This is a genomic window from Exiguobacterium sp. UBA1053 (assembly GCF_002316465.1).
Classification (GTDB): Bacteria; Bacillota; Bacilli; order Exiguobacteriales; family Exiguobacteriaceae; genus Exiguobacterium_A; species Exiguobacterium_A abrahamii.
Genome location: NZ_DCDO01000013.1, coordinates 1011801 through 1069471, shown reverse-complemented (window position 1 = coordinate 1069471; position 57671 = coordinate 1011801). Strand labels below are relative to the sequence as shown.

The following is a 57671-nucleotide window of genomic DNA, read 5'->3' as shown; positions in this document are numbered from 1 at the left end:
CAGACCGAGACGGCAAAAAACTTCGTCCGGTCCGTCATGCATGACGAGATTCCAGCATCGATTCGTCAGTTGATCGAGTCGCGAAATGCACATCCGATCTATAAGATTCATTTTCTCGGACATCACACCGGGCAGCCGCTCTTATCACAAGTCGCGAAACGTTTTGACGTCGATGTTAATATCCTGCACGGGAGCATCACAGAGTTGCAGGAGACGCCGTTCGGCACCTTGCTCGTCGAGTTGATTGGTGAGCCGGCTGAAGTAAAACGAGCGTTACAATACATCGATCAGGCACAGGTGACGGTCGAGGAGGTGCTTGCTGATGCTAGTTAACTATAGTGATATCTGGACAGCATTTTTGCAGACGATGACGATGGTGTCAGTGTCGTTACTGTTTTCAACTCTGATCGGCTTACCACTCGGTATCCTGCTTGTCGTCACGCGAAAAGGAGCGTTACTTGAAAATGTTCCGTTGTTCACGTTCTTCAACAGTATCGTCAATATTTTCCGCTCGATTCCGTTCATCATCTTACTCGTCGCGATCATCCCGTTGACGCGCTTGATCGTCCAGACGTCGATCGGAACAGAAGCCGCAATCGTTCCGCTCGTCTTTTACGCTGCACCGTACATGGCGCGTCTGATCGAGAGTTCTTTACTCGAAGTCGATAAAGGCGTTCTTGAAGCAGCAGAAGCGATGGGCGCGACACCGTTTCAAACGATTTTCCGCTTCCTCCTACCGGAAGCACTCGGTTCACTCATCCTGAACTTAACGATCGCAACAGTCGGCTTGATCGGGGCGTCGGCGATGGCAGGCGCCATCGGTGGTGGCGGTTTGGGTGACTTAGCAATTACTTACGGCTATCAACGGTTTGATACGAAAGTCATGATCATCACGGTCGGGATTCTCGTCATCTTAGTCCAAGGCTTACAGACGACAGGCAACATCGTCGCACGAAAAATCAGAAGACATTAATCAAGGGAGCGATTCAGCCATGAAAAAAGCAGTAGCAATTGGAGCAACACTCACGACGATTTTATTTGCCGGGTGCGCAGCATCAGGAGAAGACGAAAAGACGATCAAGCTCGGTGTCAGCGGTTCCGACACACAAGTTTGGGATTATGTCGCGAAAAAAGCAGAGAAGGAAGGCATCAAAATCGAGCTCGTCAAGTTCTCCGATTATGTCCAGCCGAACATGGCACTGGCTGAGGGTGAGATCGACGCCAATGCTTTCCAGACGATTTCCTACTTCAACGCTTTCAAGAAAGAACATAACTTGAAGCTATCGCCGATTGCGACGACTGTCATCGCACCGATGGGGATCTACTCAGATAAATACAAGGATGTCAAAGACATTCCAAATGGCGGAAAAATCGCTGTTCCGAACGAAGCGACGAACATGGGACGTGCCCTCTTGTTACTGCAAGAAGCAGGTCTGATCAAGCTACCGGACGACTTCGATGGCAACGGTTCGGTCGATAAGATCGTCGAGAATCCGAAAAAGCTGAAAATCGTTCCGATCGTCGCCGGGCAAACGCCACGCGTCTTACCGGACGTCGCGGCATCAATCATCAACAATGGCATTGCCGTTGACGCTGGCTTCAACCCGATCAAGGACTCGATCGTCCATGAGAACGAGACAGCAAAACCATACATCAACATCATCGCGACACGGACGGAAGACAAGAACAAAAAAGAACTGAAAAAAATCGCATCGCTGTATCAACAAAAAGATGTCGCGGCCTTCATCAAAAAAGAATATAAAGGCAGTACGATCCCGACGTTCGTTCCACTGAGCGATATCGGCGAATAATTTCAAAAGGAGAGTGGACAGTATGACGACACCAGTACGCACGACATGGGTAGAGACGATTGAACAGGACATCGAACAAAAACGGGAATCGTATCTTGAGACAAGTCATCGGATTCATGCAACGCCGGAAATCGGGAACGAGGAATTCTTTGCTTCGCGGCTCCATGCGGAGCGTCTAACAGCGGAAGGTTTTACAGTAGAACTCGGCGTCGCGGGGCACGATACCGCGTTCTTCGCGAAGAAATCGAGCGATCGACCAGGCGCAACGATTGCCTTTCTTGCTGAATACGATGCGTTGCCGGGTATTGGTCACGCGTGCGGTCATAATATCATCGGCACGACGAGCGTCGCAGCGGCAATCGCGCTCAGTAAAGTGCTCGATGAAGTCGGCGGGAGTGTCGTTGTCCTTGGAACACCAGCCGAGGAAGGTGGACCGAACGGTAGTGCGAAAGGCAGTTTCGTCAAACATCAGTTGCTGGAAGGGATCGATGCAGCCTTGATGGTCCATCCGTCGGGACAAACACGGATCACGGGTTCTTCCCTTGCGGTCGATCCGCTCGACTTTGCCTTTACGGGTCGTCCGGCACACGCAGCGGCGTCACCGGAGGAAGGCATCAACGCCCTTGACGCTGTCATTCAACTCTTCAATGGAATCAATGCGTTACGTCAGCAATTACCGGACGATGTCCGGATTCACGGAATCATCACGCATGGAGGTGATGCGCCGAACATCATCCCGGAATACGCAAAAGCACGTTTCTTCATCCGGGCGACGACACGGGAACGATTGAATGCCGTCACGGAAAAAGTCAAAGCTGTCGCCCAAGGCGCGGCACTCGCGACTGGGGCGACACTTGACGTCATCGCCTTCCAAAATGAAGTCGATAACCTCGTCTTCAACCGGACGTTCGACCGTCTGTTCCAAGAAGAAGCAGAATCGCTTGGTGAAAAGGTCCACTTAGACGAACGACCGGGTCTTGGCTCGACGGATGCCGGTAACATCAGTCAAGTCATTCCGACGATCCATCCGTATATCAAGATAGGTCCGGACGATCTCGTCGCGCATACGGAAGCATTCAAAGAAGCGGCTCGTTCAGAAGCTGGAGATGAAGCATTGATCACGGGGGCGAAAATCCTCGCTCGGACAGCGCTTCACGTCCTCGCTGATGAACGGACGCGCGGGGCGATCGCTCAAGAATTCCACGATCGGAAGAACGGATATTTATAAGCGGAAAACGACGACTGGATGCACTGCTATCAAGTGCTCCGGTCGTTTTTGAGATGCGATCGATCACGAATTGGTGATGAGTGACAGAACTGGAGCGAAATCAAAAAAGAGACAAGACAGAAGCATTTGCGCTTTGTTTTCTTGAAAAAGATATGCTAGGCTAAAATTGTATAACTCAATAATCCAGTTCTTCGGGGTAGGGTGAAAATCCCAACCGGCGGTGATGCGATCAATCGATCGACGAGCCCGCGACCTGTGATGTACGCATCATGGCTGACTTGGTGAGATTCCAGGGCCGACGGTAAAGTCCGGATGGGAGAAGAACGAAACGACGCGATTCAAGCTGTTTTCTGAAAAAATGTTTTCAGGAGACGGTCTCTTTCTGCATGAAAAAATGCAGGAAGCGAACCGTGTATTTCGTGAACCCTTCTATACAGACGCCCCTTTTTCAAGGGGCGTCTTTTTTCATTTGAAAGGAGTGAACGCGATGTCACAGATGATGAGTTATGCCATGCAATTAGCACAAATGTTACACGGACAAACAAGTCCGAATCCAAGTGTCGGCTGTGTCATCGTCAAACAAGGACGCATCATCGGCTTCGGTGCACACCGGTTTGCCGGTGGGCCGCACGCAGAAGTCGAAGCCTTACGGATGGCAGGAGAAGCCGCCCATGGTGCCGATCTCTACGTGACGCTCGAGCCATGCAATCATCACGGCAAGACGCCACCATGCACGGAAGCGATTCTACAAGCAGGAATCAAACGAGTTTTCGTCGCAACAGAAGACAAACATGTAATCGTCGCTGGTTCCGGAATTAAACGGCTACAGGACTCGGGAATCGAAGTCGAGGTCGGCTTGTTACGGCATGAGGCAGAAGCCCTCTACACGGCATTCTGGAAGACGATCGAACGAAAACGCCCGACCGTGACCGTCAAAATTGCGCAGACGATGAACGGGATCGCGGCGACAGGTGAACAGCGCTGGATCACGTCAGAAGAAGCACGCGCAAACGGTCGCGCCCTGCGTGGACGCCACGATGCCATCCTCGTCGGAAGTGAGACGGTGCTCGTCGATGATCCGGCACTGACGTTACGCGCGTCGTCAGGCATCGAGCCGATTCGAGTAATCGTTGATCGCCGGGGGCGGATTCCGGAAACGGCGCAAGTCTTCCGCGATGGTAAAAATCCAACCTACTGGCTGACGAGTGTTCCTCGGATTAGTCACGATCAGGTGACGGTCCTCGTTGGTGAATATGAGACGCCGGAAGCGATTTTGAAACGCTTATACGAACAAGACATCCGTAGTGTCTTGATTGAAGGCGGACCAACGATTCAAGCCGCTTTTCTTGAGGCAGATCTCGTTGACCGAATCGAAGTCTACCAAGCCCCATCGATTTTTGAAGGCGATGCGTGGAATAGTCAACACGATATCGAAAATCGTTTTCAAATCGATCAAATCGAAACGGTCGGACCGGATCTCCATCTGACGTACATCCGAAAGGAGGAGACGACATGTTCACCGGATTGATTGAAGAAGTCGGAACCTTAAAACGAAAGATCCCGCGACCGAACGGGTTAGCGCTTGAAATTGAGGCGCACCGGGTACTTGAAGGAACGAAGATCGGTGATAGCATCGCCGTCGACGGGATTTGTTTGACCGTCACGTCGATGAGTCCGACCGGTTTCACGGCGGATGCGGTCCATGACACGATCCGTTCTACAGCCCTCGGGACGTACCGCGTCGGAAGCCCATTGCAACTCGAACGGGCGATGCCGGCAGACGGTCGTTTCGGCGGTCATTTCGTCAGTGGACATATCGACGGAACAGCGCGGCTGATCAGTCGGCGACCGGATGGAGAAGCGATGGTTTATACGTTCGATGTCGGATCGTGGCAAAAGTATTGTATTCCGAAAGGCTCGATTGCAATCAACGGCACGAGCCTGACGTTGCAACGCGTCACGCCGGAAACGATCTCGATTTCATTGATTCCGCACTCACGTCAAGTGACGACGTTTGATCGATTGGCAAGCGGCGCAGTCGTCAATATCGAGTGTGACATGATGGCGAAACATCTCTATCATTTCACGCAGCATGAGAAGCAGACGGACTGGGCAGCATTCTTAGGAGGCGACATGTAATGAACGGATTCGACTTGATTGAAGACGCGATAGAAGATTTGAAGAACGGACGACCGATCATCGTCTGCGATGACGAGGATCGTGAGAATGAAGGCGATCTCGTCATGCTCGCAGAACATGCGACACCGGAAAACATCAACTTCATGATCACATACGGAAAAGGACTCGTCTGTGTACCAGTCAGTCCGCGGATCGCACAGCGACTCGAACTTGCTCCGATGACAGCGAATAATACAGATCCGCATGGAACGGCATTTACGCTCAGCATCGATCATGAAGAGGCGAAGACCGGTATCAGTGCAGAGGAACGGTCGCTAACGATTCAGCGGATGCTGACGGATGGACCGGAGCGCTTCAAACGACCGGGTCACATCTTCCCGTTGATCGCAAAAGAGGGCGGTGTTCGGGAACGACGCGGACATACGGAAGCAGGTGTTGACCTTGCCCGTCTTGCCGGTAGCGATGAGATTGCCGTCATTTGTGAAATCATCAAGGAAGATGGCACGATGGCACGGGTGGATGATTTGCTTCTCTATAAGGAAGAACACGACTTAAAACTGATCACGATCGAGGCACTCGTCGCGTATCTCGAGCGTCCATTGACGCGGGAAGCGGAAGTGTTGCTTCCGACGACATTCGGAGCTTTCCGGATGGTCGGCTATACAACGCAAGATAAGAAAGAACATGTCGCCGTCTTATCCGGTGAAGCGAACGATGGGATGCTCGTCCGTCTGCACTCGGAATGTCTGACAGGGGATGTCTTCGGTTCGAAACGTTGCGATTGTGGTCCACAACTCGATTCGGCACTTGAGCGAATCGAACGAGAAGGTGGAGCCGTCTTGTATCTACGTCAGGAAGGACGCGGCATCGGTCTGATGGCGAAGTTGAAAGCGTACGAGTTGCAGGAACAAGGACTCGATACAGTCGAAGCGAACCATGCACTCGGTTATCCGACGGACATGCGTGATTATACGGTCGCGGCCAACATGTTGCGTGATCTTGGCGTGACGAAGATTCGCTTGATGACGAACAATCCAGACAAACAACGGGTGCTCGAGCAAGAGGGGATTGAAGTCATCGAACGTGTTCCCCATCAAGTACCCGTTGAACCGGAAAATCAACGTTATCTGAAAACAAAACAAACGAAACTCGGGCACTGGCTCGATATCCAAGGAGGACACACATCATGATTTACGAAGGTTTCTTAACAGGAGAAGGACTACGCGTCGCAATCGTCGCAGCACGTTTTAATGAATTGATCACATCAAAACTCGTCGGAGGAGCAAACGACGCGTTCCGTCGTCACGGTGTTGCGGCGGATGCTGTGGATACAGCATGGGTTCCTGGAGCATTTGAAATTCCACTCGTTGCGGAAAAGTTAGCGAAAAGCGGTAAGTATGATGCGGTCATCACACTGGGAGCCGTCATCCGCGGAGCAACATCACATTATGACTATGTCTGTAACGAAGTCGCGAAAGGTGTCGCGAGTGCGTCGCGTGATACAGGCGTACCCATCATCTTCGGTGTCCTGACGACGGATTCGATCGAGCAAGCGGTCGAACGTGCCGGTACGAAAGCTGGAAATAAAGGCTACGAAGCTGCCGTTTCCGCAATTGAGATGGCGAATCTTTTACGCACAATCTAACGAAATAAGGATAGGGTGACGGAAGTTTCCGTCATCCTATTTTTTTGTGGACATTTTGCAGGTGATAAATCAAATTTCAAAAAAAGAATAGTAGATTTGAAATATGAGGATTTGTTTTGAAGAAGAACGGTAATGATGTAATAAAGAAACTTTGAAACATTTTCCAATGTTTTTCGTAAATCAGGGTAACGCGTATAAAGGAGGAAATGAATATGAAGAAAACAAGGTGGGTAGCAGCTGGGATCGTCGCAGCATCGATTGGACTAGCTGGATGTCAAGATGGGCAGACGGATTCGGGTAGTGGCAGTGGGTCTGGTTCGACGAAGTCGGGGGAACTCTCGAATACGGAATTACTGAATAAAGCGACAGCCGCTCAAAAGGATATTAAATCGTTCCACATGGAAGGGACAGTCAATTCAAAAGCAGGTGAGATGGCAGTAGATCAGAAGGTATCAGCCGATATCATCCAGAAGCCGCTTACGATGCACCAGACGATGACGATGAAAAATCCACAAAACGGTAAGGACATGTCGATCGAGAGCTATATCGTCGACGATAAGATGTATCTATCGCAAAACGGACAATGGCTCGTTCAAGATGTCTCGGAGCTAGGTGATATGGTTGAGGCGATGGAGTCATCGGCATCGACGGATCAAAATCTCAAGCTACTGAAAAAGTACAAAGACAACTGGACCGCCAAAAAAGAGGGTGACGTTTATCAAATCGACGTCAAACTAAAAGGGGACGACCTCAAAGCATTCATGAAGGATTCGCTCGAGCAGACAGGACAGATGGCACAGATGAAAGATGCGATGGACAGCATCGATTACAAGAAAATGAACTACACGATGACGTATGACGCGAAAACATTCTATCCGAAATCACTCGATATGGATATGGTCTTTGCGGTCGAGAAAAATACCGATTTCACGATGAAAAACCAATCGACGTTCTCGAAATTCAATGAGATCAACGAAATCAAATTACCTGCGGAAGCAAAAGATGCACAACCGCTCACAGGTGCAGCGCAATAAACCATGAAGTTCCCTCTCTTCGATGAAGACGAGGGGACTTTTTTTGAGACTTGGAACTGACGAAGAACTTCTTTTAGTGCTTCCGTCTGTTTTTGACTGACGGAAATCTGTTCGTGCATATCGCGGAATGCTTGAGCGTCATCCTAGTATTGATTCGAGATAGCTTCGAATAAATCATTGTCATTGACGACTTTCGTATCGATGAAGGACAGCACCTCACCGGACGCGAGATTCAAATATTCGATCGTCTTGAGTGGCAAGTTCGTAGGTTTTGCCTGCAGTTGGCGAAGAGGACCGAAGATCGATTATAAAATCAAAATAATAAAGATTACACTGAACACTCCGATGACAACGATCGTAGTGAATTATTGAAATGAAGAAGTATCAAAATAGTTTCATGAAAAAATAGTTTGACAATTATCAGTAAATTCTGAAAAAATGGTAAGGAACTACATATCTCATAAAGGGAGGTAAGACGAATGGGAAATTCATTTAGTGAGTGGATTAGTGCGGTGTCCGATATCGTATGGGGACCACCGTTACTCATTCTGTTGGTCGGTACGGGGATTTACTTGACGATTCGCTTAGGATTCATTCAAATTACCAAGCTACCGTATGCGCTGAAGCTTGCGTTTTCAAAGCATCAGGACGATAAGTCAGAAGGTGACATCAGTCACTTTCAAGCGTTGATGACGGCACTGGCTGCGACCGTCGGTACGGGGAATATCGTCGGTGTCGCAACCGCCGTCGTCCTCGGGGGCCCAGGCGCGATTGTCTGGATGTGGCTGTCCGGTCTGTTCGGGATGGCGACGAAATATGCGGAAGCGATTCTTGCCGTCAAATATCGTGTCGTTGATGAAAAAGGACAGATGGCAGGAGGACCGATGTATTACCTCGAGCGTGGACTGAAGCAGAAATGGCTCGGTGTCTTGTTTGCTGCGTTCGCTTCGATCGCTGCGTTCGGGATCGGAAACGGGGTCCAGACGAACTCGGTCGCCCTCGCGATGAAATCAACGTTTGATGTGCCACTTTACGTGACGGGGATCGTATTGATGGTACTGACGGGTGTCGTCATTCTCGGTGGGGTCAAGTCAATCGGGAAAGTCGTCAGTCTGTTCGTTCCGTTCATGATTTTCTTCTATGTCGGAAGTGGCTTGCTGATTCTCATCATGAACTATGATCTGATTCCAGGTGCGATTTCAACGATCTTCAGTAGTACGTTCTCAAACGAGGCCATCACGGGTGGGGCAATCGGGGCGGCAATTCGTTACGGTGTCGCGCGTGGTGTCTTCTCGAACGAAGCAGGACTTGGTTCAGCACCGATCGCAGCCGCTGCTGCGAAGACGGACTTCCCGGGGCGTCAAGCACTCGTCTCGATGACACAAGTCTTCCTCGATACATTGGTTGTCTGTTCGATCACGGGACTGACGCTCGTCATGGGAGGGCAGCTCGATACGAAGTTGGAGGGTGTTGAATTGACGACGGCGAGCTTCGAAGTCTTCCTCGGTCCTGCCGGGAAATACATCGTTACGATCGGTCTCGTCATGTTCGCGTACTCGACCGTTCTTGGCTGGTCGTACTACGGTGAAAAATCGATCTATTATCTGTTTGGTCAAAAATCAATCCTACCGTACCGCATCCTGTTCGTCTTAGTCGCCGGAGCCGGCGCGATGACGACGAACTTGAACATGGTGTGGGCGATTTCTGATGTCTTCAACGGATTGATGGCGATTCCGAACTTAATCGGTTTGATTGGATTGTCCGGCGTCGTCATTGCTGAGACACGACTGTTCCGCGAACAGTTGAGACGAGAAGAAGCGAATCGGAAAGTTTCGTAGAACATGCGAAAATGAAAGACTCTGCCATCCTCGCTTTCCCTGACAAAAGCATGTACCATGCTTTCTTTTCTTGTAGGAGTCGAGAAATAGGCATTCACATTCTATATCTATTCAACAAAAGAGAAGATTGGTTTCTAGGGTATCCCTTGGAAACTAACCTTCTCTTTTTTGCATGTGCTCCGTCTCATTCAATCACTTTTTACGATAAAGCATCAGTGATTCATAAGGACGTAACGTCAAAGTGTACCCCTCTGTCTGCATCCCCTGATAGTTGTGAAGCAACACTGTATAATCCGATCCGTCACGAGGTAACGTGAACGTCGTCTCTGTTCCGTAGAAGTTCGAAACGACAAGCAACTCTTCCTCGCTTGTGGCACGTTCGTACGCCCAGAGTGACGAATCGTCTGGTGTCAACAGACGGTATGAACCGTCCGTCAGCACGTCATACTGTTTGCGGAGCTGAATCAACTGTTTGTAATGATGATAGACCGAGTTTGGATCTGCGACAGCCGACTCGACATTGATCTGATCATATGTCGGCGAGACGGGAATCCACGGCTCGCTTGTACTAAAGCCACCGTTGACAGCATCCGACCACGGCATCGGCGTCCGCGCATTATCACGCGATTTTTGACGAATCGCAGCGAGAATCGCTTCTTCCGATATACCGTTGTTCCGAGCTTCCTGATAGGCATTCAATGTCTCGACATCGCGGTAGTCGGACAAATCCGTGAAGTCCGGATTCGGCATGCCAATCTCTTCTCCTTGATAGATGTACGGTGTACCTTGCAAACCGTGAAGCGTCGTCGCGAGCATCTTCGCACTTTCGACACGATACGTGACGTCGTCACCGAACCGACTGACGACGCGTGGCTGGTCATGGTTGCACCAAAAGATTGCGTTCCAGGCTTGTCCGTTCATGCCGGATTGCCAGTCGGAAAAAATCTGTTTCAGTTGCGTGAAATCAAATGGTGCTGCCGTCCATTTTTCACCGTTCGGATAATCGACTTTCAAATGATGAAAGTTGAACGTCATCTTCAGTTCTTGTTCATCAAGTGATGAATAACGAAGGCAGTGTTCAAGTGACGTCGACGACATCTCACCGACGGTCAAGAGATCGTGTCCGGCAAAGACTTCTGCGTTCATCTCTTGCAAGTAGTCGTGGACGTTCGGTCCGTCCGTATAATACGAACGACCGTCTCCTGCTGGATCGTTTGGAAGACCTGGCGTCTTTGAGATCAAATTGATGACATCGAGTCGGAAGCCGCTGACCCCTTTATCCCGCCAGAAGCGCATCATGTTGTAAACATCTTCCCGTAAGCGTGGATTTTCCCAGTTCAGATCCGCTTGCGTCTTGTCGAACAGGTGCAAGTAATACTTGCCAGCTACCTCATCAAATGACCAAGCGGGACCGCCGAATTTCGATACCCAGTCGTTCGGTGTCTCGCGCCAGATAAAATAGTCGTGATACGGGCTGTCCGGGTGACGTCCTTCTTCGAACCAAGAGTGCGACGTCGAGCAATGGTTGACGACGATATCCATCATGACTGACAGACCGCGTTGTTTTGCTTCTGCAAGTAACGTCTCGAAATCGTCCATTGTTCCGTAGGATGGATCGATCGCGTAATAATCACTGACATCATAGCCATTGTCGTTCTGAGGTGAAGCATAGACCGGCGTCAACCAAAGGTAATCGACACCAAGATCCGCCAGATAATCGAGTTTGGCAGTGACGCCACGTAACGTACCGGTCGCTTTGCCCTCCGGACTATAAAAACTCTTCGGATAGATTTGATAAACGGCGGATTTGCGCCAATCGGTTGTCGTGATCATGAGATACACACCTTTCTAGAATTACGCTGCTTTTTTCAGGGCAGCTTTTTTTGCGCGTTTCGTTGAGACATAGTGGAACAGGAACGTACAGGCGACAGGAACGATGATCGCGATCACCATGCCGACGATGAATGACAGAATCGAGCCTGGTACGATCGAAATGAAAGCAGGTAATCCGCCAACACCGATCGCAGGAGCAAGAACACCACTGACGGCGATGAAAGCTGACGCGATCGCTGAACCGACGAGTGCCGCGTAAAACGGATATTTGAATCGGAGATTGACCCCGAACATCGCTGGTTCCGTGATCCCGAAGTAGGCGGATAAAGCGGACGTTGATGCCATGTTTTTATCGTTAACGTTTTTCGCGAGGAAAAGCATCGCGAGTGTTGCTGAACCTTGGGCGATGTTCGAAATCGCGATCATCGGCCAGATGAACGTCGTTCCGCTTTGTCCGATCAACTGTAGATCAACGGCGATGAACATGTGGTGCATGCCGGTAATAACGAGCGGCGCATAGAGTGCGCCGAAGAGTAAGGCACCAAGTAACGGAACAGCTTCGAACGTATTGACGACACCGATCGTAATCCAGTCACCGACTTGACGCGTGACCGGTCCGATGACGGCAAGGGCGAGGAAGCCCGTCAATGTGATCGTCGTAATCGGTACGACGAGTAATTGAATCGCATTCGGTACCCGTTTTTTGAGCCAACGTTCAATCGTACTGAGAACATAAGCAGCGGCGAGTACAGGGAGGATTTGTCCCTGATAACCGACTTTTTCAATTTCAAAGAGACCGAGAATGTTGAACGTCGGAATTTCACCTTTTAGAGCACTTTGTCCGTAGTTCCAAGCGTTTAAGAGATCTGGGTGAACAAGCATCAGACCCATGACGATCCCGAGAATCTCACTTCCACCGAAGCGTTTCGTCGCTGACCAACCGACGAGTGCCGGGAGGAAGACGAAGGCCGTGTTTGCCATCATATTGATAAGATCCCAAAGTCCTTGTAAGTTCGGATAACGATCGATCATCGTCTTGCCACCGAACTCGATACCGAATAGATTATTGATTCCCATTAAGAGACCAGCAACGATGATCGCCGGGATGATAGGCATGAAGACATCAGAAAAGACTTTGATCAACTTTTGGAACGGATTCATCTTGGCAGCGCCAGACGATTTAACATCTGCGATCGTCGTTGCCTGTAAACCGGTTAATTGAATGAATTCTGCATAGACCCGGTCGACGTCTCCGGCACCAATGACGATTTGATAGACACCCGCGTTCAAGAACGCGCCTTTGACGAGCGGAACTTCAAGTAAGGCTTCTTGATCGACAAGCTCTTGATTCTTAAGCGTTAAACGAAGACGGGTGACACAGTGAGCTGCCTGCTCAACGTTCTCCTTACCTCCGATGTTCTCAATGATTTGCTCTGCAATCTGACGATAGTTTGGTTTCATCTCGATGCTCCTTTTTGGAAGTGACATACTCGACCACTTTTGAAATGAAAACGTTTTCTTATCTGCGCACACTTATCTTAACTTATCTATATAAGTTGGTCAAGAACTTATATAGATAAGTTGGGGAGAATAAAAAAGAGAGAATCCGTCATCTACGGATTCCCTCATCTTGCAGCCTATATTCAACGACGGGCAATATCAGTGAACTGAAACTTATCGAGCCGGTGACGCGATTCCGTCCGTTCGAAATGTTGTCCTTCATAGAAATACGTATCGTTCGTGACGACGATGACATGCGTCATATCGTGAAGGTCGAGTCGTTCTTGGTCTTCAGTTGTCGCAGGGCGAGCTTCGATTTTACGTTTCGCGTAGCTGATCTGACGTCCGAGTGTCTCTTCGATGTACTGATAGATCGAACCTTTAGCGATGTCAGTAGTCAGTCCAGGCACGAGTGCTGTCACGAAATGATTGATGTCACGGATGACACGTTCACCATCAATTTGACGAATGCGCTCGACGCGTGTCACGTTCGTTCCTTGTGCCACATGCAATAACGAAGCGAGCTCAGCAGAGGCGGAGAGGACTTCGCAAGACACTACATCCGTCTCGACGGCATGTCGCCCCATCCGGCGATGTGCTTCCGAGAAGCTGACGATCCCATTGAATTGGAATTCGATCGCTTCTTGCGACAGGACGAAGACACCTTTCCCCTGGTGTTTACGGACGAAGCCTTTTTCTTGCAGGGCATCGATCGCTTTTCGGACCGTTCCGCGGCTCGCCTCGAATTCGTGCATCAATTCCGTCTCAGAAGGTAATTTCGTTTCAGCCGGGAGCGTTCCTTCCTGAATCCGCTGTGCGAGCTCGTGATAGATGTTTAAATACTTCGGCATATGATCCGTCCTTTACACTCAAATAATGCCTTTAGTGTAGCACGGAACGATTACAGGCATCAAAATAGCTCCACCTATGATCCGGACATGACCGGAAAATAGATAGAGCATAGAAGTGTGAATGTCAGTCAACGAAGAGACGTCGAAAACGTCGTTCCTTTTTTGAGGACATCTTGTTTTTCATCGAGAACATCACTCGTCAAGAGTTCAATCGAGTCAACCGGATGTTCCAAGATGAAGCCGAAGTTACCACTCCGTGACTCGGACGGGGCGTAAGTCTTCGCAAGCGACTCCAAATAGACGTCGTCCTCGAGAGTCTTTTCTGCCGCAGCATCGAGTTTGAAGTGGGCGACAGGATTGAACGTGACCGGTTCATTACTTGTGTTCTTGATCGTGACCCGTGTCTTGATCAAATCAAAGGATTCATCGTGCGTAAAGCCATGGAAGAAATCAATCATGCCATAGCTTGGACGAGCATGGAATACTTTGATCTCTTCGATCGTCATCTCGATCGGACCAATCTTCCGTGTTTCGTTCACTCGTTTGAATTGTTTAAGCGTCAGATCGCCCTTATCATCCGTGACGGTCTGATCGATTTTTGTCAAATCGCGATCGTCTGGAATTTGTGGGTTTGGAACGTAGGCGCTTGTTTTTTCAAGCGATACCGGCTGCTCCTGTTTCGCAGACGCTGGTTCTTTTGGTGTGTCTTGTGATGCTGAAGTGCCACAACCAGCGAGCACCGTCCCGAGCATCAAAGTAGCAAGTATCTGTCTCATGAACATTCTCCTTATTTCTTCGATTTCAAGAGATCGAAGATGATTTTCGCGTGATCCGTGTTGTCGACTTGTCCCGCGAAACGTTCTTTGGCAGGACCGAACGCATAGACCGGTACGTCTTCACCTGTATGTCCACCTGTCGTCCAGCCTGTATGCGAGCGTTCGTTGAAGATTTCTTCAATCGCATTATCGATCTCGAGTAATTTCTTCGATTCAGCAGCGCGGGAGACGCTATCGATTTCTTTATCCGTCAAGGCGAGTTTGTCCTGATCGATATACGTCGTCAATGTCTTGCGGACGTCCGCACCATCGACGATTTTTTGCGCCATGAAGTCAGGTGTTTTCTTTGCCGCTTTGATCGGTTCAGCGAACCAGTTATAGATGCCATCTGCACCGATTGAATATCCACCCGTTGAGTGGTCAGCTGTCGCGACGACGAGTGTATGTTTATCCTTCTTTGCAAATGCGATCGCGGCTTTGAATGCTCGCTCGAAGTCTTCCATCTCACTCATGGCACCGACGATATCATTGTCATGACCGGCCCAGTCGACTTGGCTACCTTCGACCATCAGGAAGAATCCTTTTTTATTCGAGTCGAGTCGCTTAATGGCAGAGTTCGTCATTTGTTCAAGCGATGGGACCGAGTTTTCGCGGTCAATCCGTTTTGGTAATCCACCATCTGCGAACAGACCGAGGACTTGTTTGTTTTTATCACCTTGCAATTGATCCAGATCCGTGACGTAACTGTAACCGTCTTTTTTGAATGCTTTCGTCAAATCAACATCCGGACGGACGAAGTTCGACTTACCGCCACCGAGCATGACGTCAATTTTATGTTTCCCATTGACGCGTTCCTTGAAGTAATCGTCTGCGATCGCGTTCATGTTCTTTCGGCTCTCATCATGAGCACCGAACGAAGCAGGTGTCGCATGCGTGATTTCCGATGTCGCAACGAGTCCTGTTGACTTACCACGTGCTTTCGCTGCTTCAAGGACGGTCTTGACTTCCGATTTATCGTTATCGACAGCAATCGCTGCATTATACGTCTTGACGCCGGATGACATCGCTGTTGCTGCGGAAGCGGAATCGGTGACGTTTTCCTTCGGATCTTCCGGATAAGTCATCTGTTGACCAACGAGGTATTGGTCAAACGCTGTTTTTTCAGCAACCGGTGTCGATGGATCGTTCTTTAAGTAACGATGTGCTGATGTATAGGAGACACCCATCCCGTCGCCGATCAAGAAGATGACGTTCCGGATTTCCGGTGATTTGACCGGTTTCGTCTTTGCTTCTGCTTCAGGCATCGAGAGCATCGTACTAAGGGAAAGGGTTGATAAGGCAAAAATCGGAATGATACGTTTTAATTTCATAAGAGTTCCTCCTCGAAAGGTGCTGGGGTTTGATGATCGATACGACCTACAAACTCCACCTTACGGATAGAATGTGAAATCCATGTTTATCGTTTGTAAAGCTTTGTGAAGAATCGATGACAAAAAAATGGACCTTCTGAAAAGTCATTTCAGAAGGTCCATTCGTTGCATTAGCGACTCCACCCAATCATCCGACGATAAGAGCTGAACGTCGGCCAGGCGAGAATCGCGATTGCGAGCCAGTACAGGAATTGATTCTCGGACGAAATCAGACCGATGATTCCCGCGAGTAGGATTGTCGTATAGATCGAGAAGGTGATGATGAGTGCTGGATGTAATTTTGGGAAAATCGTGAAACGCCCGAGACGTTCGTTCGCACCTTTGACATAGAGGCGACTACCGAAAATCAGTAAGATGACCGTCAAGGCTAAACTGAACAACACAGCATAGGTGATGTTGAAATCGGTATTGTACTCGAAGAAGAGCGCAAATGGCGTCGTGATCGTCATCAAAAAGCTTGTTGGTTTGTCTAACTCTTCATAGCCCACGCCAAAACCCAGTTGACCGATAGCATAGATACTGAAATACGTGAAGTAATTCAAGAACAAGAAGAACGTTCCGAGTAACAGTTGTCCGATGATGTCACCGGCAACTGTTCCGGCGAATAAGAAAATCGTTAAAATCGTCACATCAAATAGAAGGAATAGACCAAAATCTTGAAGGAGTGACGACCACGTGACGTAATCAAACGGATTGATACCGAATCCTTGCAGCAATGACCAACTGGCGAAAAAGCCGATGATCGGGAAGACGATCAACGTCACGACGCCAATCGCCCATTTGATCCAGAACAGCCAGACCTTCGGGAACGGCAACGCATGTAAGATCAAACTACGACCACTTCCACGCTCCGAACCGAGCATCAGGATTGCAAAGACCGCAATCAGAATTGCTGCGAACCCAGCGAAGAACGGACTGACGAGGACAGCTTGAATCGTTTCGGTTTGATAAGATACTTCATATGTTTCAAAGTCATTGATGATGGTATAACTACCAAAACCATAACTGAAGATCGCCAGTAAAATGAAACAAGCGAGTGGCCATATGCCTTGCTTGATGTGATAGCGGATCAATTGCTTAACCATGTCGTTTCCCTCCAAATGTCCCCAAGAAGTAATCTTCCATCTGCACTGGCAAAGCATCCTTTAATAGAGGACGCGTCGTTTCAAGATACTGCGCGCCTGCATCGGATAAGACGAGTAACGTCACGACCCGACCCGTTTGGGATAAGACGTGGAGATCGGCATGACTGAGCTCTGGAACGTCTTCATAGACGACTTGCCATTTCTGCATGCTAGCTTTGGCATCATCGAGTGCCTTCGGTTCGCGGACGAGGTGTTTTTCGATCGTCATGACGCGGTCGGCAAGGGAATCGAGTTCTTCGAGTTGATGGGAAGCAATCAGAACGGCTGTCTGACGCTCCGCAAGTAACGAGACGAGTTGTTTCAGATAATCACGTTTATTGATCCGGTCAAGTCCATCGGTTGGTTCATCGAGCAACAGAACGGGGGCATTCGTTGCAAACGCGAGTTGGAGAAGGAACAATTGGGCTTGTCCCTTCGATAAAGAAGTGACGCGACGTCCGCGATCGAGATTCGACGAGCGGCAGTAGTTTTCGATATATGTCTTCTCGAAGTTCGGATAAAAGACGTGGTAGAAGTTGATCAGTTCACCGAGCGTCATCTGGCGGTAGACGGAGACAGAATCCGGAACGAGGAAAAGGTGCTCCCGCGTCTTCGGAACGTGATGGATCGACTCACCATTCCATTCGACTTTCCCGCGGGTCGGCTCGAGCGCTCCAACGAGTGTTTTCAGTAATGTCGTTTTTCCGGCACCATTACGACCAATCAAGGCAGTAATCGTTCCTGCCGGCAGGGTGAAGGATGCATTTTCATAAATCATGGTACGGTCAATTTGTTTCGTCAGATGAGAAACGGTCAACATGAGGAATCCTCCCTTATGTGTAAGATATGTCGATAAAGTTCTTCGTTTGAGATGGATAATTCGTCGGCGATGGCACAAAGGCGGATGAGTGGATCTTGGATGGCTGCTTGTTTGACTTCATGAAGTGGGATGTCTGAGATGAAGGAGCCTTTACCGCGCATCGTGACGATGAAGTTGCGGCTCTCGAGTTCCTGATAGGCGCGGGAGACAGTGTTCGGATTGACAAGGAGTGTACCGGCAAGTTCACGGACGGATGGCATCTGTTCGCCGGAGCGGAGTAGACCACGGGCAATCGAGCGGATGATTTGAGCGACCAACTGTTCATAGATCGGTAACGGACTTTTCGGATCAACGGTGAACATTTCTTCACCTCCTTAAGTGTACTAATTCAATTAATACACCAATTATAGGAATTTAAAACCCGTCTGTCAACGTTTCTTTTCAAGAAGACGATGACGCCATCGATCGCAATATTTGCTATACTGACGACAGAAGAATCGCCAGGAAGGATGACCGAGATGTTGGATCGATTGAGTGCGTTAGAGGACCGTTATGAAAAACTGAATGATATGTTGGCTGATCCAGCCATCATCAATGATACGAATCAATTGCGAGAGGTCTCAAAAGAGCAGTCACAACTTGCGCCGACTGTCGAGACATACCGTGTCTACCGCGAGAAGATGGAAGCTTATCAAGAGGCACGTCAAATGTTGACGGATCCGGAGATGCGCGACCTTGCGAAGGAAGAAGTCGCGATGCTTGACCCGGAGATCAAAGAGCTCGAAGCCAAGCTGAAAGCTTTATTATTACCGAAGGATCCAAATGACGATAAGAACGTCATCGTCGAGATTCGTGGTGCGGCAGGCGGAGACGAGGCAGCTTTATTTGCGGGTGACCTTTTCAAGATGTACTCGAAGTTTGCTGAGAAACAGAGCTGGAAGATTGAGATCATCGATGCAAGCTACACGGAACTCGGTGGCTACAAAGAGATCATCTTCATTGTCAAAGGAACGGGTGCTTATTCGAAGTTGAAGTACGAGAACGGGGCACACCGCGTCCAACGCGTTCCGTCAACGGAATCCGGCGGACGGATTCATACATCGACCGCAACGGTCGCCGTGTTACCAGAAGCAGAAGACGTCGAAGTCGAGATCCATGACAAAGATGTCCGAGTCGATACGTTCACGTCGAGTGGACCGGGTGGCCAGTCCGTCAATACGACACAGTCCGCTGTCCGTGTCACGCACGTGCCGACGGGAATCGTCGCCAGCTGTCAGGATGAGAAGTCGCAAATCAAGAACAAGGAAAAAGCGATGAAAGTCTTGCGCGCGCGTGTCTACGATAAGATTCAACGCGAACAGCAAGCTGAATATGATGAAAAACGAAAGTCGGCAGTGGGTACGGGTGACCGTTCGGAACGAATCCGGACGTATAATTTCGCACAAAATCGGGTGACGGACCATCGCATCGGATTGACGATTCAAAAGCTTGACCGAATCTTGCAAGGCGAGATGGATGAAGTCATCGATACGCTCGTCATGGAACATCAGGCACGGGCATCGGAGGCGGCAAACTGATGCGGATCGCAAAACGTCTAAATGAGGCAAAAACGATGATGGAACAAGCAGGACGCGAGGGTTCAAGTGCCGAATGGTTACTCATGCACGTCTTGGATGTCGACCGGACCGGACTCCTTGTCCGTCTATCAGATGAATTGACGCCGGAGCAAGATTTACGTTTCAGTGAATACTTGCTTGCTCATGTTCACGGCGTGCCCGTTCAGCATTTAATCGGCTATCAGCCGTTTTATGGACGGGATTTCCGTGTCACACCGGATGTCTTGATTCCACGACCGGAAACGGAAGAGTTGATCGTCTTCGTCACGGAGCGTCTCAAACGTGAGTCGTTCACCGCGGGACAGATCGTCGACATCGGAACTGGGAGTGGAGCGATCGGAATCACGCTCGCCCTCGAACTCGAACAACCGGTCACGACTGTCGATATTTCACCGGCCGCGATTACGGTCGCGAAGCAAAATCAAGCAGCGCTTGGTGGAGACGTGACGTTCCTTGAAGGAGATTTACTAGCGCCACTTGCGGATAATTCTGTGCGGGTGCTTGTTTCGAATCCTCCTTATATCGAGGAAGAGGAATTACTCAGTGAAGTCGTGTTCGATCATGAACCGCATCTCGCCCTGTTTGGCGGAAAAGACGGTCTCGTCTTTTACCGACGTCTCGTCGAAGAGAGTGGACGGGTCCTACGCGACGATTTCCGACTGATTGCGTTTGAAATTGGACACAATCAAGGACCAGAAGTGCAAATGATGTTAAAAGAACGTTATCCAAATGCGGAAACGGGTATTTTAAAAGATATAAACGGTAAAGACCGTATCGTGTATGCGGAACGAAAGGATTGTACAGCGTGAAGACGGAAATGATTGACTTACAGACGATGGATGAAGCAGTTCGGTTATTGCAGGAAGGAGAGGTCGTGGCGATGCCGACCGAGACTGTCTATGGTCTCGCAGGGGACGCAACGAACGAAGCGGCTGTTCGGCGAATCTTCGCCGCGAAGGGTCGACCTTCTGACAATCCACTGATTGTCCACGTCGCATCCGTAGAACAGGCACATCAGTTCGTCACGCACATTCCAGATGTTGCGGCACGTTTGATGGAGGCGTTCTGGCCAGGAGCCTTGACGATCATCCTCGAATCGAACGGCACCGCATCCACACTCGTCACAGCAGGACTAGATACGATCGGATTACGGATGCCAGACCATCCGCTCGCGCTTCGATTGATCGAGGCGACAGGGTTGGGTCTCGCAGCACCGAGTGCCAACCGTTCCGGAAAACCTTCACCGACGTCATCTGCGCACGTCGCACATGACCTCTCGGGACGCATCGCTGCGATTGTCGATGGAGGGGAAACGGGCATCGGGGTCGAATCGACTGTCATCGATTGTACGATGACGCCACCGGCGATTTTACGACCGGGCGGCGTGACACGCGAACAAATCGAGTCGGTCATCGGTCCTGTCACACTCGATCCTGCCTTATCGATGAAAGATGTTACACCGAAGGCACCCGGGATGAAATATACCCACTACGCACCGGAAGCAACACTTTCCGTAGTTGAGGGAGATCTTTCATTCTTACAGCAACTCATCGATGATGCACGACAAACCGGACACAAGACGGGCGTTCTCCTGTTTGATGGGGAGGATGTCGACGCAGATGTTCGCTGCTCCCTTGGTAACTCGATGGAGACGGCGGCACAACGTCTTTACGATTGTTTACGGCGATTTGATCAGACGACGGTGGATCAGATTTTTGTACGAGACCTATCAGAAGAAGGGGTGGGGCTTGCGGTCCGCAACCGCCTCCATAAAGCAGCAGGTGGTCGGGTCATTCGCCCTTGAAGAAGGAGGATACGGAGATGAGCACACGTCGCGTTTTATTCATCTGTACAGGAAATACATGCCGTAGCCCGATGGCGATGGCGTTACTACGCTCGAAGGTCGCTGATCAGGAATTCGACGTCCGTTCAGCAGGACTACGTTCGATGCAAGGATTTGATGCGTCCGAGAACGCCTTACAAGTGTTACGTGAACGCGGTATCGAACTCGAGCACTATACGCAAGTCTTTGATGATGTACTCGGACGCTGGTCTGACATCATCTTGACGATGACGCGTCAGCACAAGCAGGAAGTCGGTGAACGCTATCCGGAACTGAAGGAACGGACGTTTACCTTATATGAATATGTGACAGGGCTTGAACGGGACATCAATGATCCGTATGGCGGATCGATGAACGTCTACCGGCAAGTACGTAATGAACTCGAACCCCTCGTCAACCGTCTTGTGTTAAAATTGACGCAGAACGGAAACGGAAGAAAAGCTCCGGATACACGGAAACTTCCGAAAAAACAACCTAAACAAACGGGGGAATAGTAAAGATGAAAGTAGCAATCGGCGCGGATCATGGCGGTTTTAAGTTAAAGGCAGAAATCAACGACCTCTTACAAGAGCTCGGCATCGACTATACGGACTTCGGTACGCATTCAGCCGACTCGATCGATTATCCGGATGTCGCGATTCCAGTCGCTGAGGCAGTCGCGAACGGAGAGTTTGATCGTGGCATCTTGATTTGTGGAACAGGCATCGGGATCGGAATCGCAGCGAACAAGGTCAAGGGCATCCGAGCAGCACTCGTCCATGATACGTTCAGCGCGAAAGCGACGCGTCAGCACAACGATTCGAACATCTTGACGATGGGCGAACGCGTCATCGGTCCAGGACTGGCTCGTGAGATCGCACAACTTTGGCTTGAAACGGAATTTGAAGGCGGACGCCATGAGAACCGCGTTTGCAAAATCTCAGATTATGAGGTGAAGTAATGGACTTGACACGCATCCAGCACGATTTAGAAGAAGCACTGAACGCTCTGGATGAACGATTTTCCTTAAAAGGAAAATTGCTCGTGATCGGCTGTTCGACGAGTGAAGTCATCGGCAAACAAATCGGCAAGGCGGGTTCACCGGAAGTCGCGGACGCGTTGTTCGACGTTTTCGATGCCTTTCGTCGTTCGCACCAAGTCGATCTTGCCTTCCAAGGCTGTGAGCATATCAACCGAGCACTGACGCTTGAGCGGCAAACGGCAGAACGACTCGGGCTTGATCCAGTAACGGTCGTTCCGGTTCCGGAAGCCGGTGGATCGATGGCGAGTGCTGCCTACCAACGCTTCTCGGCACCGGTCGTCGTCGAAGCGATTCAGGCAGACGCCGGGATTGATATCGGTGATACGTTCATCGGCATGCACTTGAAAGCTGTTGCGATTCCTGTACGCTTGCCGCACAAGGAAATCGGTGAGGCACACGTGACGGCAGCCGTGACACGACCGAAATTAATCGGTGGGGCACGTGCTAAATACGAATGATTGATGCAAGGGGTTGCGCACCCCTTGCTTTTTTGATGTTGTTTTTAGGGATGCCGGGAACGAAACATTCGTGTTAAGATAGGTCTATCGAAATGAAATGGGGGAATTCAGATGGAACAAACACCGCTTACGTATCTGAAACAACAAGATGAGGCACTCTTTTCGGCAATGCGCCAGGAACTAGGTCGTCAACGGGATAACATCGAATTGATCGCATCCGAGAACTTCGTCTCGCAAGCTGTCATGGAAGCACAAGGCAGTGTCTTGACAAACAAGTACGCAGAAGGTTACCCAGGTCGTCGTTATTATGGTGGCTGTGAGTATGTCGATCTCGCTGAGAATTTAGCACGCGACCGCGCGAAGGAAATCTTCGGTGCGGAGCACGCGAACGTGCAACCACACTCGGGTGCACAGGCGAACATGGCGGTTTACTTCACGATTCTCGAGCAGGGCGATACGGTCCTCGGGATGAACCTCTCGCACGGTGGCCATCTGACGCACGGTAGCCCCGTCAATTTCTCCGGTGTCCAGTACAACTTCGTAGAATACGGTGTCGATCAAGAGACAGAGATGATTGATTACGATGTCGTTGCGAAATTAGCAGAAGAGCATAAACCAAAATTAATCGTCGCGGGCGCATCGGCGTATCCGCGTGTCATCGACTTCAAACGTTTCCGTGAAATCGCAGACAGCGTCGGTGCTTACTTGATGGTCGACATGGCACACATCGCTGGACTTGTCGCAGCAGGTCAGCATCCGAACCCAGTCGAGCATGCACACTTCGTCACGACGACGACGCATAAGACGTTGCGTGGTCCACGTGGTGGGATGATCCTCTGTAAAGAAGAGCATGCGAAAGCAATCGATAAAGCCATTTTCCCAGGCATCCAAGGTGGTCCACTCATGCATGTCATCGCCGCGAAAGCTGTTGCATTTGGTGAAGCTCTTGCACCAGAGTTCAAGGACTACATCGGTCAAGTCGTCACGAACGCAAAAGTCCTCGGTGAGGAATTGACGAAGCGTGGACTCCGGATCGTCTCAGGTGGAACGGACAATCACTTGCTCCTCGTCGACTTGCAACCGCTCGGGATCACAGGGAAACTCGCTGAGCATGCACTTGACGAAGCCGGCATCACGGTCAACAAGAACACGATTCCGTTCGATCCAGCGAGCCCGTTCGTCACGAGTGGTATCCGGATCGGAACGGCAGCGATGACATCACGTGGCTTCAAGGAAGCCGAGATGAAAGAAATCGCCGAGTTGATTGAACTCGTCTTGAACCATCCAGAAGAAGCAGACGTTCTCGCACAAGCACGTGAGCGTGTCGTTGCGTTGACAGGTCGTTTCCCACTCTACCCAGAGCGCGGATGATTGTCATCCCCTTCGTCCTTTTCATTATGAGAAGGGGAGGGGATTTTTGTTTGTCTAAAAAAGGAGGTGTACGATGTATATTCTAGTCGTTGAAGATGACCCACATATTCAAGCACTTGTCGTATCAACATTACAGGCCGACGGACACTCCGTCCGAGCGACAGCAGACGGAAACGAAGCGCTCGCTTGGATCGAGACGATGACGTTTGAAGCAGCCGTGCTCGACGTCTTGCTCCCCGGGCAGACCGGTCTCGTCCTGTGTGAGCGGTTACGGCAAAACGGGGACACCCCGATCTTGATGCTGACGGCACTCGGTGAACTGACAGATAAGCGGGACGGTTTTGCAGCAGGTGCCGATGATTACATCACGAAGCCGTTTGATCCGGAAGAATTAGTGTTTCGCCTTCACGCCGTGGCGCGGCGTTATCAAAAAGCGGCGCAACCCGTTCTGCATCTCGGGGATGTCACGATCGATAAACGCAGTCAGCTCGTGACGATCCAATCGACCGAGTGGACACTCCCGCGGCGCGAATTTGAATTATTACATCAGTTGGCAAGTTTTCCGGGACGGGTCTTCAGCCGCGAGGAATTGATTGAACACGTCTGGGGACTTGATTTCATGGGAGATGACCGGACGATTGACGTCCACATCAAACGACTTCGTGGACGCTTAAAGGAGACGCATCAGGTAAAGATTGAGACGGTCCGCGGACTCGGGTACCGGTTGGAGGTCGACGCATGAGGACCCTCTATACGAAAATCGTCGGACTCGTCTGTGTCGTCTTACTTGTGTCCGCCCTGCTTGCGCTTTTAATCAGTAACATCGCCTACTATTCGTTTTGGCAGGACAGCTATAGCCAAAAAGTCGAGGAAGCGGTCGAGACGGCGATCGATTACTACGAGACGCACGGTGACGGAAAGACAGAATCGTTTTACCGGATGTTACAAGCGACTGGCTTTCAACTGTATGTGCGCTCGGACGACGGAATCGAGCGGTATGGAAACACGTTTCGTGATGAAGTCATCTCGAATCAAGTCGTCGAGCAAGTGAAGAACGGACAACCGTACTACGGGATGCGTGAGTATCCGTTCCATCTGTTCCTGCTCGGTCTGTTCGATAACGAAGTCATCAATACGTATGGGACGTCAGTCAAGACGGCACAAGGAACGGATGCAATCTTTGTCCGACCGGACTTGAGTCGGCAGATCCGTGAGTTGCACCTGTTTGTTGGTCTGTTCCTCGGATTGCTTGTCGTGATCAGCTTCCTTTTGCTCGTCTTCTCGATCCGGTATCTCGTTCGTCCGATCCGGCGCCTGACAAAAGCAACGGAACAGATGGCAGACGGCGACTATGGAATTCGCGTCGGAACGAAGGCGCGCGATGAGATTGGTGAACTGTCCCGACGCTTTGACGAGATGGCGATGGCGATTGAAGCGTCCGATACGGAACGACGCCGGTTCGTTGCAAACGTCTCGCATGAATTCCAGTCGCCGTTGACGACGATCTCGGGGTACGCTGGACAACTCGACGTGACGGGAGAAGACGTCAGGAGACGGGCAATCATTCAACAAGAGGCAGCGCGAATGTCGGAGCTGACGCGTCAATTATTGATCTTAGCAAAGCTCGATGAAGGACGGCGCTTCAAGCGACAAGCACTCGATCTACGCGCGAGTCTAGAGACGACACTCACAACACTTGCCTTTCAGCTGGATGAGCAAGGCATCGCTGTCGCACTCGATGTATCGCCAGCACTACAGATTCAAGCAGATGCCAGTGCGCTCGAACATGTCTTCCAAAATGTCATTCGAAACGCCGTCTCAGTCTCAGCCGAAGGAGCGACGATTCATATTCAAGCGGAAGAACAAGTGAATCAGGTCATCGTCCGAATCAAGGACGAAGGACCAGGTATGACCGAACAACAGATGGAACATGCCTTTGAACGCTTTTATCAAGGCGATGCATCCCGAACGTCGCGCGGGACGGGACTCGGGCTTGCGATCGTTAAAGAGACGATGCGCCAACTTGGTGGGGACGCGAATTTGTCGTCTGATTCATCCGGTCTGACTGTGACATTGACTTTTTTACGCATTTGACGCGTGCGTTCATGTTCCGTTCATATTGCAGTCGTATCATCAATCCTGTAGCGAACATACAGGAGGGATCACGCAATGAAGTTAGGATGGAAAGAACTCGTCCGAATGAAAGGACGATTCAGTTGGATGACGATCGTGACGATGTTGATCGTCTTATTGATTTTGATGATCACCGGTCTTGCGGACGGGCTGGCCTACGACAATGGGGCTGCCGTCCGGAATCTACCAGTCGAACAGTTTGCGCTGAGTAAAGATGCGGAAGGGCAGCTGACCCGTTCGTTCTTACAGGCGGATGAGACACCAAAGGGCGCGGAAGCACTCGGTGTCCAGAACATGGTGCTTGAGAAGAAGAATGGAACGAAGGATGATGTGACGGTCTTTGCGTTACCACAGACGACGAACTATGGTCCAAAACAGCTGCAATCGTTGCAAAAAGGTGAAGTGCTCGTTGATGCTGCGTACGCGGAGCAACGCGGAACCCGTGTTGGCGATACGATTACGGATTTTCGGACGAAAGAGACGTTCCGAATTGCCGGTACTGTAACGGACGGACGTTATAGTCACGCACCGGTCCTTTGGATGACGGATGAATCGTGGCAAGCATGGCAATCGAAGATGGGGGCATCATACGTCTCAGCGTATATCGGTCAGTCGTTGCAAACGGATCAAGCCGTCTTCTCAAAACAAGCAGTCGTTGAGAACGTACCAGGCTATGCAGCGGAGCAAAACTCCTTCCAGATGATGCGGGTCGCACTCGTCGTCATCGGGGCATTGATTCTGACTGCCTTCTTCTATATTTTGACGATGCAAAAGATGAAACAGCTCGGTGTCTTGAAGGCAATCGGCATCCGGACCCGGACGATGGGTGCGAGTCTACTCGTACAAGTCATCCTCTTGACGAGCCTCGCCTTTGCTGTCAGCGTCGCCATCACCTATTTAACAAGTCGTTTCTTACCGGCGGATCTTCCATTCCGTTTTGAATGGTCGACCAGTCTGATGTACGGTGGCATTTTACTCGTAACGGCAATCCTCGGTGCGCTCGTTCCGTTACGAATGGTCAAGAAACTCGAAGCGGCAGATGCGATGGGAGGAATGAACGGATGATCCGATTAGATCAGATTGAACAAAGTTATGGTGAGATGACGGTTCTGCATGACATCAACTTACAAGCAGAAGCGGGTGAGTTGATTGCCCTCGTCGGACCAAGTGGTAGCGGGAAAAGTACATTGCTCCAGTTGCTTGGATTGTTACAGACACCAACGAAGGGTGCCGTCTACTTCGATGATACGTGCGTCAGTGAAGCAGCAGACGAAGAACGTCGTCGTTTGCGACTTGAGGAAGTCGGATTCATCTTTCAAGAATCGCATCTCGTACCATTTTTAACAGCAGGAGAGCAACTAGAGCTGGTCGCGCAGGAAGCGGGGCGAACCGTTGACGTGACATCGGCTCTCGCCGTGTTCGGACTCGAGCACCGGAAAGACCATTTGCCGCACGCCTTATCAGGTGGCGAACGACAACGTGTCGCGATTGCTCGGGCCTTCGTCAATGAACCACGACTTGTACTCGCGGATGAACCGACCGCAAGTCTCGATTATCCGAATGGTCGCCGGGTGATGGAGCTGTTGCAACAACAAGCGCATGTTTCTAACAAGACCGTCATCGTCATCACGCATGACGAACGGATGCTTGATGTCTGTGACCGGATTTGGCGGATTGAAGACGGACGCATCACGGAAACAAAAGTATTCCGATCCTATTCTCATCGTTAAACGATTCATCCTCTTGTTTTCGTACATCGACGTACGAAAACAAGAGGTTTTTTTCAATGCTTCGTCAAGAAGATAGGGGAAACGAACCATTTGCGGAAGCGTTATCTTTGCTATACTTAACCGTAGTAAAAAAAGATAAAGGTGGAAATAAATGTGAACTTATCAACCTTGATCCAATCAGAACTTCAAGCCATTCAAACGGAACGCCTGACAGAATGGTTCACCCATAAAAGCCACGAGCGCCGGGAATATCACCGGATGCTCGAAGATTTCAAAGCAATCGTCATCATGCAACAGGCAGGATTTTATGAACAGGCAGATGCTCGTTTTGAACAGTGGAAGACCTTACCGATGCCAGCAGAAGTCTATCGTTATCGCCTGGCGATCGCAGGAAAAGCAGGTGGGAAGCGTCTTGCCCAGAAGCGATTGGCATCCTTTCCCATGACGGTTCAGAATCATCCGCAATTGAAAGACTGGAAGCGACTCGGAAAACTGAATCCATGGTGGATTGGTGGAGCCGTGGCTGTCGTCTCTCTCGTTCTCGTCTGGACACAGTTGGATAGCGAACCCGCAACACCAGTCGCAACGAAACAAACAGAGGTCGAGCAACAACTCGCAGCGCTGCAAACGGAAGTCGAACAGTTAAAAGAAAAAAACGAGCAGCTGGCAAGTGAGCAAGAAAAAGCGAAAGCGATTAAGCCAGAGAAGAAGGAGACTTCTTCCGAAACAAAGCAGACGCAACTACCTCCGAAAGAAGCACTCGAGCAAGGGGTTGCTGCCGTTCAGGCGAAAGACTACAAACGAGCAGACAGTGTCTTGACCGGATCCGTCTTGACGAACAAAGAGACAGCAGGTATGGCACGCTTCTATAAGTTGATCACTGCCGGAAAGCTCAAGCAGACGACACAGGCGGATTATATTGCCTATCGGAAAGATTTCCCGAAGTCCGGATACATGAGTGACGTCCTCTGGATGCAAGCGGTCTATGAACAAAAATATAAAAAAGGTGATTATCGTGCGACCTTGCAAGAACTCGCAAAACAACCGGACAATGAATGGTCTTACGCCGCAAAAGCAATTCTATCAGGGAAGAGTACGCTCGGGAACTGACGAAAAAACAGTTCCCAAGCAGTACGTTTTTAGAGTACAATGCGAAAAGAGAATGGAGAGGAGATGCAAACAATGAGTAAAGTACATGTATTTGATCACCCATTGATTCAGCACAAGATGACGATCATGCGTAAAGTCGAAACAGGAACGAAACAATTCCGGGAACTTGTCGACGAGGTGGCTTCATTGATGGCATATGAAATCACACGTGACCTTCCACTCACAGATGTCGCGATCGAGACACCGGTCACGAAGACGACGCAAAAGATGATCGAAGGCAAGAAACTCGGGATCGTCCCGATTCTCCGCGCCGGTCTCGGTATGGTCGACGGGATGCTCCGCATGATGCCGAACGTCAAAGTCGGTCACATCGGTTTGTACCGTGACCCAGAGACACTCGAGCCAACGGAATACTACCTCAAGCTTCCAACAGACGTCGCAGAACGTGATTTCGTCGTCGTTGACCCGATGCTTGCGACAGGTGGTTCGGCGGCAGACGCCATCTCCTCCTTAAAGAAACAAGGGGCGAAGAGCATCAAGCTCGCATGTCTCTGTGCAGCACCTGAAGGCGTTAAACGCGTTCAAGAAGAACACCCAGACGTCGACATCTATCTCGCGGCACTCGACGAGAAGTTGAACGACCACGGATACATCGTCCCTGGACTCGGTGATGCAGGAGACCGTCTCTTCGGAACGAAGTAAAAAACAGCAAGATATACGAAAAGACCGCAGACGATGATCTGCGGTCTTTTCGTTGCTATTTCGTAAACTGCGCAAGACTGCTGAAATATGCTTTAATGAAAAAAGGAAAAAAGGAGGAAGTCACCATGCCGATTACAGTCATGCCGATTTTCGGGACGCGACCGGAAGCCATCAAGATGGCACCGCTCGTCAATGCCCTGAAGCAACACCCTGCTTTTGATGTTCATGTTACGATCACTGCCCAGCACCGCGAGATGCTCGATCAAGTGCTCGATTTATTCGAAATCCAACCGGATCATGATTTGAATATCATGAAGCAACGTCAGACACTTGTTGATATTACGACGCGTGGTCTCGAAGGACTCGATGGGATCATGAAGGACATCAAGCCGGATCTTGTCCTCGTTCATGGGGATACGACGACGACGTTCGTCGGAAGCCTGGCTGCCTATTACAATCAGATCGCGGTCGGTCACGTCGAGGCGGGACTGCGCACGTATAATAAGTACTCGCCGTTCCCGGAAGAGGTCAATCGTCAGTTGACGTCGACGCTCGCGGACTTACACTTTGCTCCGACAGCACAAGCTGCCGCGAATCTCGCATCCGAGAACCGTCACGCTGGTGTCTACATCACGGGGAATACGGCAATCGATGCTCTACAGACGACCGTTCAAACCGATTATGTCCATCCGATGCTTGAGACGGTCGGGGACCGGAAGCTGATTCTGATGACGGCACATCGTCGTGAGAACCAAGGCGAGAAGATGCATCAGATGTTCCGGGCGATTCGTCGCCTCGTCGATGCGTTTCCGGATACACACGTCGTCTATCCGGTTCACCTCAACCCAGTCGTTCAAGAAGCTGCGAAGACGGTCTTTGAGGGGCATGATCGGATTTCGTTGATTGCACCACTCGACGTGTTCGACTTCCATAACTTCGCGAGCCGTGCGCATTTAATCCTGACTGATTCAGGTGGCGTACAGGAAGAAGCGCCATCACTTGGTGTACCTGTGCTTGTCTTACGCGACACGACGGAGCGCCCGGAAGGGATTGCTGCAGGAACGTTGAAACTTGCCGGTACGGAAGAAGAGACGATTTATCAGATGGCAACGGAACTTTTGACGAACGAAACACTTTATCAAGAGATGGCGCATGCCTCGAACCCGTATGGCGATGGTCATGCGTCCGAACGCATCGTTCAAGCAATCCTGCATCACTTCGGTCAAGGGGAAGCTCCGGCACCGTTACTCACACAATAAAAAACGACGATCACCCTCCGAATCGCTTACATTCACTTGCTTTCCTCAGGCGAGACGTGAGCCGCGCCTCCATCGTCCTTAGACGAGGAGTCGGGTCTCACTTGTCTCTGACAGCACAAAGACTTGTGCTTTTTCCTGTAGGAGTCGCGTGAAATAAGCGATTCTTTTTTGTTTTAGTACATCTATGACGGCAAAAGGTTTTAGTTTATAGGAATAATATCTTTAAATCTTACCATTTCCACTAAAATCAGCCCATTTGTTTAGAAAATGTAAAACCAGATGACCTTGAAACTGGAAAGGAAACGATGACGATTCAAGCTGTGACGTACCGCACGATTGAAAAAATGGAAATCGCTGAAATGTATTGTTACAAACAGATGTCAGAGCTGTTTTTATGTCCCGATTCGGAAGCGTTTTCAATTGTGAACAAAAAATGTTTTTTCACAAAATCGACACAAATCAATTTTAGAGGTCTTGTTTCGCTTGAACGGGCACGATATAACGTTACTATTCAACGGTTTTGTTCACCATATGAACAATCTCTTTAACCGTTGATAGTACTACATATTTTCTTCACATCTTCGTGAAATGACTTGCACGGATGACATCTGTGAAAACCTTATCAATCGTTGATATGTATAGGTTTTTCGGCTCTGTTTTTATTGTGAATTCATTTGACTATGAAAGCTGCTTCATTGTATTCTTGACTAGTATGAAAATCCGCAAATTGTGGGAAAGAGAAAGAACTCACAATTGGGAAAAAAGGGGGTCGTCTCTAGTGCGCCAAAGTGGGCTCGCGAAGAGTATGGTCATGGCCTCGCAAATTTCGACGGCACTGGCTGCACCGATCGTCATTGGCTTTTTGGTTGGGAACTATGGGGAACAACAACAATGGTGGGAAAAAATGGGTGCGACGTTCGCCGTGTTCATCGGGATTTTCATCGGCATTCTTTGCATGATCGCCATGATCAGGCACTTGTTAGGGGAGAAGACATGAACATCATCCTTCAAGATGCGTTGTATCGTGCGTACTTACGATGGTTTGGACTCTTTTATGGAATCCTGGCTGTCCTGCTGCTCATTGGACGCCCGAGTGATCCAGTCATTTATGGACTAGCACTTGGTGGAACTGGCAGCTTTCTGATCTTGACGCTTCAACGACTCAGCGTCGATCGGATGTATCGTGTAATCGAGACGGGGCGCAAGCCAGTGTCTCGAGGGACCGTTTCACGCATGGCGGTCGCGGTACTTTGTGTGATGATCGGTTTGAAGTATCAAACTGAATTGTCATTAACTGCGGTGGTAATAGGCCTTCTCGCCGGCCACGTCATACAATTTTGTGAGTTCTTGACTCACGAACTCAAGCGGGAAAAGAGGTGAATAGTCAAATGAACCACGAAATGCCACTTTACGAAATCCCACTCTGGGGTGACTTCGTTCTGTACGGTAGCTGGACGAACTTGATCACAGTATTGATTGCTGCTGCTCTCGTCTTCTTGATTGCCGTGGCCGGTACGCGACGTCTTGTGATGAAGCCAACCGGTGCTCAAAACGTGATGGAGATGTTCCTCGAATTCGTTCGCGGTATCATCAGCAGCACGATGGACTGGAAAACAGGGGGTCGCTTCCTTACGTTCGGAATGACATTATTCCTGTTCATCCTTGTGTCCAACATCATGGGTCTCCCATTCAACGTCGTGACGGGACACTACATTTGGTTCAACTCACCAACTGCAGATCCTTACGTGACACTGGCACTTTCATCTATGGTAGTGGTCATGAGCCATTACTACGGTGTGAAGATGCGAGGCTTCGGCGCTTATGCGAAAACATTCATGACGCCGATGTTTATCATTACCATCATCGAGGAGTTTGCAAACACGTTGACGCTTGGTCTTCGTCTTTACGGAAACATCTTCGCTGGTGAAATCATGATCGGAATCATTCTTTCGATCGGTATCGTCTCTGGTACGAACGATTTCCAATTCGCCGGACCACTAGGCGCGATCATCTCGGGTATCCCGATGTTGATCTGGCAAGGATTCTCACTCTTCATCGGTGGTATCCAAGCGTACATCTTCCTTATCCTGACGATGGTTTACATCGGACATAAGGCAGCGCACGACCATTAATTCGAAGGTAAAGCATCCGCTTTTCCGATAACAGCACGACAAATCAATGAACATACTCTAGGGAGGCAATTTATCATGAATCTTATTGCAACAGCGATCATCATCGGACTCGGCGCACTCGGCGCAGGTATCGGTAACGGTCTTATCGTAAACGGTACAGTATTAGGTCAAGCACGTCAGCCAGAACTCAAAAACGAACTTCGTCAAACAATGTTCATCGGTATCGGTCTCGTCGAGGCACTTCCAATCATCGGTGTAGCGGTCGGTTTCCTTCTTCTCAACTCTTAATCCACGATTAACGAGAACGGACTACATAGGGCGCTATTCGTTCAACGTTTGAGTGAACCGTCACGGGAGCTTAGGCTCCCTTATGTAGATATTGAAGTTGAACCAACCACGAGGGGAGTGTAATCGAATGAATCTAACGTATCTTGCGGCAGAGGGTGTTGCGGAAGCAAGTAAGCCTCTTATTGCCAACATGATCGTCACGATCGTCGTTTTCCTCTTGCTCCTCATCCTCTTGAAGAAATTCGCATGGGGCCCGCTCGTCAACATGATGAAAGCGCGGGAAGAGCATGTGGCTAGCGAGATCAACTCGGCTGAAAAGAGCCGTAAAGACGCTGAAGTCTACGTAGAACAACAACGCGAAGAATTAAACAAGGCGCGTACGGAAGCACGCGATCTTTTAGAAGCATCACGCCGTCAGGCAGAAGCAGAGCAAGCACGTGCGATGGAGCAGGCACGTCTTGAATCCGAAATGAGTAAGGAAGAAGCTCGCCGTGCGATCGAACGTGAACGCGCTGAAGCACAAGCTGCTTTGAAGAACGATGTCGCTCTTCAAGCAATCGCTGCAGCACGCCACGTCATGAAAACACAGCTTGCGACGGACGAAGCGGCTCAAAAAGCACTCGTCGATCAATTCCTTGCTGATACTAAGGACACGAACTAATGCGTGATCACGTAGCGGGACGCTACGCAAAAGCGCTCTTCGATCTTGCGCTTGAGCACCATGTGCTCGAGCAAGCAGAAGCTGATGTGCGGACGCTCGGCGAAGTGCTCCACGCAACACCAGAGCTCGCTTCGGTTTTAGATAACCCATCGATTTCTGCTGAAGAGCTCAAGCAAGTTCTTCAAACAAGCTTCACTGGCTTCAACTCGATCGTCTTGAACACATTGCTCGTCATGGTCGAAAACGACCGGGCGGCAGAGATCGTTACATTACCGGAACACTTCATTGCATTGTTAAATGAACACCGCAATGTCGCGACGGCAGTCGTCACGAGTGCATACAAATTGTCAGACGAGGAACTCACGAAAGTGAAAGAGACGTTTGGCCAAAAATCAGGTAAAACGCTTGAAGTCGAGAACGTCGTCGACACGAGTGTCATCGGAGGACTTCGCGTTCAAATCGGTTACACGACATATGACGGTACGATCGAAACTAAACTAACGCGCCTTGAGCGTGAGCTGTTAAAAGCGTAAGAAAATAGGGGTGAAACGCATGAGCATTAGAGCTGAAGAAATCAGCGCCCTGCTTAAAGCGCGTATCGCGCAGTACGGTTCTACGATGGAAGTGAACGAGACAGGTACGGTCATCCAAATCGGTGATGGTATCGCTCGTGCACACGGACTCGACAACGTCATGTCGGGAGAGCTCGTAGAATTCGCTAACGGCACAATGGGCTTGGCGCAAAACTTAGAAGAAGGCAACGTCGGTATCATCATTCTTGGTGACTACCTTGAAATCAAAGAAGGCGACTCTGTTCGCCGTACGGGTCGCATCATGGAAGTACCAACAGGAGACGCACTCCTCGGACGTGTCGTTAACCCACTCGGTATGCCAATCGATGGTCTTGGTCCAATCGAAACAGAACACTACAACCCGATCGAGCGTAAGGCGTCTGGCGTCATGGCGCGTAAATCGGTACACGAACCACTTCAGACGGGAATCAAGGCGATCGATGCCCTCGTTCCAATCGGTCGTGGACAGCGTGAGTTGATCATCGGTGACCGTCAGACGGGTAAAACGTCGATCGCGATCGATACGATCATCAACCAAAAAGAAGAAAACATGATCTGTATCTACGTCGCAATCGGACAAAAAGAATCAACAGTCCGTGGCGTCGTCGAGACGCTCCGTAAAAACGGTGCCCTCGATTACACGATCGTCGTTTCGGCAGCGGCTTCACAGCCAGCTCCACTTCTTTACCTCGCACCATTCGCAGGTGTCGCGATGGGTGAACACTTCATGGACCAAGGCAAACACGTTCTTGTCATCTATGATGATCTTTCAAAACAAGCAGCTGCTTACCGTGAGCTTTCACTTCTCTTGAAACGCCCACCAGGCCGCGAAGCTTACCCAGGGGATGTCTTCTACCTCCACTCACGCCTTCTTGAGCGTGCGGCGAAGTTGAACGACGAGCTTGGCGCAGGTAGTTTGACTGCCCTTCCGTTCATCGAAACACAAGCGTCGGATATCTCAGCTTACATCCCGACGAACGTTATCTCGATCACGGATGGTCAAATCTTCCTTCAATCGGATCTCTTCTTCTCAGGTGTCCGTCCCGCGATCAACCCGGGTCTCTCGGTATCGCGTGTAGGTGGTTCGGCTCAAGTAAAAGCGATGAAGAAGGTAGCGGGTACGCTCCGTCTTGACCTCGCATCTTACCGTGAGCTTGAAGCATTCGCACAGTTCGGATCTGACCTTGATAAAGCGACTCAATCGAAGCTTAACCGTGGTGAGCGGACAGTTGAAGTCTTGAAACAAGACTTGAACCAACCACTTACTGTCGATAAGCAAGTCATCATCATCTATGCCTTGACTCGTGGTCACCTTGATGATGTTGCTGTAACGGATATTCGTCGTTTTGAAAAGGAACTCAACCTCTGGCTCGATCAAAACCGCAAACAACTTTGCGATGAGATCCGTAAGACAGGTAACCTTCCAGCAGACGAAGAGCTCGTAGCAGCAATCTCAGAATTTAAGAAAACGTTCCAAGCGACGGTTTAATCCGGCGGAACGCTCTTGATACTAACAAGGTGGTGAATCGAAATGGCATCGTTGCGCGAGATACAAACGCGGATCAACTCGACGAAAAGTACGAAACAGATCACGAAAGCGATGAACATGGTTTCGGCGTCGAAACTGAACCGCGCTCAAGCACATAGCGCGAAGTTCCAACCTTACATGCTGAAAATGCAAGAGGTACTCGGAACCATTGCGAATGGCACGACAGGTGCGAGCCATCCGATGCTCGAGAAACGTCCCGTCCAAAAGACGGGCTACATCGTCATCACATCGGATCGCGGCTTAGCTGGTGCATATAACGCCAACGTGCTGCGTGAAGTCTACCGGGAAATCAAAGAAAAGCATACTACGGACAGTTACGTTCTCTTCGTGGTCGGTAAAGTCGGTGTCCAGTTCTTCCGTTCACGCGGAATCACGGTCACGGATGCGATCACAGGCTTGAACGATTCTCCTTCGTATGTCGACGTCGCTGAAATCGTGAAGCGCACAGTGAGTGCGTTCACGATCGGCGAAATCGACGAGCTCAAGCTGTGCTACAACCACTTCTTATCTGTCATCAGCCAAGAAGTGAAAGTCGAAACCCTTCTCCCACTCGGAGAAATCGAAGCTTCGTCTTCGACGACTTATGAGTACGAGCCAAGCGAGGAACAAATCCTTGCGGAACTCCTCCCGCGTTATGCGGAGAGCTTGATCTTCGGTGCGCTTCTTGACGCGAAAGTAGCAGAACATGCGTCACGTATGACAGCAATGCAAAGTGCGACAGATAACGCAGATGACTTGATCGGTCGATTGACTCTCGTCTACAACCGAGCTCGACAAGCTGCGATCACGCAAGAAATCACAGAGATCGTCAGTGGGGCTGCTGCGCAGCAGTAATCCCGACTGGCGTAACGATAGGTAGGAGGAAACACGATGAACGAACTCGGTTTAAAAGGCCGCGTCGTCGCGGTCATGGGACCTGTCATCGACGTTAAGTTCGAAGGACACTTACCGAACATCTACAACGCGCTTCGTATTCAATATACGCCGCAAACTGTAGAAGAAGTGGCTATCGACTTGACGCTTGAGGTCGCCCTGCACCTTGGTGACGACGTCGTCCGTACCATTGCGATGGACTCTACGGATGGAGTACGCCGTGGAATGGAAGTACTCGATACGAATGCTCCAATCTCGGTACCCGTCGGAGAAGCGACACTTGGTCGCGTCTTCAACGTACTCGGTAACCCAATTGATGAAAAAGAAATCGCTGCTGACGTGGAACGTCTTCCGATCCACAAAAAAGCACCGACTTTCGATAACCTTTCAACGAAAGTTGAAATCCTCGAGACTGGAATTAAAGTCGTCGACTTGCTCGCTCCTTACATCAAGGGTGGTAAGATCGGTCTCTTCGGTGGTGCCGGTGTAGGTAAGACCGTCCTCATCCAGGAATTGATCAACAACATCGCCCAAGAGCACAGCGGTATCTCGGTATTCGCAGGTGTTGGTGAGCGAACTCGTGAAGGAAATGACTTGTTCCACGAGATGACGGATTCAGGCGTTATCAAACAAACAGCGATGGTCTTCGGTCAGATGAACGAACCACCGGGTGCACGTCTTCGTGTTGCCTTGACTGGTTTGACAATGGCAGAATACTTCCGTGATGAGCAAGGACAAGACGTTCTTCTCTTCGTTGATAACATCTTCCGTTACACACAAGCAGGTTCTGAGGTATCGGCCCTTCTCGGTCGTATGCCATCTGCCGTTGGTTACCAGCCGACACTCGCAACAGAGATGGGTATGCTCCAAGAGCGAATCACATCAACAAACAAAGGTTCGGTTACATCGATTCAAGCAGTTTATGTACCAGCCGATGACTATACTGACCCGGCTCCTGCGACGACGTTTGCTCACTTAGATGCAACGACGAACCTTGAGCGCCGTCTCTCTGAGATGGGGATCTATCCTGCCGTGGATCCACTTGCTTCGACATCACGCGCCCTTTCACCGGAAATCGTCGGCGAAGAGCACTACGGTGTTGCACGTCAAGTTCAGGAAACACTTCAGCGTTATAAAGAACTTCAAGATATCATCGCAATCCTCGGTATGGACGAGTTGTCAGAAGACGACAAATTGACTGTACACCGTGCGCGTCGTATCCAGTTCTTCTTGTCGCAGAACTTCCACGTAGCTGAGCAGTTCACAGGACAAAAAGGATCGTACGTCCCAGTTAAGGACACGATCCGCGGCTTCAAAGAAATCCTCGAAGGTAAACACGATGACTTAACGGAAGAAGCATTCCGTCTCGTTGGTCCGATCGAAGATGCGATTGAAAAAGCGAAGGCGCTTGTCTAAGTGACAAAGCATAAGGGGGACTTGAGATGAACACACTTCATGTCAATATCGTCACCCCGGATGGCGAAGTGTATGATGGCGATATCCGTATGGTCGTTGCGAAGACGATTTCTGGTGAGATCGGGGTTCTCCCGCACCACGTCCCACTCGTAACACCACTCGATATCAGCATCTTGAAGTTGCGCCACGAAGATGGCGGACGCACGTTGATCGCTATCAGCGGTGGCTTTATGGAAGTGCGCCAGGATACTGTAACGGTTCTTGCGGAAACTGCGGAGCAAGCAGACAAGGTCGACTATGACCGTGCTGCAGCTGCGAAGGTTCGTGCAGAACGTCGTCTCCAGGACACGAAATTATCAGAACTCGAATTCAAGCGTGCTGAACTTTCACTGAAACGAGCAGTTAACCGTCTCAGCTTGAAAGACTACGGTCGCGATTGATTTGATGAAACCCCGGTTCCGTTCTCGGAACTGGGGTTTTTTTGTACAAACCATCAATGTTTTTCGGTATGGCAACCGTTTTCGCAACACGATGAAGGATACAGGTTTAAAATACTGCAAAAATGTAAAAGTACACTATATGCCTCGTCTTCACGAATTCTTCAACCTTTTTTCAGTAGAAGACCAAATTTATCTTCAATAAATATATTTTATACGCTAAAATTAATTCAGCGTGTTCTTTTTTGTTTGCGCAATCATTCATTTTATGAAATCATAGTAGAGTTGAAGAAACTATGAAGAAGAGGTGCAACGAAAGTGACATCTATTGGTGTGAGTGCGTTAGTTAGTATGCTGGTCTATATCGTAGCGATTTTGCTCGCTTGGTGGTCCTTGTTACCAGTCAAATGGGAGAAAATCCTGAAACATCCTAAAGGACCGCATGCGGTAGCCTTACGAACGATTCTTGCGATTGCACTCGGATCCATCGTAGCGCGCTTTTTACTGGATTATGCCGGTTTTGCACAACGTCTTCAGTTTTTAATCGGGTGAACTTGTAACTGCATTGTAAACCCTGAAATGGTAATTTGTTTTACCATGGAACAGGACACTGCTCTTTCAATGAAGGAACACAGTCATTTAGCAATCATCTAACATTACAATCGAAACGTCGTATTGGCTTTGTAGTAAGAGATCAACTATAGGGAAGTTTCTTTTCTAACATTCGTTGAATTCCAACTATGATCCTCACCAATCACGAATTGAACATACTAGAACAGAAACGAAGCAGAGGAGTAGGGAGAATGGAAAAAATCGTTGTCCGTGGCGGACGTAAATTAGCTGGAACAGTCAAAGTAGAAGGTGCAAAGAACGCGGTCTTAAAAACACTCGTCGCGACATTGCTTGCATCAGAGGGACAATCAGTTCTTCAAAACGTACCACGTCTAGCAGACGTCTATACAATCAATAACGTCTTACGCAACTTGAACGCAGAAGTCGAATTCGACGCAGAAGCAAACACGGTGACGGTCAATGCAGAGCCGAATCTCAAAGACGAGGCACCACTCGAGTACGTGCGTAAGATGCGAGCTTCGATTCTCGTCATGGGTCCATTACTTGCACGCCTCGGGCGCGCACGTGTCGCAATGCCAGGTGGATGTGCAATTGGATCACGTCCGATCGATCTTCACTTGAAAGGATTCGAAGCGATGGGCGCAAAAACGATCATCGGAAACGGATTCGTTGAAGCACATGTCGACGGTCGCCTCCAAGGTGCAAAAATCTACCTCGACTTCCCATCTGTCGGTGCGACAGAAAACATCATGATGGCTGCGACACTCGCAGAAGGAACGACAGTCATCGAGAACGTCGCAAAAGAACCAGAAATCGTTGACCTTGCGAACTTCTTGAACGCAATGGGCGCAAAAGTCCGCGGTGCAGGTACAGAAACGATCCGCATCGAAGGCGTCGAGAAATTACACGGTGCAACACACTACGTCATTCCTGACCGAATCGAAGCAGGTACGTTCATGATCGCAGCAGCAATCACAGAAGGTGACGTCGAAGTCATCGGTGCTGAGCGCGAACACCTTCGTCCACTCATCTCGAAGATGGAAGAGATGGGCGTTAAGATCACGGATACAGAAGAAGGGCTCCGCGTCGTCGGTCCAGCGAAACTCGAAGCAGTTGACGTCAAGACGATGCCACACCCAGGCTTCCCGACAGATGTTCAAGCACAAATGATGGCACTCGTCCTCAAAGCAGGCGGCACATCAGTTATCACGGAAACGGTCTTCGAAAACCGCTTCATGCACGTTGAAGAATTCCGCCGCATGAACGCTGACATCAAGATCGAAGGTCGTTCATCGATCATCAACGGTGGCGTACAGTTGCAAGGTGCAGAAGTTCTTTCAACGGATCTTCGTTCAGGTGCAGCACTCGTCACAGCAGGATTGATCGCTGAAGGCGAAACACGCGTTGGTGCACTTCACCACATCGACCGTGGATACGTCGACTTCCACTTGAAGTTACAAGCACTTGGTGCAGACGTAGAGCGTGTGACAGAAGAAGCGGTAGTCGTTGAAGAAACAGCTGCTACAAAACTTTAAGCAATTATATAAGAGCATCATCCCATTTTGCGGGATGGTGCTCTTTTTTGTCGTCTTTTAAAAATGACGACAATGAAATCCGAAAAGCAGAAAAAGAAAGTCGTTTCACGAGGGGGCATATGCTAGAATTGAAAGGTATGTATACATAAATGGGTTAGACGTCCAAACGACGTTCTATATTTTGGAAGAATAGCCAGTGGGTAAAGGAGAGCACACGAGATGTTTTCAAGAGATATCGGAATCGACTTAGGGACGGCGAACGTCGTCATTCATGTCAAAGGGAGAGGCATCGTCCTCGATGAGCCATCGGTCGTCGCGATCGATAAGGCAACAGGTAAGATTCATGCGGTAGGTACGGAAGCACACTTGATGGTAGGGCGGACACCGGGGAACATTGTGGCCATTCGACCACTTCAAGACGGTGTCATTGCTGATTTTGAAATGACGGAAGCAATGCTTCGCCATTTCATCGATAAGATTGAAGTCCGTAAGATGTTCGGTGGAGTCCGGATGTTGATCTGTACACCAGCAAGCATCACGACGGTTGAGGCGAAGGCAATTCGTCAAGCCGGTGAAAAGTCAGGTGCAAAGACGGTCTTCCTCGAAGTCGAGCCGAAGGTCGCAGCAGTTGGTGCCGGTATGGACATTTGGATGCCAGCAGGGCACATGGTCATTGATATCGGTGGCGGAACGACGGATGTTGCCGTACTTTCAATGGGTGATATCGTATGCGGGGAGACGATCAAGGTCGCAGGAGATCGTTTCGACCACGACATCATTCGTTCGATCAAGGAGACACATAAGCTCATCATCGGAGAACGAACGGCACAAGCAGTCAAGACGACGGTTGCCACTGTATCAGAAGACGGACGTCGTGAGCAGATGGATATTCGTGGACGAAATCTCGTGACGGGTTTACCACACAACATCACGGTGACATCGGAAGAGATGCACGATGCGCTTGCGGAAGCAGCGATGGAGATCGTCGAGGCAACGAAGCGTGTGCTCGAGAAGACACCACCGGAGCTTGCGGCAGACATCATCGATCGTGGCATCATCTTGACGGGTGGGGGCGCGTTGCTGGACGGAATCGATCAACTGCTTGCAAAAGAACTTGGTCTACCGGTTCTGATCGCAGAAGATCCGATGTTATGTGTCGCACGCGGTACAGGAATCATGCTCGACAATCTTGGGAAGTAAGAGCGTGTAAGCGTAAAGGATATGATCTCTCGTAAAAGTTCATTCCTATAACGACTGTCTTGTCCTTCTCGCTTTCCACAGGCGGGAGGTAAGCCGCGACAGCGCGCATTTCATGCGAGTTGTCGGGTCTTACCTATCCCTGACGAAAGTGCTGCTTGCACTTTCTTTTCCTGCAGGAGTCGAGAATGAACAAGTTCGTTCGATATGAATCAAACCAATAGGGAGTCCAGTTTCCGAAGTACGTATCGGAAACTGGACTCCCTTTGTTTTAAACATAATGCAATGCCATGGTACTAAATGATCATATGTCTCCTTGTGCTTCATCCGACTCCTACAGGGAAAAGCGCGATTTTGCGCTGTCAGAGACAAACAAGACCCGGCTTCACTGTTATACGAACAGTGAAGACTGGCTTGTGTCTCGCCTGAGGAAAGCGGATGAAAAGCAAAGGGGGCAGACAGATGAAGATAGCTCACTGCGTACTACGCATGAACGCTTGGTACGCTTCAAAATCATGATAGACGATCGCACTTGGCGGTAGTGAACTTGCCATCGTTTGATTGACGAGCTGATTCAGCTGCGTCCGCGTCTTGCCATAGAACGTGATGTCCGGTGTCTCCGGAAGTTCAGTGAACTCAATCGCATACGATAACGTGTGATTGTTGCTTGCGGCATAGAGCGCGTCCGTCATCGTGATGGCACCAAGTCCATTCCCACCACCATAGACGGTCCGGTAACTCATCAACGTGACTTCGTCGGCGAGCTCCATTGCCCACTCGCTGAGAGGGCGACCGTTCGCATCCTGTACGGTATGGAACCAGAACGGGAGGAACAGTTGCAGCGGTAGTCCTTCAGCGGACGCTTTCTCGCGAAAGGCGAGTAAGATCCGTTCGTAGGAGGCGATGACACGTGGTTGGTCCGTCTCCCATTCCGGTAAGGCATACGGTTCGAGATCAATGCTGATGCCGTCCGGATGACTGATCGTTTCCTGCTGATAGGTCGAAATCCAGGCTAACGGATCCTCGACGTTTGGTCGAGCTGTCGTTCCTTCGTTTGTGATCCAGCGCGGCTGTCCGAATAGGAAGTACACTTCAATGCCGACAGCGTGCGCTTTTTCAACGAATGTTCGGTAGAGAGTACGGTCACCCTCGACAGCGACATGCAGATAGACACGTTTCATCTGTCTGTTTGCCAGCTGATTGATCTTCGTTGAAATGGATTTGGCCTCTGGGATGGACCAGATGACCGTGTGACGAGTGACGGAAACGGCAGCTGAACTCTTGAGTGGTAGTCCGAATTGAAGCAACGACAGACAGACTACGCCAATCAATAAGCGTTTCATTTCAATTTCACTCCTTCGTGTGGATTACCTTACTATCGGTCGTCAAGTAGTTGCTTATATGCATCAAAGGTCCTGTTCTACACTTTGACAGTTCAAATCCTAGACATTTCATAATGTGAAGTGTATATTAAAAGTTGTTGTATTGAAACGAATTGTAAAATAAAAGGAAGTGATGCCACAATGCCATTGTGGAAAAGAAATTTAGTCGTCGTTTGGTTTGGTAGTTTTTTGACCGCCGCAGCCCTCAGTCTCGTATTACCGTTTTTGCCTTTATTCATTGAAGAACTCGGTGTCGACAGCCGACAAGATATTACGACCTGGTCTGGTATCGCCTTTGGTGCAACCTTCCTCGTCGCTGCGATCGTCTCACCAATCTGGGGACGTCTCGCCGATCGAAAAGGACGGAAGCTGATGTTGCTTCGCGCAAGTCTTGGTATGTCGATCGTCATGTTCTTGATTAGTTTTGTTCAAGACGTCTATCAACTCGTCTTTCTACGTCTTGTCATGGGAGCCGTATCCGGATTCATCTCAGCCGGTATCACACTCGTTGCTTCCCAAACCCCAAAAGAGAAAAGTGGCTGGGCGCTCGGCACCCTGTCGACCGGTGGGATTGCCGGTGGATTGCTAGGACCTCTCATTGGAGGATTCCTCGCCGACGTTGTTGGGCTTCGACCCGTTTTTCTCTTTACGAGCGTACCGCTCTTCATTACCTTCCTCGTGACCTACTTCTTAGTCAAAGAAGAATTCGTCCCAATGGAAGTTAAAAAGATGGCGTCCGCAAAGGAAATCATCCAGTCGCTGCGTCATCCGGAACTCATCTTAAGCCTCTTTTTGACGACGTTCTTGATTCAGTTCGCGGCACAATCGATCAGTCCAATCCTGTCGCTCTACGTCCGGGAACTCAGTCCGGGGACAGAACGTCTGGCGTTACTATCCGGGATCGTCGCTTCGGCACCTGGTATCGCGGCCTTGATTGCAGCGCAACGACTCGGTCGTCTCTCCGATAAGATTGGCGCAGAGCGTGTCTTATTCTTTGCATTACTCGTCTTTGCTGCTTTCTTGATTCCGCAAGCATTCGTCACGGATACAAGTCAGTTGATTGTCTTACGGATGGGAATCGGTTTTGCGACAGCAGCACTGATGCCGTCGGTACAGGCACTGCTCCGGAAGAATACGCCAGCCAATGCATCAGGACGTATCTTTGGATATAATCAGTCCGCGCAGTTCATGGGGAATTTCCTCGGACCACTGGCTGGTGGACAGATTGCTGGTCACTTCGGCTTTGAAGCGTTGTTCCTCTTCACCGGCTTGATCGTCATCACGAATGCCGTGCTTGAGCGGACGCAGACCGCTGTCTTGAAAAAAAATCCGAATAACTAAGGAAAGCTTCCATTCCCGTTTGATTAAGGGGATGGAAGCTTTTTTCATACAGTCTATTGTTCGAAGAAATCGTCGACGCGAGAATGATGGGAATGATTCAACTGTTCTTGGACGATGAGGGATAGCGCGCGGACTTGGAAGTCAGCGATATAGTAGAAGAGACCGTTATCGAGTTCAGAAATCGACGTCGGTTCAAGGAAGATGTCAGGGTGTGTCAGGTGATGCAGTTGCAGGGAGAGCTCCAGTTTATGATTCACCGGTAGACGAATCGAGGAATAGAAAGAAATCGTCCGATTCGTACAACGATTAATCAAGATCGGAGACGATCCGACTTGGATCGACTGTCCATTCAGCTTCGAAATCGTCACCTTCGCATGCAGACTAAGAATGGGCTCCTTCGGTGGAGCGGTGCCCGTATCTTTCGGATAGAGAGTGCCGTTCTCAAGCAGTTGCTTAAAAGTCTCGATATCGACGGGTTTACTGAAGAGATAGCCTTGGATCATCTCACATTCCAAGTCTCGATACAGATTCAGCTGTTGCATGTTCTCGATACCCTCCGCAACGACGGTCAAACCGAATTCTTTCGCCATGTAGATGACACTTTTAATGACAGAGAGACTCTTTGGATCGTGTTCGGCATGGATCGCGAACGATCGATCAATCTTCAGGCAATGCACCGGATAACGCTGGACATAAGAAATCGATGAATAAGCCGTTCCGAAATCATCGAGTGAGAGTTTGACACCGAGATCAACGAGACGGTCGAGTGTCTCGAGGACTTGTCCGCCTTCTAGTAGTACATCCGATTCCAGTAATTCGATTTCTAAGAGATGACCAGGAACACCATGTTTTTTTAGATGTTGTTCAACGACGCTCGCAAAATCACCGTAGAACAATCGTTTCGGTGATAAGTTGATCGATAGCGGAACGACATGTTCCGGTTGTTCACCGAGTAGATCACGAATCAATCGACAGGCTTGGTCGAGTACCCAGTCACCGATGTGGATATAGAGATCACTTTCTTCTGAAAGGGACAAGAAATCCTTTGGTGCCAGTCGTCCCCATTCCGGATGGTCCCAGCGAATCAAGGCTTCCGCACCAACGATACGTCCACTCCAACTATCGACTTTCGGTTGGTACTCAAGGAAGAGTTGGTTTTTTTTGATGACATGACGCAAATCGCGTTCGAGTTGATAACGACGGTACGTCGTGATGTCGAGTTTTGACGAATAGAACTGGAAGTTACTCTTAGAGATCGACTTGGCACGGCGGAGTGCCGTGTATGTCTGTTTAATCAACTCTTCTGCCGTATGATCGTGATGGACGGAATAGGTGATGCCGATGAAGACCTTCGAAAACAGTTCATAGGACAAGACGTCGAACCGGTAATGGGTCAGCTCGAGCAATTGATTAGCAAGTCCGATTGCCCGTGTTTCGTCAATCTTACCTTTTAAGATGATAAGAAATTTATCACCGAATAGATGACCAATAAATACTTCTTTTTTGATAAGCTTTTTCACGGCTGCACTCGTCTGACGGATCCATTCTTCCCCGATTTCGTGACCGAATCGCTCAGCGAGACGGCTGTGTTGATTAAACGTGACCGTTAATAAAGTGAAGGGGGAACGATGCTTCAATAATTCCCGAACCTGTTCTAACGTAAAGGCATGATTGGGTAAATCGGTGATTGGGTCATGCATCGACAAGTGCCAAATCTCATGCTGTTGTTCCTTTAGACGCGTGATATCGGTCGAGACACCATAGTGACCGAGAACTTCACCATGTGCATCGATAATCGGGATACACGTCTCTTCGACCCAGAATTGGCGGTCGGGATAGTTTAAACGATAGACGAGTCGAACGACTTCCCCTTGACGAATTTTCGGATATGCCTCTTTCATGAGAATGAGATCTTCTGATGAGACGAATTTCGTCCACAATTGATGATCCTGTTCGATTCGTCGGAGATAATCGGTATACGGTTCGAGGAACCCGGCAGCATGAAACGTCACGGTATTGTCTTTATAACGATGCTCGTAAGCGGTCGTATGCAGCGACGTGAAGAACTTTTTAAGAGAGGCAATCGCAAGATTCCGTTCTTGCTCGAGCTGGATGAGCGGTGTCGCATCCTTGAGAATGAAGAGGAGTGAACTCGGGATCGTATCCGTCTGCACGACACCTTCACAGTGAACGATCTTTTGGAATTGACCTCTGCGCCCCATCCGTAACTGCATCGAGAAGGTTGGAATTTGCCCCATATGCAGTGCGAGACTTTGTTCGCGGAAAATCGTTCGATCTTCTGGATGGAGCTCTTCAAGAAAGTCATAGGTGTCCATCTTCGCTAAGTGATTCTTAGAAAGTTGTAATAGTGTAGCGAGAGAGGGAGATGCGACGATTTCTTTCGACGTTGGGAAGTATTCAACGAAACTGACCCCTTCGATCGCGTTCGTCAATCGATCTTTCATCAATAAGCGCTGGTAATCGGTTCGGAGTTCCTGTTGCTGTGATACATCACGGGCAATCCCATAAAGACCGATGATGACACGTTGGTCGTAAATCGGGATATTCGTGACGTTCAACGTCAACCAGTGTCCGTCTTTATGACGAACTGTCGTCGTGAAGTGGACGGTTTCGCCCGAATAGACGCGTTTCTTGAACTGTTTGACTTCCTCTACATCATTGGGCTTTAAAAACGTTTCGAAATGGAGTTGCTTAAGACTATCCCGGTCATAACCGAGCATAAGCGGAAATTTATTGTTGAAGGAAATGAAGTGACCTTTTGTATCCATCGTATAGACGGCATCCGGATGATTTTCCAAAAAATAAGTGACGTCGGACAGTGTGTATAAATCCAAAGACCCAGGCACAGTTCGTTCAGTGGCACGTTTTTTAAAGAAGCTCATAGGTTTCACCTCGAGGATCATGTTTTTGTTGTTTATAGCATAACAATATTTGTCAATTTTGAATATGTAATCTATTTAAAAAAAGGCAAACGTGATTATAATAGGTCTTTTGATTCATCTCTTCCGAACATTACCTTTTTGTTCAAAAAAGCTCATAATTGATGAAGAAGCGACCGATATACTGAGAGGAAAGAATTGAACATGAAGTCAATGAGGAGATGAACGCATGCTACGAGGAATGTATACGGCGTCGAATGCGATGCAGGCATTACAACGCCAACAGGAAATGCTCAGTAATAACTTGGCGAATGCGCGGACGCCGGGCTTCCGCGCTGATCAAGCGTCACTCCGGACGTTTCCGGAGATGCTGATTCAGCAGACAGCAAACAATGAACGGACAGGTGTGCGGGGAGTCGCGACGGTCGGAAAGCTTGCGACTGGTGTCTTTATGCAGGCAGCGACACCAAACTTCACGCAAGGTTCAATCACGGAGACGGGCAATGCGACGGACTTGCAAATCAGTTCGCTTGAAGGGGCACCGCTCTTTACGATTCGCCATCAGGATCCGTTGACGGGAGAGGAAGAGACACTTTACACGACGAACGGACAGTTCGCCGTCGGACAAGACGGGTTACTCCGGACGACGGAGAATGATCTTGTCCTCGATACGAACGGTCAACCACTCGACGTCGTCAATGAAGATTTCCTCGTTGACGCGAACGGTGCCGTCACGGACGGAAACGGTCAGGCAATCGGTAACCTCGGTCTCGTCGTAACCGATCAACCAGAGACGCTTGAGCGGACAGGCAACGGCTTGTTCCGATCAGCTAATCCGTTAAACGCTGGAAACGTCCGGGTCGATCAAGGTGTACTCGAACTCGGGAACGTCGAGATCGAACAGACGATGGCGGAGATGAACGCCGGTCTACGCCAGTTCGAAGCCAATCAAAAAGTCATTCAAGCGTACGACCGGACAGCGGAGAAGGCTGTTTCCGAAATCGGACGCGTTCGCTAATAGGAGGATACGATGCAATCAATCTATACATCCGCAAGTACGATGGGACAGTTGCAAAAACAGCTCGACACGACTGGTCAAAACCTGGCTAACGTCGATACGAACGGCTATAAACGTCGGGATGCCCAGTTCAATGAACTGCTCGTCCGTAACATCAACAACCAAGCGACAGGTTTTACGCCAGGTCCGTTGACGACACCAGAAGGACTTCGACTCGGTGTCGGAGGTTACGTCGCAAACGAAGCGACGCGCTTTGGCGTCGGAACGTTCCGGACGACAGACCGAAAACTCGACGCAGCACTTGGGAATCCACACCATTTCTTCGGTGTCATCGATACGGATGGCGTAACGAAGTTCACGCGTGACGGAAACTTCCAGTTGTCACCGCAAGCAAACGGACAAGTCCTGCTGACAGATGATGCCGGACGTTCTGTCATCAACCAGGCGAATGATCCGATCGTCTTGCCGGCGAACGCGACAGAGATTGAACTGAACAAGGACGGCAACATCACGGGGATCATAAACGGGGATCGGCGTGTCCTCGCTCGAGTGGGTGTTGCGGACATCCCGAACTACGGTGAATTGACGGAAGTCGGCGGTGGTTTGTTCACGGCGACCGGACAATATCAGAATGCAGCGGGCAATCCGTTGACGGTCGGTCGGCTTGAGACATCAAACGTCGATATGGCGCTTGAGATGACGAACTTGACGCAGCTGCAGCGGGCGTATCAGTTCAACTCGAAAGCGTTGATGACAAGTGATCAGATGATGGGGATCGTCACGTCTCTTAAATAATCTCACAGCAAAAGGGTGAGGCTTCTCATATCGAGAGGCATCACCCTTTTCATTATTTTTCTTGTAACGCGAGATAAATTGCTGCCATGTCCGCATCGCCATAAGTCGGTTTTGCTTCAGCATAGCTAGCGTCCGTCGCCTGTGCGAGTGGCAGCTTGATTTGTTGGCGTTTTGCTTCAGCCGTGATCAGCCCTAAATCCTTTGCCATCAGACGGAGCGGGAAGGCAGACGGGAAGTCGTTCTTCCGGTACATGTCGCGTTTGCCGGTGAAGAGCGGGGTGTTCATCCCGGAAGCACTGATCATCTGAATCAGCTTCTCTTTCTCGAGACCCGCACCTTCTCCAAGCAACAATGTCTCCGCGACTCCTTGTCCGACGACAGCAAGCAATAAATTAATGGCGAGCTTCGCTGCACTGCCTGAGCCATGTGATCCGAAATGAATCGTTTCTTTGCCGAGTAGGTCAAGATAGGGCTGACAGGTCGCGATGACTTCTGCGTCACCACCGGTAAGTAAGACGAGCTGACCGTTTTCTGCGACCGGAACGGAGCCCGAGACCGGCGATTCCAAGTACGTGCCACCGCTTTTTTCGACGAGACGAGCCATCTTCTTTGTCTCTTCCGGTGAGATTGTACTCAAGTTGACGATCGTCTTACCTGTGAGGTCGTCTGTTACACTCTCGAGAACGGACGCGACAGCTGGTCCGTCCGCGAGCATGACGAAGACGATATCGCTTTGACGCACGACGTCCTGTGCTTCTTTGACAGCTGTTGCTCCTCGTTCAGTCAGTGGAGCTGTCTTTTCATACGTCCGGTTGTAGACGGTCAAGCCATGCCCACCGTCAAGTAGACGTGTTGCCATCGGTACCCCCATATGTCCTAAACCAATCCATCCAAGTTGCATGTCGATTCCTCCTTATCCTAATACGCTTTTGACTATACCCCGCACGTCGTCGAATCTAACGACAAAAAAGACCGTCCACATGATGTGAACGGTCAGGTGATTAATCTTCATATGTGAGAATCGTCGAGATGACAGCGATCGGGAAGCGAATCGTAAAGGTTGATCCGACACCGACGACGGATTCGACATCGATCGTTCCGTTGTGGTGTTTGACGATTTCCTTACAGATCGAGAGACCAAGACCGGTCCCGCCGATTTTTCGCGTCTCAGAGTTATCGACACGATAGAACTTATCGAACAATTTCGGAAGCGCGTCTTGCGGAATCCCGATACCTTCATCTTGGATCCGGATTTGAGCGAAACCGAGTTCATTTGTAATCCGTATCAAGACCGTACCACCGCTCGGGGAGTACTTGACGGCATTACTGAGTAGATTGTTCAGCAACTGCTTCATCTTTTCCGCATCACCGTCGATCATGATTGGTCCACGGGCTTCGAAATCAATTTGATGCGTCTCGTGCGAGACATCATAGAACTCGATCAAGTCCTGGGCGAGTTCGACGACATCGAACGTCATCATCTCATAGCGATGTTCACTCGACTCCATGCGCTGAACGTCGAGGAAGTCATTGACGAGCGTCGTCAGGCGACCAGTCTCGGAGTGAATCGTCTGCAGATATTTCCGTTGCCGTTCTTCCTCGAACCGTTTGTTGAGCATCAGCTCCGTGAAGCCATAAATTGAAGAGAGTGGTGTCCGCAATTCATGCGAGACAGTCGAGACGAACTCTTCCTTCATCCGCTCGGCTTCTGTTTCTTTCGTCACGTCGCGAAGAACGAGCATCGTACCGACCCATGTGCCGTCGACTTCAATCTTCTCAGCGTAAATCTGGATATAGGTACTATACTTTCGAATCGAGACAATCAAGCTATCTTTCGGTAAATCGAGTTCGACGATTTGTTCGATGTAGCGTTCGAATGCTGCCGGTTCATCAATGATGTCAGCTAATGCCTGCATCGCTTGCTCGAAGGCAGAGCGTTCTTCGTCTTCGAACGATGTCGGAACTTCCGGGAACAACGTCATCAACGGTTCGTTGACGAGTAACGCATCTGTCTCATGTTCGATGTAGACGACGGCTTCCCGAATCGAGTTCAACAGTTGCGTCGTCTTGTTTTTCTCACGGATCATTTCTTCATAGATGCCCATCCGTAGAAGCGAGAGAGACAATTGATGCGAGAACGACAGGATGTCGCTCATTTGCTCCGTCGTGAAGGCATCGCGATAACGAACGAGATAGATGCAGGCAATCATATGCTCTTTTGACGGATCCATGACAGGAACTGCGACCTCATACATATAGTATGGATACGGAAGCGGACTCTCGTGTGCGACCTGTTTCGATGAATGAACAGGACGCTTCAAGAGACGCGCCCGGTGCAAGAGTGACTGATCGTCAGAGACAAGACGACCGACCATCTCTTCGGTCATTCCGTAATCGATCGTCGAGCGGACTTCTTGTTGATCGAGGAACAACAGGGCGCCAATCTCGGAATGCGTGATCGAGACGAGCTTTTCGATGATTTCCGGATAAGCTGTCAACGTCTCACGAGAAGCGAGCGTCTCCGTCAATTCATTGCGATACTTCAGGTGTTGTTCACTGCGAAGCGTGATATCGAGTGCTTCTTCGAGTTCCTCCTGCTGCGCTTGCAATTCTTCTTGCTGGGCGACGAGTTCTTCTTGTTGTGCTTGGAGTTCTTCGTTCTTCGCCAACATATGGACCTTGTTATCGGCAATCGATGCCGCCATCTGATTGAACGATGTCGTCAGTGTATGCAGCTCGTCCTTCCGTTTAGGCAAGGGGATCGCTTGAATGTCTTCTCCCGTCGCAAGTAAGGCGCTATCACGAGACAAGGCATTGACTTGTTTTGTAATGCGACTGATGAATGGACGCACGAGCGATAGGAGCACTAGAATCAGAACGACGAGATTCGAGAGCCAGATGAACTGAGCAACACGCATTTCGCCAAGGAGATCGTTCTTCGCATCGACTTCTTTCCCTTGGATCAGCGTCAGATAATCAGCAAGTAACGTATCAATCCGTGTCATGTCGACATCAGCGTCGGATAAACTAACCGATCCGCGTAACGTACCGTTTTCAGTGAACAAATCTTTTCCGTTCGATAGGGCTGCGAGTGTATTCGGATCAACAAAATCTTCGTTGATCTTTCCATCTTTTTTTCCTTCGACGTATTCGTTGAGGAGCGGAAGCGACGTTCCGAAATAATCGTCATACATTTGACGTGTCGCGGTTGCATATTCTTGACCTTGCTCGTATACCGCATACTTCTCAAACCATGTCGTCAAGCGATTGATCTCCTGTTGGTTTGTCTTGACGGCATCAAGCGTTTCTTGTGAGCCGGTCAATAAGTAGGATTTGACGTTGCTTTGCGCAGCAGTCCATTCGCTAGCGAGTGCGTTTGCATTCGTCCGTCGTTCACGCAAATCATCGAACGTCGCATTCGCCTGATCGATCTTCTGTTCCGTGTAGAAATAAACGATCGCAGACGTGATGCTGAGGGCGACGAACACCATATAGAAGGCGAACATCAATTGGCGACCGATGGTATGGTTGATCCATTTCACTGGGGTATCCTCCGTATTCTATTTTACATGTATCAAAAAGGTTTCTTAAATATCGAATATACTCATCTTACGCAGAAACATACACACCATCAAATTTGAATCTGCAAAAAATCACTAAAACAAATATATCATATATTTCTTAGTACATAACGAACTATATATTTTCTAAGAATAAGGATTAAGAAGTATCGTTTTAAGGAAAACTATAGAGGATATTGAACTTCATTTTTTAAGTAGGGAAGTGGTCAGATGCAAAAAATGTTTGAAAATAAATGGTATCGATTCGCATGGTGGGTCATGACATTGCTCATCATCGTCTGGATTGGCGATCATGTTACGTTCCTGTTCCGACCGATCGCGATTCTGCTTCAGATGGTCGCACCGCCACTCGCGATTGCCGGAATTCTGTATTATGTCCTGCTACCGATCGTCGAGTTGCTCGAGAAAAAGATGAAGCGGCGACCTGCTGTCTTAATCGTGCTCGTCGGTTTAATCGGTATTTTAACGACACTCGGCTTCATCTTTGGTCCGATGTTGTCGGAGCAGGTCACGCAGTTCGTCAATTCGATACCGACGCTCGCGACACAGTTCCAGCGTCAATTGATTGAAGTTCGGGACCAACTCGAAAACAGTGCAGCCTTTTCACGCTTCCTATCAGGACCAGATAACTTGTTCAATAAGTTCTCAGGGAACATCTCGGAATACGCATCGACGTTCCTGAAGAACATCGGTACAGGTGTCGGTGGGTTCGTCAGTGTCCTGACGACAGCGGTCGTGACGATCATCATCATTCCGATCATGTTGATCTATATGCTGCTTGACGGCGATAAGCTTAAAGGCAATCTCGTTAAGCTGATGCCGTATGAGTATCATAAGGAAACGAAAAAAATCCTCGGTGACGTCCATTTGACGATCATGAGCTATATCCGCGGGCAAGTCATCGTCAGCATTGGTGTCGGGATCATTGCCTATATCGGGTATCTGATCATCGGGATCGATTATGCGTTGTTGCTCGCCTTGTTTGCGACACTAACGAACATCATTCCGTTTCTCGGTCCGGTCCTCGGTGTCATTCCAGCACTGATCGTCGGGTTCATCCAGGATCCGATCCTTGCGATTTATGCAATCATCGTCATGACGGTCGCGCAACAGATCGATTCGCACATCATGTCACCACTCGTGCAAGGGAAGACACTTGACGTTCATCCGCTAACGATCATCATCGTCTTGCTTGTTGCGGGGAACATCGCTGGTTTCTTCGGCGTTTTGCTCGGTGTACCGTTCTACGCTGTCATGAAGGTCGTCATTCTAAACATCCGTCGTCTCTATCACCTCCGATCGCAGAAGAAGATGGTCATCACGGAGGAAGAAAAGACGTTCGATACGATCATCACGGAGCGCGATTGAGTTTTGAAATTCGCGTAAAAGTGCGTCATACTGAAGAGGTAGCTAAGAAAAAAGGGGGCAGGAATCAGATGGATTCACGTCATACCGAAGAACAAGCCGATTTACTGGCATTACAGAAATTCCAGCACAACTTCGAGAACAGTCTGAAGTCGAGTATCATTTATCTCTTGCGTGATGATGCCTTGACAATCGGGGAACTCGAGCAACGGATCGACCAGTCGCACGGTCAAATCCTCGAGCAATTACAGGAATTGATCGAAGATGGACTCGTCGTCCAGCAAATGTCCGAAAAAGTGCACGGACTTGCCTATTATTTAACGGCGCCGGCTGAAGATCTCGTCCGACAGTTCAAGGAATCGATTCGCTGGAGCAAACAGCACATTCGATACTAACAAGCAGGTTTCTAGACCTACGAGCAGACGCTCGTAGGTCTTTTTTCGTTTTTTAAAATTATGCTCATATAAAATTGAATTAAGCCGTTTTTACACAAAATGGATAGAAATAGTATGAAATAAAATTACAATATATATTAACTGGTAAATAATCATAATATATATTAATTATATTTTTATGGAAAATTAATATCTAAAATACTGGTTAATAATAACTATTCAACCATTGTTTTTGTAAAAAATTGTATATTTTTATGGGTTAAACGGGCATAATAATAGGTGTACGATTATTTTTTCCGTAGAAAAGGAGTGTTGAAATGAAGAAAAAAGCACCTGATTTACGAAAGAAGATGAATCGACACCATAGAAACCACACTCGAAGACTAGTGAAACTGCTGGCAGCGTCCTCTCTCGCTCTCTCTCCGATCTCATTCACCTATACGAAAACCGAAGCAGCTGAGAGTTCTGAAAAGAAGTTTCAGACGCAACAAACTCAATTCGCGAACTCAGTTCGAAACTCGCTTGTTCAAGGACCGAATCGCATAAGTTTAGCTGAAGTCCAGTTATTGACGGATGTCGCGGTCAATGCAAATCTGACGGAACAACCGGATAACTATGATTTAGCCCTTAATTTAACCGGTGTCGGATTAGCCGATGCGGAAGTATTGAACCCAGACCGTGTAGCTGTCTTCAACATTCCAGATTTAGCAGGAAAAATGCAGGCGAACGGTAATGCGTCAGTCAGTGTTGAACTATTACCAATTACACTCGAAGATTTACCGACGCTAAAAGGTCAACTCGATCCGTTGACAGGAACAGTAGCAGATACTGTGACTGACCTATTAGCGGGTATTGATCGATTACAAAGAACGCCTGTCGTAGGTAGTTTGTTGAGAGTGGAGGGGCTAACAGAATTAACGGATGCTCTGGATAATCTACAGAATTTAGATACCGCACTGTCGGATCTTTTGGATTACGAAGGTTCTGCTCCAGTTACTGTTAATCCGGATGGTTCAATCGTCATCGATTTTAGTGATGGTTTAGGACAGCATCTTGATACGGTAACGAAACAAGTTGTCCAAGACGCATTGACCGATTTAGTCAACGCCATCACGAACTTAAAACTATCCGGAATAGCAGGAAACTTAATTGATCCGGTTTTAAACCCAGTCAAAGACCTATTGCCAGGTGTGAACAGCCTTTTGACAGCAGTAACGAACGATACGGTGAACTTGACGAATGAACTCGCAGGTGTACAAGTACTTGGACCAACTTCTGTTAGTGCCAATATCATCGTTGATAAACCGGCTGGAGTTGCTCAAGACGAAGTTGTTGTTACAGGATCTGTCGTCAATACGTCTGCAATCGATGCACAATTGCTCGTCGATCTAGATGGTCAAGATACGATCGTCTTTGATGAAGAGGCAGATGGAGATGCGGATGCCGATGCGGATGCTGACGCTGATGCCGACGCGGATGCGGATGCCGACGCGGATGCTGATGCGGATGCCGATGCCGATGCGGATGCCGACGCTGATGCTGATGCGGATGCCGATGCGGATGCTGATGCTGATGCGGACGCCGACGCGGATGCTGATGCCGATGCGGATGCTGATGCGGATGCCGACGCTGATGCTGATGCGGATGCCGATGCGGATGCTGACGCCGATGCCGATGCTGATGCCGATGCCGATGCGGATGCGGATGCGGATGCGGATGCCGACGCCGATGCTGACGCCGATGCTGACGCTGATGCCGATGCTGACGCGGATGCTGACGCGGATGCTGACGCGGATGCGGATGCCGACGCTGATGCGGATGCGGACGCCGATGCCGATGCGGATGCCGATGCCGATGCGGACGCCGACGCTGACGCTGATGCCGACGCCGATGCAGACGCCGATGCGGATGCTGATGCTGACGCTGATGCCGATGCTGATGCGGATGCTGATGCCGATGCGGATGCCGACGCGGATGCGGATGCCGATGCGGATGCGGACGCTGATGCGGATGCTGACGCTGATGCGGATGCTGACGCGGACGCTGACGCCGATGCTGACGCAGATGCGGATGCCGATGCTGACGCAGATGCCGATGCTGACGCTGATGCGGATGCCGACGCCGATGCCGACGCCGACGCTGATGCTGATGCGGATGCCGATGCGGATGCTGATGCGGATGCGGATGCTGACGCGGATGCGGATGCCGACGCTGACGCCGATGCGGACGCCGATGCGGATGCCGACGCTGATGCGGATGCGGACGCCGATGCGGATGCTGACGCTGATGCCGACGCAGACGCCGATGCGGATGCGGACGCCGATGCGGATGCGGATGCCGATGCGGATGCGGATGCTGACGCGGACGCTGATGCGGATGCGGATGCGGA

At 49.7% G+C, this 57671-nt stretch carries 55 protein-coding genes and 1 riboswitch (1 of these 56 only partly in view); of the genes, 43 read left to right on the top strand and 12 right to left on the bottom strand.

Translation table 11 applies throughout. The annotated features are described in order from the left end of the window. The 10 genes from B3G15_RS13040 to B3G15_RS12995 all read left to right on the top strand — a co-directional run. Positions 1–333, top strand: partial view of a methionine ABC transporter ATP-binding protein gene (locus B3G15_RS13040; RefSeq protein WP_290721673.1) — the 3' portion only. 696 nt of this gene lie to the left of the window's left edge; the window shows 333 of its 1029 coding nt (coding positions 697–1029); its start codon lies off the left edge, out of view; its stop codon occupies positions 331–333. Further along, complete coding sequence (locus B3G15_RS13035; protein WP_023469541.1) at positions 323–973, top strand: methionine ABC transporter permease; 651 nt, start codon at positions 323–325, stop codon at positions 971–973. Before B3G15_RS13040 ends, B3G15_RS13035 begins: the two co-directional genes overlap by 11 nt. A 19-nt stretch (positions 974–992) precedes the next feature. Continuing rightward, positions 993–1811: a MetQ/NlpA family ABC transporter substrate-binding protein gene (locus B3G15_RS13030; RefSeq protein ID WP_023469540.1), complete on the top strand. Its 819-nt coding sequence runs from the start codon at positions 993–995 to the stop codon at positions 1809–1811. Positions 1812–1833: 22 nt separating this feature from the next. Continuing rightward, on the top strand, positions 1834–3039 hold the full coding sequence (locus B3G15_RS13025; protein WP_290721670.1) for a M20 family metallopeptidase: 1206 nt from the start codon (positions 1834–1836) through the stop codon (positions 3037–3039). A gap of 183 nt (positions 3040–3222) precedes the next feature. Next, positions 3223–3367: riboswitch (FMN riboswitch) on the top strand. A gap of 159 nt (positions 3368–3526) precedes the next feature. After that, positions 3527–4567, top strand: coding sequence for a bifunctional diaminohydroxyphosphoribosylaminopyrimidine deaminase/5-amino-6-(5-phosphoribosylamino)uracil reductase RibD (ribD, locus tag B3G15_RS13020; protein ID WP_290721668.1), 1041 nt, complete (start codon positions 3527–3529; stop codon positions 4565–4567). Then, on the top strand, positions 4552–5178 hold the full coding sequence (gene ribE, locus B3G15_RS13015) for a riboflavin synthase (protein WP_029342770.1): 627 nt from the start codon (positions 4552–4554) through the stop codon (positions 5176–5178). Before ribD ends, ribE (B3G15_RS13015) begins: the two co-directional genes overlap by 16 nt. Continuing rightward, entirely contained in the window at positions 5178–6368 is a 1191-nt protein-coding gene (gene ribA, locus B3G15_RS13010) for a GTP cyclohydrolase II (protein ID WP_290721666.1), read from the top strand. The genes ribE (B3G15_RS13015) and ribA overlap by 1 nt, the downstream gene beginning before the upstream one ends. Continuing rightward, entirely contained in the window at positions 6365–6823 is a 459-nt protein-coding gene (ribE, locus tag B3G15_RS13005) for a 6,7-dimethyl-8-ribityllumazine synthase (RefSeq protein WP_035395821.1), read from the top strand. The genes ribA and ribE (B3G15_RS13005) overlap by 4 nt, the downstream gene beginning before the upstream one ends. 212 nt (positions 6824–7035) lie before the next feature. Next, complete coding sequence (locus tag B3G15_RS13000; protein WP_214747156.1) at positions 7036–7857, top strand: DUF6612 family protein; 822 nt, start codon at positions 7036–7038, stop codon at positions 7855–7857. Between the two features lie 479 nt (positions 7858–8336). Continuing rightward, a complete protein-coding gene (locus B3G15_RS12995; RefSeq protein ID WP_214747153.1) occupies positions 8337–9695 on the top strand; it encodes an alanine/glycine:cation symporter family protein in 1359 nt (452 codons plus the stop codon). A gap of 192 nt (positions 9696–9887) precedes the next feature. On the opposite strand, the gene treC is transcribed toward B3G15_RS12995, so the two are convergent. From treC to B3G15_RS12955, 8 genes are all read right to left on the bottom strand, one after another. Next, the gene (treC, locus tag B3G15_RS12990) at positions 9888–11528 is read right to left on the bottom strand and encodes an alpha,alpha-phosphotrehalase (RefSeq protein ID WP_290721663.1); all 1641 of its coding nucleotides are present in this window, start codon (positions 11526–11528) and stop codon (positions 9888–9890) included. Positions 11529–11549: 21 nt separating this feature from the next. After that, positions 11550–12989: a PTS system trehalose-specific EIIBC component gene (gene treP, locus B3G15_RS12985; protein WP_047394480.1), complete on the bottom strand. Its 1440-nt coding sequence runs from the start codon at positions 12987–12989 to the stop codon at positions 11550–11552. A 182-nt stretch (positions 12990–13171) separates the two neighbouring features. Then, complete coding sequence (treR, locus tag B3G15_RS12980; protein WP_215147005.1) at positions 13172–13879, bottom strand: trehalose operon repressor; 708 nt, start codon at positions 13877–13879, stop codon at positions 13172–13174. A 128-nt stretch (positions 13880–14007) separates the two neighbouring features. Beyond that, a complete protein-coding gene (locus tag B3G15_RS12975; protein WP_214728385.1) occupies positions 14008–14655 on the bottom strand; it encodes a DUF4352 domain-containing protein in 648 nt (215 codons plus the stop codon). Between the two features lie 11 nt (positions 14656–14666). Then, positions 14667–16025 (bottom strand): alkaline phosphatase, encoded by a 1359-nt coding sequence (locus B3G15_RS12970; protein WP_290721660.1) that lies wholly within the window; start codon positions 16023–16025, stop codon positions 14667–14669. 170 nt (positions 16026–16195) lie between these two features. Then, on the bottom strand, positions 16196–17170 hold the full coding sequence (locus B3G15_RS12965) for a hypothetical protein (protein WP_290721659.1): 975 nt from the start codon (positions 17168–17170) through the stop codon (positions 16196–16198). Further along, positions 17163–18029: an ABC transporter ATP-binding protein gene (locus tag B3G15_RS12960; RefSeq protein WP_029342758.1), complete on the bottom strand. Its 867-nt coding sequence runs from the start codon at positions 18027–18029 to the stop codon at positions 17163–17165. Before B3G15_RS12960 ends, B3G15_RS12965 begins: the two co-directional genes overlap by 8 nt. Next, a complete protein-coding gene (locus B3G15_RS12955; protein ID WP_290721658.1) occupies positions 18023–18391 on the bottom strand; it encodes a GntR family transcriptional regulator in 369 nt (122 codons plus the stop codon). The genes B3G15_RS12960 and B3G15_RS12955 overlap by 7 nt, the downstream gene beginning before the upstream one ends. 156 nt (positions 18392–18547) lie before the next feature. Between B3G15_RS12955 and prfA the strand changes: the two genes are divergently transcribed. From prfA to mreB, 27 genes are all read left to right on the top strand, one after another. After that, positions 18548–19606: a peptide chain release factor 1 gene (gene prfA / locus B3G15_RS12950; RefSeq protein ID WP_035410665.1), complete on the top strand. Its 1059-nt coding sequence runs from the start codon at positions 18548–18550 to the stop codon at positions 19604–19606. Next, on the top strand, positions 19606–20454 hold the full coding sequence (prmC, locus tag B3G15_RS12945) for a peptide chain release factor N(5)-glutamine methyltransferase (protein WP_029342755.1): 849 nt from the start codon (positions 19606–19608) through the stop codon (positions 20452–20454). Before prfA ends, prmC begins: the two co-directional genes overlap by 1 nt. Next, the gene (locus B3G15_RS12940; RefSeq protein ID WP_047394502.1) at positions 20451–21449 is read left to right on the top strand and encodes an L-threonylcarbamoyladenylate synthase; all 999 of its coding nucleotides are present in this window, start codon (positions 20451–20453) and stop codon (positions 21447–21449) included. Before prmC ends, B3G15_RS12940 begins: the two co-directional genes overlap by 4 nt. Before the next feature lie 17 nt (positions 21450–21466). After that, positions 21467–21982 carry a low molecular weight protein arginine phosphatase gene (locus tag B3G15_RS12935; RefSeq protein ID WP_023469513.1) on the top strand — a complete coding sequence of 172 codons (516 nt, stop codon included), beginning with the start codon at positions 21467–21469 and terminating at the stop codon, positions 21980–21982. 5 nt (positions 21983–21987) lie between these two features. Beyond that, positions 21988–22428 carry a ribose 5-phosphate isomerase B gene (gene rpiB, locus B3G15_RS12930; RefSeq protein ID WP_029342752.1) on the top strand — a complete coding sequence of 147 codons (441 nt, stop codon included), beginning with the start codon at positions 21988–21990 and terminating at the stop codon, positions 22426–22428. Further along, positions 22428–22967: a TIGR01440 family protein gene (locus tag B3G15_RS12925; RefSeq protein WP_023469511.1), complete on the top strand. Its 540-nt coding sequence runs from the start codon at positions 22428–22430 to the stop codon at positions 22965–22967. Before rpiB ends, B3G15_RS12925 begins: the two co-directional genes overlap by 1 nt. A gap of 111 nt (positions 22968–23078) precedes the next feature. After that, a complete protein-coding gene (glyA, locus tag B3G15_RS12920) occupies positions 23079–24338 on the top strand; it encodes a serine hydroxymethyltransferase (protein ID WP_029342751.1) in 1260 nt (419 codons plus the stop codon). Between the two features lie 73 nt (positions 24339–24411). Then, positions 24412–25080, top strand: a complete 669-nt coding sequence (locus tag B3G15_RS12915) for a response regulator transcription factor (protein ID WP_290721656.1) — start codon at positions 24412–24414, stop codon at positions 25078–25080. Further along, entirely contained in the window at positions 25077–26432 is a 1356-nt protein-coding gene (locus B3G15_RS12910; RefSeq protein ID WP_290721655.1) for a sensor histidine kinase, read from the top strand. Before B3G15_RS12915 ends, B3G15_RS12910 begins: the two co-directional genes overlap by 4 nt. 75 nt (positions 26433–26507) lie before the next feature. Further along, on the top strand, positions 26508–27536 hold the full coding sequence (locus B3G15_RS12905) for an ABC transporter permease (protein ID WP_290721653.1): 1029 nt from the start codon (positions 26508–26510) through the stop codon (positions 27534–27536). Continuing rightward, positions 27533–28201: an ABC transporter ATP-binding protein gene (locus B3G15_RS12900; RefSeq protein WP_290721651.1), complete on the top strand. Its 669-nt coding sequence runs from the start codon at positions 27533–27535 to the stop codon at positions 28199–28201. The genes B3G15_RS12905 and B3G15_RS12900 overlap by 4 nt, the downstream gene beginning before the upstream one ends. Positions 28202–28354: 153 nt before the next feature. Then, positions 28355–29311 carry a hypothetical protein gene (locus B3G15_RS12895; protein ID WP_133207833.1) on the top strand — a complete coding sequence of 319 codons (957 nt, stop codon included), beginning with the start codon at positions 28355–28357 and terminating at the stop codon, positions 29309–29311. A gap of 72 nt (positions 29312–29383) precedes the next feature. Next, on the top strand, positions 29384–30013 hold the full coding sequence (gene upp / locus B3G15_RS12890; RefSeq protein WP_023469504.1) for a uracil phosphoribosyltransferase: 630 nt from the start codon (positions 29384–29386) through the stop codon (positions 30011–30013). 125 nt (positions 30014–30138) lie between these two features. Continuing rightward, positions 30139–31272, top strand: a complete 1134-nt coding sequence (gene wecB / locus B3G15_RS12885; RefSeq protein WP_290721648.1) for a non-hydrolyzing UDP-N-acetylglucosamine 2-epimerase — start codon at positions 30139–30141, stop codon at positions 31270–31272. Between the two features lie 778 nt (positions 31273–32050). Then, on the top strand, positions 32051–32269 hold the full coding sequence (locus B3G15_RS12880; RefSeq protein WP_023469502.1) for an AtpZ/AtpI family protein: 219 nt from the start codon (positions 32051–32053) through the stop codon (positions 32267–32269). Next, positions 32266–32652, top strand: coding sequence for an ATP synthase subunit I (locus B3G15_RS12875; protein ID WP_023469501.1), 387 nt, complete (start codon positions 32266–32268; stop codon positions 32650–32652). Before B3G15_RS12880 ends, B3G15_RS12875 begins: the two co-directional genes overlap by 4 nt. Before the next feature lie 8 nt (positions 32653–32660). Beyond that, positions 32661–33404 (top strand): F0F1 ATP synthase subunit A, encoded by a 744-nt coding sequence (gene atpB, locus B3G15_RS12870; RefSeq protein WP_214858430.1) that lies wholly within the window; start codon positions 32661–32663, stop codon positions 33402–33404. Positions 33405–33479: 75 nt separating this feature from the next. Beyond that, positions 33480–33692 carry a F0F1 ATP synthase subunit C gene (gene atpE, locus B3G15_RS12865; RefSeq protein WP_023469499.1) on the top strand — a complete coding sequence of 71 codons (213 nt, stop codon included), beginning with the start codon at positions 33480–33482 and terminating at the stop codon, positions 33690–33692. A gap of 127 nt (positions 33693–33819) precedes the next feature. Next, positions 33820–34353 carry a F0F1 ATP synthase subunit B gene (gene atpF, locus B3G15_RS12860; RefSeq protein ID WP_290721645.1) on the top strand — a complete coding sequence of 178 codons (534 nt, stop codon included), beginning with the start codon at positions 33820–33822 and terminating at the stop codon, positions 34351–34353. Next, on the top strand, positions 34353–34886 hold the full coding sequence (locus tag B3G15_RS12855; RefSeq protein ID WP_290721644.1) for a F0F1 ATP synthase subunit delta: 534 nt from the start codon (positions 34353–34355) through the stop codon (positions 34884–34886). Before atpF ends, B3G15_RS12855 begins: the two co-directional genes overlap by 1 nt. A 19-nt stretch (positions 34887–34905) precedes the next feature. After that, positions 34906–36414, top strand: coding sequence for a F0F1 ATP synthase subunit alpha (gene atpA / locus B3G15_RS12850; RefSeq protein WP_035395863.1), 1509 nt, complete (start codon positions 34906–34908; stop codon positions 36412–36414). Positions 36415–36456: 42 nt separating this feature from the next. Then, a complete protein-coding gene (atpG, locus tag B3G15_RS12845; RefSeq protein WP_214747105.1) occupies positions 36457–37308 on the top strand; it encodes an ATP synthase F1 subunit gamma in 852 nt (283 codons plus the stop codon). Between the two features lie 36 nt (positions 37309–37344). Then, positions 37345–38763 (top strand): F0F1 ATP synthase subunit beta, encoded by a 1419-nt coding sequence (gene atpD / locus B3G15_RS12840; protein ID WP_023469494.1) that lies wholly within the window; start codon positions 37345–37347, stop codon positions 38761–38763. A 26-nt stretch (positions 38764–38789) separates the two neighbouring features. Next, positions 38790–39203 carry a F0F1 ATP synthase subunit epsilon gene (locus tag B3G15_RS12835; protein WP_023469493.1) on the top strand — a complete coding sequence of 138 codons (414 nt, stop codon included), beginning with the start codon at positions 38790–38792 and terminating at the stop codon, positions 39201–39203. A gap of 315 nt (positions 39204–39518) precedes the next feature. Beyond that, positions 39519–39752: a DUF1146 family protein gene (locus tag B3G15_RS12830; RefSeq protein ID WP_290721638.1), complete on the top strand. Its 234-nt coding sequence runs from the start codon at positions 39519–39521 to the stop codon at positions 39750–39752. A 251-nt stretch (positions 39753–40003) separates the two neighbouring features. Further along, positions 40004–41308, top strand: a complete 1305-nt coding sequence (gene murA / locus B3G15_RS12825) for a UDP-N-acetylglucosamine 1-carboxyvinyltransferase (protein WP_058704128.1) — start codon at positions 40004–40006, stop codon at positions 41306–41308. Between the two features lie 219 nt (positions 41309–41527). Further along, positions 41528–42508 (top strand): rod shape-determining protein MreB, encoded by a 981-nt coding sequence (mreB, locus tag B3G15_RS12820; RefSeq protein WP_149427919.1) that lies wholly within the window; start codon positions 41528–41530, stop codon positions 42506–42508. Between the two features lie 470 nt (positions 42509–42978). Here the strand turns inward: mreB and B3G15_RS12815 are convergent, their stop codons facing one another. Next, complete coding sequence (locus B3G15_RS12815) at positions 42979–43848, bottom strand: hypothetical protein (RefSeq protein WP_290721635.1); 870 nt, start codon at positions 43846–43848, stop codon at positions 42979–42981. Positions 43849–44028: 180 nt separating this feature from the next. On the opposite strand from B3G15_RS12815, the gene B3G15_RS12810 reads away from it, so the two are divergent. Next, positions 44029–45228, top strand: a complete 1200-nt coding sequence (locus B3G15_RS12810) for a multidrug efflux MFS transporter (protein ID WP_195864362.1) — start codon at positions 44029–44031, stop codon at positions 45226–45228. Positions 45229–45281: 53 nt separating this feature from the next. Here B3G15_RS12810 and B3G15_RS12805 read toward each other — a convergent pair whose 3' ends face one another. Then, the gene (locus tag B3G15_RS12805; RefSeq protein WP_290721634.1) at positions 45282–48131 is read right to left on the bottom strand and encodes a sensor domain-containing protein; all 2850 of its coding nucleotides are present in this window, start codon (positions 48129–48131) and stop codon (positions 45282–45284) included. Positions 48132–48357: 226 nt separating this feature from the next. Here B3G15_RS12805 and B3G15_RS12800 point away from each other — a divergent pair, with 226 nt between their 5' ends. Then, positions 48358–49146 (top strand): flagellar hook-basal body protein, encoded by a 789-nt coding sequence (locus tag B3G15_RS12800; protein ID WP_223040918.1) that lies wholly within the window; start codon positions 48358–48360, stop codon positions 49144–49146. Between the two features lie 12 nt (positions 49147–49158). Beyond that, entirely contained in the window at positions 49159–49941 is a 783-nt protein-coding gene (locus tag B3G15_RS12795; RefSeq protein ID WP_058704123.1) for a flagellar hook-basal body protein, read from the top strand. Positions 49942–49993: 52 nt separating this feature from the next. Here the strand turns inward: B3G15_RS12795 and B3G15_RS12790 are convergent, their stop codons facing one another. Together B3G15_RS12790 and B3G15_RS12785 are read right to left on the bottom strand one after the other, a co-directional pair. After that, positions 49994–50842, bottom strand: coding sequence for an NAD(P)-dependent oxidoreductase (locus tag B3G15_RS12790; RefSeq protein ID WP_290721630.1), 849 nt, complete (start codon positions 50840–50842; stop codon positions 49994–49996). A 100-nt stretch (positions 50843–50942) separates the two neighbouring features. Next, a complete protein-coding gene (locus B3G15_RS12785; RefSeq protein WP_290721628.1) occupies positions 50943–53483 on the bottom strand; it encodes an ATP-binding protein in 2541 nt (846 codons plus the stop codon). 249 nt (positions 53484–53732) lie between these two features. Here B3G15_RS12785 and B3G15_RS12780 point away from each other — a divergent pair, with 249 nt between their 5' ends. From B3G15_RS12780 to B3G15_RS12770, 3 genes are all read left to right on the top strand, one after another. Then, on the top strand, positions 53733–54890 hold the full coding sequence (locus B3G15_RS12780; RefSeq protein WP_290721627.1) for an AI-2E family transporter: 1158 nt from the start codon (positions 53733–53735) through the stop codon (positions 54888–54890). 68 nt (positions 54891–54958) lie between these two features. Then, positions 54959–55282: a winged helix-turn-helix transcriptional regulator gene (locus B3G15_RS12775; RefSeq protein ID WP_290721625.1), complete on the top strand. Its 324-nt coding sequence runs from the start codon at positions 54959–54961 to the stop codon at positions 55280–55282. Positions 55283–55599: 317 nt separating this feature from the next. Continuing rightward, positions 55600–57671: adhesive domain-containing protein (locus tag B3G15_RS12770; protein WP_290721623.1), on the top strand; the 2072-nt coding region annotated here is incomplete at its 3' end.

Bases quoted from the DNA above. Each gene is read 5' to 3' on its own strand.
- B3G15_RS13035 (WP_023469541.1), top strand. From the start codon at position 323: ATGCTAGTTAACTATAGTGATATCTGGACAGCATTTTTGCAGACGATG.
- B3G15_RS13030 (WP_023469540.1), top strand. From the start codon at position 993: ATGAAAAAAGCAGTAGCAATTGGAGCAACACTCACGACGATTTTATTT.
- B3G15_RS13025 (WP_290721670.1), top strand. From the start codon at position 1,834: ATGACGACACCAGTACGCACGACATGGGTAGAGACGATTGAACAGGAC.
- ribD (WP_290721668.1), top strand. From the start codon at position 3,527: ATGTCACAGATGATGAGTTATGCCATGCAATTAGCACAAATGTTACAC.
- ribE (WP_029342770.1), top strand. From the start codon at position 4,552: ATGTTCACCGGATTGATTGAAGAAGTCGGAACCTTAAAACGAAAGATC.
- ribA (WP_290721666.1), top strand. From the start codon at position 5,178: ATGAACGGATTCGACTTGATTGAAGACGCGATAGAAGATTTGAAGAAC.
- ribE (WP_035395821.1), top strand. From the start codon at position 6,365: ATGATTTACGAAGGTTTCTTAACAGGAGAAGGACTACGCGTCGCAATC.
- B3G15_RS13000 (WP_214747156.1), top strand. From the start codon at position 7,036: ATGAAGAAAACAAGGTGGGTAGCAGCTGGGATCGTCGCAGCATCGATT.
- B3G15_RS12995 (WP_214747153.1), top strand. From the start codon at position 8,337: ATGGGAAATTCATTTAGTGAGTGGATTAGTGCGGTGTCCGATATCGTA.
- treC (WP_290721663.1), bottom strand. From the start codon at position 11,528: ATGATCACGACAACCGATTGGCGCAAATCCGCCGTTTATCAAATCTAT.
- treP (WP_047394480.1), bottom strand. From the start codon at position 12,989: ATGAAACCAAACTATCGTCAGATTGCAGAGCAAATCATTGAGAACATC.
- treR (WP_215147005.1), bottom strand. From the start codon at position 13,879: ATGCCGAAGTATTTAAACATCTATCACGAGCTCGCACAGCGGATTCAG.
- B3G15_RS12975 (WP_214728385.1), bottom strand. From the start codon at position 14,655: ATGAGACAGATACTTGCTACTTTGATGCTCGGGACGGTGCTCGCTGGT.
- B3G15_RS12970 (WP_290721660.1), bottom strand. From the start codon at position 16,025: ATGAAATTAAAACGTATCATTCCGATTTTTGCCTTATCAACCCTTTCC.
- B3G15_RS12965 (WP_290721659.1), bottom strand. From the start codon at position 17,170: ATGGTTAAGCAATTGATCCGCTATCACATCAAGCAAGGCATATGGCCA.
- B3G15_RS12960 (WP_029342758.1), bottom strand. From the start codon at position 18,029: ATGTTGACCGTTTCTCATCTGACGAAACAAATTGACCGTACCATGATT.
- B3G15_RS12955 (WP_290721658.1), bottom strand. From the start codon at position 18,391: ATGTTCACCGTTGATCCGAAAAGTCCGTTACCGATCTATGAACAGTTG.
- prfA (WP_035410665.1), top strand. From the start codon at position 18,548: ATGTTGGATCGATTGAGTGCGTTAGAGGACCGTTATGAAAAACTGAAT.
- prmC (WP_029342755.1), top strand. From the start codon at position 19,606: ATGCGGATCGCAAAACGTCTAAATGAGGCAAAAACGATGATGGAACAA.
- B3G15_RS12935 (WP_023469513.1), top strand. From the start codon at position 21,467: ATGAGCACACGTCGCGTTTTATTCATCTGTACAGGAAATACATGCCGT.
- rpiB (WP_029342752.1), top strand. From the start codon at position 21,988: ATGAAAGTAGCAATCGGCGCGGATCATGGCGGTTTTAAGTTAAAGGCA.
- B3G15_RS12925 (WP_023469511.1), top strand. From the start codon at position 22,428: ATGGACTTGACACGCATCCAGCACGATTTAGAAGAAGCACTGAACGCT.
- glyA (WP_029342751.1), top strand. From the start codon at position 23,079: ATGGAACAAACACCGCTTACGTATCTGAAACAACAAGATGAGGCACTC.
- B3G15_RS12915 (WP_290721656.1), top strand. From the start codon at position 24,412: ATGTATATTCTAGTCGTTGAAGATGACCCACATATTCAAGCACTTGTC.
- B3G15_RS12910 (WP_290721655.1), top strand. From the start codon at position 25,077: ATGAGGACCCTCTATACGAAAATCGTCGGACTCGTCTGTGTCGTCTTA.
- B3G15_RS12905 (WP_290721653.1), top strand. From the start codon at position 26,508: ATGAAGTTAGGATGGAAAGAACTCGTCCGAATGAAAGGACGATTCAGT.
- B3G15_RS12900 (WP_290721651.1), top strand. From the start codon at position 27,533: ATGATCCGATTAGATCAGATTGAACAAAGTTATGGTGAGATGACGGTT.
- upp (WP_023469504.1), top strand. From the start codon at position 29,384: ATGAGTAAAGTACATGTATTTGATCACCCATTGATTCAGCACAAGATG.
- wecB (WP_290721648.1), top strand. From the start codon at position 30,139: ATGCCGATTACAGTCATGCCGATTTTCGGGACGCGACCGGAAGCCATC.
- B3G15_RS12875 (WP_023469501.1), top strand. From the start codon at position 32,266: ATGAACATCATCCTTCAAGATGCGTTGTATCGTGCGTACTTACGATGG.
- atpB (WP_214858430.1), top strand. From the start codon at position 32,661: ATGAACCACGAAATGCCACTTTACGAAATCCCACTCTGGGGTGACTTC.
- atpE (WP_023469499.1), top strand. From the start codon at position 33,480: ATGAATCTTATTGCAACAGCGATCATCATCGGACTCGGCGCACTCGGC.
- atpF (WP_290721645.1), top strand. From the start codon at position 33,820: ATGAATCTAACGTATCTTGCGGCAGAGGGTGTTGCGGAAGCAAGTAAG.
- B3G15_RS12855 (WP_290721644.1), top strand. From the start codon at position 34,353: ATGCGTGATCACGTAGCGGGACGCTACGCAAAAGCGCTCTTCGATCTT.
- atpA (WP_035395863.1), top strand. From the start codon at position 34,906: ATGAGCATTAGAGCTGAAGAAATCAGCGCCCTGCTTAAAGCGCGTATC.
- atpG (WP_214747105.1), top strand. From the start codon at position 36,457: ATGGCATCGTTGCGCGAGATACAAACGCGGATCAACTCGACGAAAAGT.
- atpD (WP_023469494.1), top strand. From the start codon at position 37,345: ATGAACGAACTCGGTTTAAAAGGCCGCGTCGTCGCGGTCATGGGACCT.
- B3G15_RS12835 (WP_023469493.1), top strand. From the start codon at position 38,790: ATGAACACACTTCATGTCAATATCGTCACCCCGGATGGCGAAGTGTAT.
- murA (WP_058704128.1), top strand. From the start codon at position 40,004: ATGGAAAAAATCGTTGTCCGTGGCGGACGTAAATTAGCTGGAACAGTC.
- mreB (WP_149427919.1), top strand. From the start codon at position 41,528: ATGTTTTCAAGAGATATCGGAATCGACTTAGGGACGGCGAACGTCGTC.
- B3G15_RS12815 (WP_290721635.1), bottom strand. From the start codon at position 43,848: ATGAAACGCTTATTGATTGGCGTAGTCTGTCTGTCGTTGCTTCAATTC.
- B3G15_RS12810 (WP_195864362.1), top strand. From the start codon at position 44,029: ATGCCATTGTGGAAAAGAAATTTAGTCGTCGTTTGGTTTGGTAGTTTT.
- B3G15_RS12805 (WP_290721634.1), bottom strand. From the start codon at position 48,131: ATGAGCTTCTTTAAAAAACGTGCCACTGAACGAACTGTGCCTGGGTCT.
- B3G15_RS12800 (WP_223040918.1), top strand. From the start codon at position 48,358: ATGCTACGAGGAATGTATACGGCGTCGAATGCGATGCAGGCATTACAA.
- B3G15_RS12795 (WP_058704123.1), top strand. From the start codon at position 49,159: ATGCAATCAATCTATACATCCGCAAGTACGATGGGACAGTTGCAAAAA.
- B3G15_RS12790 (WP_290721630.1), bottom strand. From the start codon at position 50,842: ATGCAACTTGGATGGATTGGTTTAGGACATATGGGGGTACCGATGGCA.
- B3G15_RS12780 (WP_290721627.1), top strand. From the start codon at position 53,733: ATGCAAAAAATGTTTGAAAATAAATGGTATCGATTCGCATGGTGGGTC.
- B3G15_RS12775 (WP_290721625.1), top strand. From the start codon at position 54,959: ATGGATTCACGTCATACCGAAGAACAAGCCGATTTACTGGCATTACAG.